Here is a 55,502-nt window from a genome sequence, read left to right on the forward strand (position 1 = left end):
CACAACGCCGTGATTGAATATTTTTTCTTCGGAATCAGCGGTTTGAGGCGTATTCCGCGCGCGATTAGTGGCACTTTGCAAACTAATTGCGAAATGGTGTGTCGATAAAAACAGGCTTTGTAAGAAGGTGTTACGCGCAGGGCGCGTTATGCTGATTTACACTGCGTACACCAAACTCATCTGTAACAAGGAAATAACTATGGGCGTGCTCAGCGAGTTCAAGGCCTTCGCGGTCAAAGGCAATGTGGTCGACATGGCCGTCGGTATCATTATCGGTGCGGCCTTCGGCAAGATCGTTTCGTCGTTTGTCGGCGACGTGATCATGCCGCCCATCGGCCTGCTGATTGGCGGGGTGGATTTCAGTGACCTGGCCATTACGCTGAAAGCTGCCGAGGGCACTGCCCCTGCGGTGGTGCTGGCCTACGGCAAATTCATCCAGAGCGTTCTTGACTTCGTGATCGTAGCCTTCGCGATCTTCATGGGCGTCAAAGCCATCAACCGCCTGAAGCGCGAAGAAGCCGTGGCGCCTACCCTGCCGCCGGTACCGACCAAGGAAGAAGAACTGCTGGGCGAGATCCGCGATCTGCTCAAGGCTCAGAACAACCGGCCTTGAACACTTAAACGGCGCCTGAGGGCGCCGTTTTCTTACCAGTAGTTTTCCACCGCCACCTGTCCCGGTCGCCGCGTCAGACTCAAGGCCATGCCGCGTTGCTTGAGCAAGGCCCGGGTGTCATCGATCATCTGGGGATTACCGCAGAGCATGACCCGCGAATGCGCAGGGGTCAGCTCGACGCCTGCCACCCTCTCCAGCTCGCCATTTTCGATCAGCGTGGTGATGCGTCCGTTGAGGGCGCCCGCATACGGTTCACGGGTGACCACCGGAATGAACTGGAATTTGTGTGCATATTCGGTCAGGTAGTCACGCTGCGTCAGCTCGGCAATCAGTGTTTGATAAGCCAGCTCTCGAGCCTCTCGCACGCTGTAGACCAGAATGATTCGTTCAAACTTTTCCCAGACTTCGAAGTCCTGAAGGATCGACAGAAACGGTGCCACCCCCGTGCCTGTGGATAACAGCCACAGATCGCGACCATCAATGAAGCGATCCAGCGTCAGATAACCAAAGGCCTGGCGCTCGATCAGCAAGCTATCCCCTGCCTTCAGCCGGCTCAGTTCGCTGGTGAACTCACCACCCGGCACCACGATGGAAAAGAATTCCAGAAACTCGTCGAACGGCGAAGACACCATCGAATAGGCGCGCCACACCGTACTGCCGTCCTCACGGGTCACGCCAATCCGGGCGAATTGCCCGGCGCGAAAGCGGAAACCGGTATCCCGCGTAGTACGCAGGGTGAACAGGTTCGGGGTCAGCGGTTGTACATCGAGCAATGTCTGGCGGCTGAATTTTTCGCTGCTGGCGGTCATCGATTCACTCCATCAACAATGAACCGATTGTTACTCATAATTACGCACTGGAACACCGACAGTTTGTAATGGCATCTCAAAGTGCCACCATTACAGGAAATCTACTAACTTGGAGGTCAAACATTTATATGAACAACCCCATATAAACGACTGGTGTAGATATTCCAAACAGATTCACTCTCCAAGAACAAAAAAATCCAAGCGACTCGTAAGAAGCGTCCTACACTCGTCTGCGTGTCCGTCCCTTTGGATCCAATAGACACTCCCGCGAACTGGTTTATGGAGAACATCCCAAAATGGAAAGGTGGAAGGAGTCCCAGATAGAACAGATTACTCGCGCGAAGGAAATCGATAACGCTTTCCCGATTTTAAGAAATTTTGCCAACAATATTGGATTCCAGTATTGCGGCATTAAAGTCTCGCGACCTGGCACTACGTCATTCAAACCCTTTTGTATCAACAACTTCACACCGGCTTGGAATGAGGAATATCAAAACAATTTCAGCGCAAATGATCCGATAACCGAATACTGCCACAAGTCCATGCTGCCATTTCTCTGGAGCAGGAAAGCCTTCTCGAAGACACCGCTCATGTGGAGTGCGCTTCAAAATCACAGGATGGAACACGGCTGGTCGCAGTCGTTTCACGACGAAAAAAATGACTTGTGCTGCACAATCAGCCTGGCGCGGCCCTATTGCGAAGTTTTCGCATTGGAACTGTACGATCAATACGGTGTGTTGCAATACGTCTTGCAACACTTGTGCGCGTTGTTCCTCATCGCGTTCCCGCCAATGCTGGCCAAACCACCGCCCGTACGATTGTCTATACGGGAACTCGAAATCGTGAAGCTGTGCGCCTTGGGCAAGACAGCCTGGGAAATCGGTCAGATCCTGAATGTCGCGGAACGGACCGTGAACTATCACATCAAAAATCTGATCACCAAATTCAACGCCTGCAACAAGATGTCAGCCGTCATCGCCGCCTCCAAGGCCGGATATCTCTAGGCCGCCCTCTTCCACTGCACTGAAATCAGACGAGTATTGCCAACAAAAAAAACGTACCATTTGCAGCCTTCCTGAGTGATGTCGTGACCGTTCACGCCGTTGTCCACTCGGTCGGTTCCGCCGCACGACACCCTGGGCTGCGGGACATCCGTCGATTACCCAGAGTCCCCGCCTCATGCCTTTGCTCGATACGCCCTTCGCCCAGCTCGATCTGATCCGCCAGCCCGAACAGCAGAACGAACCGCTGCAAGCCTTCGACGCAGCCGACGAGTACTTGCTCAATCATCTGGCCGAACAGAATCTGCCAGCGGATACCCGAGTATTGGTGCTCAACGACAGTTTCGGCGCACTGGCCATCAGCCTCTCGGGCAAGGTGCAGGTCAGCACCAGCGGTGATTCGTTCCTGGCGTTTCAGGGGCTGGAAAAGAACCTGCTGCGTAACGGTCAGGCATTCGATGCGCTGCGCGGTATTCCCGCCAGCGAGCCCTTGGTCGGGCCGTTCGACCGGGTGCTGATCCGCGTCCCGAAAACCCTGGCGCTGCTGGAAGAGCAACTGATTCGCTTGCAGGGTCAATTGGCACCCGGCGCTCAGGTGGTAGCAGCGGCGATGGTCAAGCATTTGCCTCGTGCCGCAGGTGACCTGCTGGAACGCTACATCGGCCCGGTTCAGGCTTCACTGGCGGTGAAAAAGGCACGTTTGCTGATCGCCACGCCCGAGGCCAAGGCACCCGCCGTCTCGCCCTACCCGACCCGTTATCGCCTCGACGAGCCGGCCATCGAACTGCTCAACCACGCCAACGTGTTCTGCCGTGAAGGCCTGGACATCGGCACCCGCGCCTTCCTTCCGCACCTGCCGAAAAACCTTGGCTCGGCACAAGTCGCAGACCTCGGCTGCGGCAACGGCGTACTGGCCATCGCCAGCGCCCTGCAAAACCCCGATGCGCATTACACGCTGGTGGATGAATCGTTCATGGCCGTGCAATCAGCAGCCGAAAACTGGCGCGCGGCGCTGGGTGAGCGTGAAGTGATCGTGCGCGCCGGCGACGGTCTGGCCGGCCAGGAGGCACAGTCGCTGGACGTGGTGCTGTGCAACCCGCCGTTCCACCAGCAACAGGTGGTCGGCGACTTCCTCGCCTGGCGCATGTTCCAGCAGGCCCGCGAAGCGCTGGTCGTCGGCGGTGCGCTGTACATCGTCGGCAACCGTCACCTGGGTTATCACAGCAAACTGGCGCGGCTGTTCCGGGGTGTCGAGCAAGTCGCGGCTACGCCGAAGTTCGTGATCCTCAAGGCGCGCAAATAATCCGGGCAAAAAAAACCCTCCGGTCGGAGGGTCAAAAATCCGTGCCGCAAGGCAGCGGGATGGGAAGTCTCAGTGCGTGGTCAGGCCTGCTGCATTCATGAACATGCGCATCAGGCTGGCGACGATGAACAGTGCACCGACGCTGCCGACCCAGATCATGGCCAACCAGCCGAGCCGCTGCCACAGCGGCTTTTTTTCGGCTTCTTCAATGTCGTGCAGGGAATGTTTGCCGGTCATTTTCTTTAAACCTCTTCAAGATGGATGGCGCCGCTACCGACGCCATCGCGAGCAAGCTCGCTCCCACAGGGTTTTGCTTAGTGATAACCGTCTTCGTGGGTGACCTTGCCGCGGAACACGTAGTAGCTCCAGAAGGTGTAACCCAGGATGAACGGGATGATGAACAGCGTGCCCACCAGCATGAAGCCCTGGCTTTGCGGCGGTGCAGCGGCGTCCCAGATCGAGATCGACGGCGGCACGATGTTCGGCCACAGGCTGATGCCCAGACCGCTGTAGCCGAGGAAGATCAGCACCAGGGTCAACAGGAACGGCATGTAGTTGGCATTGCGCGCCACCGCGCGGATCAGACCGTACATCGTCACCAGCACCAGAATCGGCACCGGCATGAACCAGAACAGATTCGGCATGCTGAACCAGCGCGTCGCAATTTCCGGATGGGCCAGCGGCGTCCAGAGGCTGACGACGCCAATCACCGCCAGCAGCACGAAGGCCAGAGGACGCGCCAGGTTATGCATCTGTTCCTGCAACTTGCCTTCGGTCTTCATGATCAGCCAAGTGCAGCCGAGCAAGGCATACGCCACCACCAGCGCGGCACCGCAGAACAGCGTGAACGGCGTCAGCCAGTCCAGTGAACCACCGGCGTATTGCCGGTTGACCACGGGCAAGCCGTCGATGAACGCGCCAAGCGCCACGCCCTGGAAGAACGTCGCCGCCACCGAACCACCGATGAACGCCTTGTCCCACAGGTGACGCTTGTCGTCCTTGGCCTTGAAGCGGAACTCGAACGCCACGCCGCGGAAAATCAGCCCGATCAGCATGAAGATCAGTGGCAGGTACAGCGCCGACAGCACCACCGAATAGGCCAGCGGGAACGCACCAAACAAAGCCGCGCCGCCCAGTACCAGCCAGGTTTCATTGCCGTCCCATACCGGGGCGACGGTGTTCATCATCACGTCACGGTCGACTTTGCCCGGGATGAACGGGAAGAGAATCCCGATCCCCAGGTCGAAACCGTCCATGACCACGTACATCATGATCCCGAAGATGATGATCACGGCCCAGATCAGCGGAAGATCAATACCCATGACTCAAATCTCCTTGGTCAGACTGCGGTCGTGTTCGGCGCCATCGTCGTCGGCAGCGGACAACGGACGGGCCGGCGTGCGTTTCTGGCCAGGACCACCGTCGTTGGTTTCCTTGCCTTCGTCGGTCTTCGGCCCTTTGCGCACCAGGCGCATCATGTAGCCCAGACCCGCACCGAACAGCGCGAAGTACACCACCACGAACATGATCAGCGTGATGCTCATCTGCATGAAACTGTGGTTGGACGACGCATCCGCCGTGCGCATCAGCCCGTAGACCACCCACGGCTGACGACCGATTTCAGTGGTGAACCAGCCCGCCAGGATCGCGATCAGACCGGACGGCCCCATCCACAGCGCCAGGTACAGGAACGGCCGCGAGGTGTAGAGCGTGTCGCGCTTGCGCAGCCACAGGCTCCAGAGGCCGGTGAAGATCATCAGGAAGCCGAGGCCGACCATGATCCGGAACGACCAGAACACGATGGTCGAATTCGGCCGGTCTTCCGGCGGGAATTCCTTGAGCGCCGGGACTTGCTTGTCCAGCGAGTGCGTCAGGATCAGGCTGCCGAGGTACGGGATCTCGACCGCATATTTGGTTCTCTCTTCCTTCATGTCCGGCCAGCCGAACAGGATCAGCGGCGTCGCCTCATTGCCATGGTTTTCCCAGTGACCTTCGATCGCGGCGATTTTTGCCGGCTGATGCTTGAGGGTGTTGAGACCGTGGAAGTCACCGATGACCGCCTGGATCGGCGCAACGATCAGCGCCATCCACATCGCCATCGACAACATGGTGCGGATCGCCGGGTTGTCCTTGCCGCGCAGCAAGTGCCAGGCCGCCGACGAGCCGACGAAGAAGGCCGTCGCGACGAACGCCGCCGTCGCCATGTGCATCAGGCGATACGGGAACGACGGGTTGAAGATGATTGCCAGCCAGTCGGTCGGGATCACTTGGCCGTTGACGATCTCGAAGCCCTGTGGCGTCTGCATCCAGCTGTTGGAGGCGAGAATCCAGAACGTCGAAATCAACGTACCGATGGCCACCATGACCGTGGAGAAAAAGTGCAGCTTGCGTCCGACCTTGTTCCAGCCGAACAGCATGACGCCCAGGAAACCGGCTTCGAGGAAGAACGCCGTGAGTACTTCATACGTCAGCAACGGGCCGGTGACGGAACCGGCGAAGTCCGAGAAGCGACTCCAGTTGGTGCCGAACTGGTAGGCCATGACCAGTCCCGAGACCACGCCCATGCCGAAGTTGACGGCAAAGATCTTCGACCAGAAATGGTAGAGGTCACGGTAGGTGTCGTTGCCGGTTTTCAGCCACAGGCCTTCCAGCACCGCGAGATAGCTCGCAAGACCGATGGTGATCGCCGGGAACAGGATGTGGAACGAGATGGTGAACGCGAACTGAATTCGGGCGAGATCCAGGGCCTCTAAACCGAACATAAGCTTTCCTCTATCAGATAACGGTTCCAAGACTGGCGGCCTTGGACCACTGCCCCCACGGGTATGGAGTGCGGCGAACTCGGATTCGTTCTTCTTTTTACAGGCATCGCGACGCAGGGAGTCTGCCGACGGGTCCCGGATCAGTTCCGCGAAGGGTCTTGATCTGGATCAATCAACGTTGAAAGAGTAGTCCCATTTCCGACGGGGAACCGCGTGGTCTTTTGCCGCGTGACAAGTTGCCTCACAGTCCTGGCAACGCCCTGAAATACATCGGTGGCCGGGTTCGGTGTCCGGGCGCGGAAAAATCGATGTCTGGCTAACTAAATTTTTTGTCATAGCAACTTCCTGTTACAGACTGGTGATAATCTCGCGGTTCCCCTCGATCAAGACCGGCCCGCAAATGCCCAGCCAAGAGCCCTTGCTGTTACGTCACCACCGTCCCTTTCTTGCGTTCTGGTTTGCCCGGATCTTCACCGCCAGCGGTTTTCAGATGCTCACCGTGGCGATCGGCTGGAATCTCTATCAACTGACCGGCAACGTGCTCGACCTGGGTCTGGTCGGACTGGTGGAATTCGCGCCACGCGTATTGTTCATGCTGCACACCGGCCACGTTGCCGATCGCTACGACCGGCGCAAGGTCGCGGCGATCTGCCAGTCGTTGCAGGCACTGATTGCCCTGGCACTGGCCATCGGCAGCGCCACCGACCATGTCACCCGGGAAATGATCTTTATTCTGGCGTTCTTGCTGGGCGCCGCGCGCTCGTTCGAAATGCCGACCACTCAGGCGCTGCTGCCGAGCATCGTGCCCAGCGCATTGTTCCCACGGGCGGTCGCCGCCGCGCAATCTGCACAGCAATCGGCCACCATCGTCGCCCCGGCGCTCGGCGGTCTTCTTTATGCCTTCGGCAGCGTGTGGGTCTATGGCCCGACGGTCATTCTGTATGTCATCGCCTGCACCCTGATGCTCAACCTGCCTGCACGGCAAACTCCGCTGAACAAAGGCAAAGCGACGCTGGATTCGTTGCTGGCGGGGATTCGTTTCATTCGCAGCCGCCCGGACATTCTCGGGGCGATTTCGCTGGATCTGTTCGCCGTGCTGCTCGGCGGCGCTACGGCGCTGTTGCCGGTGTTCGCCAAGGACATTCTGCTGACAGGGCCGTGGGGGCTGGGGCTGTTGCGCTCGGCACCGGCGGTCGGGGCGTTGATGATGTCGTTGTTCCTGGCGCGGTTTGCCGTTGAGCGAAACGTCGGTCGGGTGATGTTCACTGCCGTCGGCGTGTTCGGTGTCGCCACCATCGCCTTCGGTCTCTCGACCTCGTTCTGGTTCTCGCTGGCGGTGCTGGTGGTGCTCGGCGCGGCGGACATGATCAGCATGGTGATCCGCGCCTCGTTCGTGCAACTGGAAACCCCGGACGAAATGCGCGGCCGGGTCAGCGCGGTGAACGGCCTGTTCATCGGTGCCTCGAACCAGTTGGGCGAATTCGAATCCGGCCTCACCGCGCACTGGTTCGGCACCGTGCCGGCAGTGGTGATGGGCGGCATCGGCACGCTGGTGGTGACCGGAACCTGGATCAAACTGTTCCCGACCCTGGCCAACCGCGACCGGATGCATGTGCCGGTGGAAGAGGTGAAGGCCTAGCTACACGGGTTCCACCAGCGGGGCCATCCCCCAAGCACAAATAGCTCGAAAAGATGCGGTACATAGATACCGCATTGAGTGTAATGTATCGCCTTACACTCGTCGCATGATCAAATCCTATGCCCATGCACAACCCGCCACACCCCGGTGAAACACTGCTGATGGACGTATTGCCGGAACTTGGCATCAGCGTGACCGAATTGGCTCGGCATCTGGGATTCGCTCGTCCTCATCTATCTCGCGTCTTGCACGGACATGCGCCGATCAGCCCGGATCTGGCCGTACGACTGGAACGCGCGGGGATTGGCAAGGCTCGCATGTGGCTAGGCGTTCAGACCGATTACGACCTTTGGCAAGCCGAGCACCGTGAGCAGCCAGCCATTCAACCAATCGCTGCTCACGCCTGACCTTCTCAGGCCAGCAACTCCCCCGCCACTTTCGCTCTGACGGCCTTGCCCGCCAGTTGCTCGACCAGCGTCAGCGCAAACGCGAGCACGGCGCCGGAACCTTGGGCGGTGATGCAATTGCCGTCCACCACTACCGGTTGATCAACAAACGTGCAACCGGAGAGGTTATGGCTAGTGGCGGGCAGGCAGGTCATCCGGCGTTGACGTAATACACCGAAGCTTTGCAGGGCGACCGCCGGGGCTTCGGCGATGGCGGCGAAAAGTCGTCCGGCACTGGCCTGGTCCTTGAGCAGTTGTTGCAGAGGCTGGTGCGCGGCCAGGTGTTGTGCGCCGACCGCTCCGCCCGGCAGGACGATCAGGTCGAAAGTCTGGGCCAGAACATCAATGAGCATGCCGTCGGCAGTCAGGCGCGTGCCTCGGGCGCAGGTCAGCATGCGCCGGCCTTCGATGCTGGCCGCCACCACTTCGATGCCGGCGCGGCGCAGCACGTCGATCAGGGTCACGCATTGCAGATCATCGATGCCCTCGGCGAGGGTAATCAGGGCTCTAAAGGTCATGGGCGCCATCCGCTGGGTGATCTTTAAAGCGTAGTCAGCTTTGCCCTGCCCTGTTCGGCGACAGCCGTTACTTGATGTAAAGCTGGGTCGACATCGTGTTGCGCGGGGCGTTGATCGAGGTGTTGCTGAAGGTAAAGGTGCCTTCCTGACGAGTCGTCAGATCGAAGGTGTACAGCGAACCGACGGTTTTCGCGCCTGGCGTGCATTCGGTCAGGTTGCCATTATCGAAGGCACAGACCGGACTCCGGGTGCCGTTCACTTCGAAACCGTCCAGCGCCGCCTGAGGCTGACTCTGGCCATAACCGATTTCCAGCACGTACACCTTGATGCCCGGCGCGCTGTGATCGCAACGGGTCTGCACCTGGCCATCGGTAATGTCTTCGAGCCCGCAGGACGATGACTGAACCTTGATGACTTTCACCTCGCTCAATGGCGGTGCCGACGCTGCGAGTGCCGCCGGTACACCGGCCAGCAGCAAGGCCATCAGTCCAGCGGTCTTCATCCAACCCTTGTTCATGCGATCCATCCCCGAAAAAACAGCGCGCAGTATGGCGTACTTGGCCGTGGTGCAAAACTTCGCCGACGATCGACACCAACATCCGCCATCTTCCTCACGCTGCTGGTATGATGCGCGGCTTTTTCCGGCCCACCACAATTTTCCAGGCGCTTGCGACGGTCTGTGCTTTGCTGTTGAGGTCGATACATTCACGGCGCCACGCGCGCCACGGGGAGCAGACATGCTGGAAAGGCTGTTTCAACTCAAGGCACACAACACCAACGTGCGGACCGAGATTCTCGCGGGCGTCACGACCTTCCTGGCCATGGCCTACATTCTGTTCGTCAACCCGAGCATCCTCGGCGAGACCGGCATGGACAAAGGCGCGGTGTTCGTCGCCACGTGCCTGGCAGCCGCCATCGGCTCCACGGTCATGGGCCTGATCGCCAACTACCCGATCGCCCTCGCACCGGGCATGGGTCTGAACGCCTTCTTTACCTACACCGTCGTGCTGCACATGGGCCACACCTGGCAGGTAGCGCTGGGCGCGGTGTTCATTTCGGCCGTGTGCTTCTTCCTGCTGTCGATCTTCCGCATCCGTGAGTGGATCATCAACAGCATCCCGCTGCCGCTGCGTTCGGCAATTGCTGCCGGTATCGGCCTGTTCCTGGCGCTGATCGCCCTGCACAACGCCGGCATCGTGGTCAGCAACCCGGCGACCATGGTCGGCCTCGGCGACCTGAAACAACCGGCGCCGATCCTCGCCACCCTCGGTTTCGCCCTGATCGTTGCCCTTGAAGCCCTGAAAGTGCGCGGCGCAGTGCTGATCGGCATTCTCGCGGTGACCATCGTTTCCATCGTGATGGGCTTCACCCCGTTCGGCGGCGTGACCTCGATGCCACCTTCGCTGGCCCCGACCTTCCTGCAACTGGACATCAAGGGCGCACTGGACATTGGTCTGGTCAGCGTGATTTTCGCCTTCCTGTTCGTTGACCTGTTCGACAACTCCGGCACCCTGATCGGCGTCGCCAAGCGCGCCGGCCTGATGGGCAAGGACGGCCACATGCCGAAAATGGGCCGTGCGCTGATCGCCGACAGTACCGCTGCAATGGCCGGTTCGCTGCTGGGTACCTCGACCACCACCAGCTACATCGAATCCGCTGCGGGCGTGAGCGCCGGGGGCCGCACCGGCCTGACCGCCATCGTCGTCGCGATCCTGTTCCTGCTGGCGTTGTTCTTCTCGCCGCTGGCCTCCAGCGTACCGGCGTTCGCCACCGCGCCGGCGCTGCTGTTCGTCGCCGTGCTGATGACTTCGGGCCTGGCGGAAATAGACTGGGAAGACATCACCGTCGCCGCGCCGGTTGTGGTCACCGCTCTGGCGATGCCTTTCACCTATTCCATCGCCAACGGCATCGCCTTTGGCTTCATCGCCTGGACTGCGATCAAACTGCTGTCCGGCCGCGCCCGTGAGCTGAACCCGGCGCTGGTGATCCTGTCGATTCTGTTCGTGATCAAGCTGGGTTGGTTCAACGCATGACTTTTGATTCCCAGGCCTACGCCGCACAACTCGAAGACAAGGTCACGCGCCTGCGTGACCTGCTGGCCCCGTTCGATGCACCGGAGCCGACAGTTTTCGACTCGCCTTTGCAGAACTTCCGTCTGCGCGCCGAATTCCGCCTGTGGCGCGAGGGCGGTGAACGTCATTACGCGATGTTTTCCCAGGACGACAAACGCACGCCGATCCTGATCGAGGAATTCCCGATCGCCAGCCTGCGCATCAACCAGCTGATGCCGCAATTGAAGGCTGCCTGGCAGGCCAGCGCGGCGCTGAGCCACAAGTTGTTCCAGGTGGAGTTTCTGACCACCCTGGCCGGCGACGCGATGATCACCCTGTGCTATCACCGTCCGCTGGACGAGCACTGGCACGCGGCAGCCACCAAACTGGCGGCGGATCTGGGCGTCAGCATCATCGGTCGCTCCAAGGGCAAGCGCGAAGTGCTCGGCCTCGATTACGTGGTCGAGAAACTCGAAGTTGGCGGTCGCACATTCAGCTATCGCCAACCGGAAGGCGCGTTCACCCAACCCAATGGCACCGTGAACCAGAAGATGCTCAACTGGGCATACGAAGCGCTGGGCGATCGCAGCGACGATCTGCTGGAGCTGTACTGCGGCAACGGTAACTTCACCCTGCCGCTGGCAACCCGCGTGCGCAAAGTGCTGGCCACCGAAATCAGCAAGACCTCGGTCAATGCCGCGTTGAGCAACCTCGTCGAAAACGCTGTGGATAACGTGACTCTGGTGCGCCTGTCCGCCGAAGAGCTGACCGAAGCCCTGAACGAAGTTCGCCCGTTCCGTCGCCTGCACGGCATCGACCTGAAAAGCTACGAGTTCGGCAGCGTGTTCGTCGACCCGCCACGGGCCGGCATGGACCCGGACACCTGCGAACTGACCCGTCGCTTCGATAACATCCTGTACATCTCCTGCAACCCGGAGACACTGGCGGCCAACATCGCCCAACTGCACGACACGCACCGTATCACCCGCTGCGCGCTGTTCGATCAGTTCCCGTGGACTCACCACATGGAATCCGGCGTGCTGTTGACCCGACGTTGATCGCAGGTGCCAGATACAAGAAAGCCGTCCTGACCGACGGCTTTTTTGTGCCTGTTCATAACACCGGATCAATCTTGCGCGGGCGCCCGCCCTTCCTGCCGTTGGCCCGCGCAGCTTCAGCTTTCGCGGTGCTGCTCTGGCGACCATTGCGCGAAGCGATCACCGAGGCGGCCATGGCCATCAATGGTTGACTGGCCGAGATCATGCCGGCGATGGAAACCTGCAGATCCTTGCCGTCGTGGCACAGCGCGGTGCCGGCAAAGCCGACGTGCAATCCGCTGAAGTCTTGCGGTTCGAAATCATCGAATTCCCGGTAGAGATTCACTGGCAGCAATACGCCGCTGTCGTCCTCGAAGTGAATCACCAGGCAGGGTTTCTGAAAAGCCACTGACACAGCTTGCAGGCTGCTGCGACGGCGCACGCCGCCACGGTCGACGGCTTCGTCCAGACGCTTTTCCGTGACGGGCCGATCCGCGTGCAACGCGGCTTTGACTGTTTTCATAATTCTATTTCCACTCCTTCGTGAGCGCCGACCAGGGCCAACAGGGTTTTGTTGACCTCAGGCTCGTAATACGCCGATCCGATCCTGAAACTCGTGCTGGTAACCTCCCGCAGCACCGCCACCTGATTCGACTGCCCGTCCCACCACTGATTGTCGAGACAGGCGGTGCGCAATCGAGTCCACCAGATCCAGCGCGCCCGCCGCAGATGATCGGTTTCACGCAACGACTGGCGCAGTCCTTCAAGCAGGGCAACCGGCGGTCGATGCGACAACGGCACCACATCCCACAGTTCGACGCCGTTGTGCCAGAAACTGAATTTGAAGCGGGCGCTCCAGGCGCCTGCATCCACATGTGCGTGGGGCGGGCAATGTTCGTCACGCAACATGATCACCACTGACAGTCCTTTGTAACTGCATACCTTCATGCTAACCCATCCGTTAGGTTTAAACGTTTCAACACTTGCCATTCCCTGGCAAATCCGACCATCGGCGCCAACGCCTGCTGTGGCCGTTACCTTTCGAGCCTAGTGCGGGAGCCGAAAAAGCCGCGGGCAAAATGGTAAGCAGTTCTTTCGCAGCGGCCGCGCATTTGCTACATACGAAGACTCATTCCCCGGTGTAATCAATCATGCAGCGACACTTCGACGATCTTCAGCTGGGCAGCATCGAGTTGTTTTGCCTGGCCGCCGAGTGCGGCAGTTTCACCGGCGCGGCGCAGGCGGCTTCGGTGACACCGGCAGCGGTGAGCCGCTCGGTATCACGCATGGAAGAACGCTTGGGCGTGCGGCTGTTCGCGCGCACCACCCGCAGCGTGAAACTGACCGACAGCGGTCGGCGCTACTACGAAGAATGCAGCCAGGCGCTGGCGCAACTGGTCGAGGCGCAACGGGAAGTCATGGGCCAGCAGCAGGAACCGTCCGGCACCCTGCGTATCAGTATTCCTACGACCTACGCCCATCATCGGATCCTGCCGCTGCTGCCGGCCTTTCGCGCGCGCTTCCCGCAGGTGAAGGTCGACATGCACATCAGCAACCGCAACATCGACTTCGTCGGCGAAGGCTACGACATGGCGATCCGCGTGCGGGCGATTCCCGATTCGGGCCTGATCGCCCGCCATCTGGAGGATGCGGCGCTGGTGATGGTCGCCAGCCCCGATTACCTCAAACGCGCCGGCACGCCGCAGACCCTCGAAGACCTCGAACAACACGAATGCATTCAGTACGAACTGCCCAGCAGTGGGCGGCGGATCACCTGGCTGTTTTACGACGAAGACGCGCCACGGGAAATCCTCGCCGAGGGCAATTTCTGCTGCTCGGACGATGTGCTCGGTGGCGTGACCCTGGCCAGGCACGGTGCCGGGTTGTTCCAGACCTATCGCTTCATTGTCGAAAAAGAACTGGCCGATGGCTCGCTGATAGAAGTGCTCAAACCCTACAGCGGACGCTCGCGGCCGTTCACGCTGCTGTACCCGCAGAATCGCCACATGCCGCTGCGCGTCAGGGCTTTCATCGATTTTCTGGTGGAGCAATTGCCGCACTGATTCTCACCTGTGTGCGATCACCGCACACAAAACCAAGCTGTCGATGCAGAGCAATTGATTAAAGTAACCATCTAGTACAATTTAACTCCACAGGTCGAAACCCTCGGCCCAAGCCAAAAACAATAAGTGGAGTTTGCCCCCATGCCCCCTATCGTTCTGGTGCTCAACGGCCCGAACCTGAACCTGCTCGGCACCCGTGAACCGGCGACCTACGGTCACGAAACCCTGGCCGACATTTCTGCCCTGTGCGGGCGTGCCGCCGAAGAGTTCGGCTTGGCCGTGGAGTTTCGCCAGACCAACCACGAAGGCGAACTGCTCGACTGGATTCACGGCGCCCGCCAGCGCTGCGCCGGCATCGTGATCAACCCGGCCGCCTGGACACACACCTCGGTAGCGATCCGCGACGCACTGGTCGCCAGCGAATTGCCGGTGATCGAAGTGCACCTGTCCAACGTCCATGCCCGCGAACCGTTCCGTCATCATTCGTTCGTCTCGGCCATCGCCACTGCCGTGATGTGCGGCTTTGGCAGCCACGGCTATCGCCTGGCCCTGGAACATTTCAGCCAGCGGCTGAAGGGGTGATCCGCATGAACCGCAACAACGTGATACTCGCCGGGCTGATCGGCGCCGGCATCCAGGCCTCCCGCACCCCGGCGCTGCATGAACACGAAGGTGACGAACAGGGCCTGCGCTATCTGTACCGACTGATCGATCTCGATCAACTGCAACTCGACAGCAACGCCCTGCCCGACCTGCTGCTGGCCGCCGAACGCATGAATTACACCGGGCTGAACATCACCTTCCCGTGCAAGCAGGCGATCATCCCGCTGCTCGATGAATTGTCTCCGGAAGCCCGAGGCATCGGCGCCGTGAACACGGTGGTGCTGAAGGACGGCAAACGCGTCGGCCACAACACCGATTGCCTGGGTTTTGCCGAAGGTTTTCGTCGCGGCCTGCCAGACGTTGCCCGCGAACGTGTGGTCCAGATGGGCGCCGGTGGTGCAGGCGCGGCGGTGGCCCACGCCTTATTGAGCGAAGGCGTACAGCAACTGAGCATTTTTGATGTGGACATGGAGCGCGCCGAAAGTCTGGCCAACAACCTCAACCAGCATTTCGGCGCTGGCCGCGCGGTTGCCGGGCATGATCTGGCGAGCACACTGAGTCAGGCCGATGGCTTGGTAAACACCACGCCGATGGGCATGGCCAAACTGCCAGGCATGCCTGTGCCGGTGGCATTGCTGCGGCCCGAGTTGTGGGTAGCGGAGATCGTGTATTTCCCGCTGGAAACCGAACTGCTGCGCAATGCCCGCGCCCTGGGTTGCCGAACCCTGGATGGCGGCAACATGGCGGTGTTTCAGGCAGTAAAGGCGTTTGAGCTGTTCAGCGGCAAAGTGCCGGATGCGCAGCGAATGCTCGCGCATTTTCAAAGCATGAATGGATAAAACCGTGAGGGGGCGACGCCCCCTCGTCTCCGGTCACGCCTGCAAGTAGCGCAGCACCGACTCGCAAATCATCTCGCGATGACGCTGCTTGATGCTTTCGTCCGGCAGGTCGATCTGAAAGATCTCACCGAACGTGTGGCGGTTCGATACGCGATAGAAGCAGAACGAACTGATCAGCAGATGCACGTCCAGCGCGTCGAGCCCGGCGCGGAAAACCCCTTCATCGGCACCACGACGCAGAATCTCGCCCAGGGAATCGAGGATGGTGTTGTTCATCGCCTTGATCGCGTCGGAACGCTTCACGTACTCGGCGTTGTGGATGTTTTCAATGCTGACGATCCGCACGAAATCGACGTTGCGATCGTGGTGATCGAAGGTGAACTCCACCAGACGCCGGATCGCTTCCACCGGCGGCAATTCGGCCAGGTGCAGGCGGTTTTCGGTGCTGCGGATATCACCGTAGAGCTTCTCCAGCACCTCGACGTACAACTGCTCCTTGCTGCCGAAGTAGTAATAGATCATGCGCTTGGAGGTGTGGATGCGCTCGGCGATCGCGTCGACGCGAGCACCGGACAGACCCTGCTGGACGAACTCGACGATCGCCTCCTGCAGGATATTCTCGCGGGTCTTTTCCGGGTTGTTCTTGCGACTTTTGCGCGGCTCTACCGCTGGTAGATCGGGGGCTGCGGAAAGTTCTGAAGTCATCGTCATTGCGGGCTCACGGCCATCACTGCACAGGCTGGCGATTATGGGCCGCGCGCCCCAGTGAAGGAAGCCGCGCGACCCGTGTTTAATCCCGCGTTTACGAATTTCCTACAACTTGGCCTGGCGAACCGCGCCACTGCGTGATTTGGCCATCGCCGCCAGCCGCACCGCGACGTTGGCCGCGCCATAACCCGCGTAACCGTTCTTGCGCTGGATGATCTCGAAGAAGAAACGCCCTTCGAACGGCTCGGTGTAAACGTGGAACAACTCGCCGCCTTGTGCATCGCGGTCGTACAGCACGTTGTAGTACGCCAGCTCGCTGAGGAACTCGTCATCGAAATCGAAGCGCGCCGCCAGGTCGTCGTAATAGTTCAGCGGGATATCCAGCAGCGGCACACCCGCCTCCTTCGCGCGGCTGACTTCGGCGAAGATATCGTCGCAATCGAAAGCGATGTGATGCACCCCGGAGCCGCGATAACTCGACAGCGCGTGTGAGATCGCGGTGTTGCGGTTCTCGGAAATGTTCAGCGGCAGACGAATCGAACTGTCACGGCTACGCAGCGCGCGACTCTTCACCAGACCGTAAGGATCGGGTAGGACCACTTCATCGTCGGCCTCGAAATCCAGCAGGCTCTTGTAGAACAGCACCCAGCTGTCGAGGCTGTCCGCCGGCAGCGCCATGGCCATGTGATCGATGCGCTTGAGCCCGCCGCGCGCCACAGCATCCGGCAGCAGATTGAAGTCGGTGCCGTAGACATCCGCCTCCTGATCCACCAGATAAATCAGGCTGCCGTCCGGCGCCCGCACCGCTGCCAGTTCCAGCTCGTTGGGGCCGACCAGTCCGCGATACGGCTGACCTTTATAAGCGACGGCCCGGGCCAGCGCGCTGGCGCTGTCCTTGACCCGCACGGCAGTAGCGCACAGCGACGGGCCATGGGCCTCGAAAAAGCTGTGGCCGAACGAATAGGGTTCGGAGTTGAGGATCAGGTTGATATCGCCCTGCCGCAACAGGCTGACGCTCTTGGAACGATGCTGCCCAGCCTTGACGAACCCCAGCCGCTCCAGCCAGTTCGACAACTTGGCGCCGAGGCTTTCATCCACGGCGAACTCAAGAAACTCGATGCCGTTGTATTCGCTGGCCTTCGGCGTTTCGAAGAGGATGTCGCGGTTATCCACAGGGCGGATTTCCTGCTCCAGACGCTGGCGGGTTTTCTCCTCCAGATAAAGGAGCGAACGCAGACCATCGGCGGCATTGGCGCGAGGCGGTGCGGCGCGGAAGCCGTCGTTGAAGATTTCCAGCGACAGTGGCCCGGTGTAGCCACTCTGGATGATTGGCGCGAGGAAACCCGGCAGATCGAATTCGCCCTGCCCCGGGAAGCAGCGGAAATGCCGGCTCCACTCCAGCACGTCCATCGCCAGGATCGGCGCATCGGCCATCTGCACGAAGAAAATCTTGTCGCCGGGAATCTCGGCAATCGCCCGTGGATCGCCCTTCAGCGACAAGGTATGGAAGCTGTCGAGCAACACGCCGAGGGCCGGGTGATCGGCCTGACGCACGATGTCCCAGACCTGTTGATAAGTATTGACGTGACGGCCCCAGGCCAGCGCTTCATAACCGATACGCAAGCCACGGGCGCCAGCGCGCTCGGCCAGCAGGCGCAGGTCGTCGATGAGGATCTGTTGCTCGCCGATACTGTCGGGGGAGGCATTGCTGCAGACCAGCACCAGGTCGGTGCCCAGTTCCTGCATCAGGTCGAATTTGCGCTCGGCCCGCTCCAGGTTGCGGTCCAGACGATCACGGCGGCAGCCTTCGAAATCGCGGAACGGCTGAAACAGCGTGATGGCGATTCCGAGGTCGGCGCACATCTGCCGGATTTCCCGGGGGCTGCCGTCGTAATACAGAAGATCGTTCTCGAAAATCTCCACCCCGTCGAACCCGGCGGCGGCAATGGCTTCGAGTTTTTCCGGCAGGGTTCCGCTCAAGGAGACGGTGGCAATGGATCGCTGCATGTTTCAACTCCCGGTGGAGACGTCGGCTACGAAAATTGCGCCGCTTTTATAGGGTGAGCGAATTATTGGTCCCGGTTTATCATTGAGCAATTTAAAGTGTACTACCCGGTTAGTTTTGCGTGCGATTATCGAACACAATGCCGGTTTGGCGAATTGACGATTTTTCGTCCACTGCCCAACATCCATCTCACCTTGAGTCCGGAACTGAACCACCGGTCGCAGCGTGCACAAAAAAAGCACACCAAATAACAAATCCAAAAACGGGTGGAACACATGATTCCTTCACAGACTTCCCGCATGGCTCCGGCCATGAGCACTGCCACGGGTGGCATCGGCGACAAGATCCGCGGCGCCATGGCCGTCGGCAAGACCCGTTGGGGCATGCTGGCGCTGGTGTTTTTCGCCACCACCCTGAACTACATCGACCGCGCCGCCCTCGGCGTCATGCAGCCGATCCTCGCCAAGGAAATGAGCTGGACGGCGATGGACTACGCCAACATCAACTTCTGGTTTCAGGTCGGCTACGCGATCGGCTTCGTGCTGCAAGGACGGCTGATCGACCGGGTCGGCGTCAAGCGCGTGTTCTTCTGCGCGGTGCTGCTCTGGAGCCTGGCCACCGGCGCCCACGGTCTGGCGACCTCGGCGGTGGGCTTCATGGTCTGCCGGTTCATCCTCGGCCTGACCGAAGCGGCCAACTACCCGGCCTGCGTGAAGACCACGCGGCTGTGGTTCCCGGCCGGTGAACGCGCCGTGGCCACCGGCATCTTCAACGCCGGCACCAACGTCGGCGCGATGTTCACCCCGATGCTGCTGCCGCTGATCCTTCACGTGTGGGGCTGGCAGGCTGCGTTCCTGTGCATGTCGGCACTGGGCGGGATCTGGCTGCTGTTTTGGGGCCTGAAGTATTTCAACCCGGAAGATCACCCGAGCGTTAAACAGTCGGAGCTGGAATACATCCAGAAAGAAGTCGAACCGGAACAGGCCCGCGTGCCGTTCTCGAAAATCCTGCGGATGCGCGGCACCTGGGCCTTCGCCCTCGCCTACTCGCTGACCGCGCCGGTGTTCTGGTTCTACCTGTACTGGCTGCCGCCGTTTCTCAATCAGCAATACAACCTGGGCATCAACGTCACCCAGATGGGCATTCCGCTGATCATCATCTACGTCACTGCCGACTTCGGCAGTGTGGGCGGCGGGATTCTGTCTTCGTTCCTGATCGGTCGCGGCATGAACTCGATCAAGGCGCGGCTGCTGTCGATGTTCCTGTTCGCCTGCTGCATCATCGGCGTGGTCATGGCCGCCGGTTCCGCCAACCTGTGGATCGCAGTCGCCGCCATCTCCCTGGCCATCGGCGCGCATCAGGCCTGGACCGCCAACATCTGGAGCCTGGTGATGGACTACACGCCCAAGCACATGATGAGCACGGTGTTCGGTTTCGGCGGCATGTGCGCGGCGATCGGCGGGATGTTCATGACCCAGATCGTCGGCCACATACTGACCGTCACCAACAACAACTACACCGTGCTGTTCACCCTGATTCCGGCGATGTACTTCATTGCCCTGACCTGGATGTACTTCATGGCACCGCGCAAGATTCCTACCGTTACCGAATAATCTGCCCTTCATTGTGGGAGCGAGCTTGCTCGCGAATGCGGACTGACATTCAGCACTGACGTTGAATGACACACCGCCTTCGTGAGCAAGCTCACTCCCACAGTGCTTTTCAGCGCCGGCTCTGCTGCCACGCTGCCGCCAATCCGCTGCAACAGATCACCGCGATCCCGATAACTGTCATCAGGGTCGGCGTGTGAGCAAACAGCAACCAGCCCAACAACCCCGCAAACACGATCTGGCAATAACCGAACGGCGCCAGCAACGCCGGCGCGGCATGGCGGAACGCCTGGGTCAGAAACAGGTGCGCGGTCATTCCGCAACTGCCCAGCGCCAGCATCAACAGCGCATGCCCCAGGCTCGGCACCTGCCAGAAGAACGGCACCAGCGCACTCATCACCAGCGTGTTGCACAACCCGGCGAAAAAGTTGCTGGTGGTCGGGCTGTCGATTTCCGCGAGCTTGCGGGTGAGCAACTGATAGAAGCAGAAAAACAGCGCCGAACAGAACGGCAACAGAATCGCTGGGGTGAACAAGTCACCGCCCGGATGGACGATGATCAGCACACCGATAAACCCGCACACCACCGCGATCCACTGACCGCGCGTCACCCGTTCCTTGAGCAACGGCACCGACAGCGCCGTCACCAGCACCGGCGCAAGAAAGTTGACCGCCGTGGCCTCGGCCAGCGGGATGTACAGCAACGCTGTGGTGAAAAACAGGCTGGTGCCCAGCAGACAAAGCGCCCGCGCCAACTGCCACAACGGGCGCTTGGTGCGCAGCACGCGCAGCCCGGACTGCGGCAGGAAAATCCCCGCCATCAGCAGCGTGTGCACCAGATACCGCGCCCACACCACCATGACGATCGGATAAAAACCCGAAAGGTATTTCGACAGCGCGTCGTGGCTGGAGAACAGGAAGGTTGCCACGACAATCAGCAAGATCCCCTTGAAGGGTTGGTTGACGCCGGAAAGCGGAGTGCTGACGGTCATTGGCTCTCTCTGAATGAAAAATAAACGGTGACAAGGACGCAGGCGCCCTCGCCCCTTGAAGCAGACTTAAAGCCGGGCCAACAATTCCCGCGTCCGGTCGATTGCCATTTGCGCCCGCTGCAAACCACTCACGCCCTGCTCCAGCAATTTGACCGTGGGAATTTCCAGACTCAGGGGAAGGTTAGCCGGAAGACTGCGCAACAAGCCGATCAAGTCACAATCGCCCTCGCCGGGAAACCGTCGTTCATTGCGGGCCTGACGCAAGATCTCGGCCATGTCCGTCGGCCTCGGCCCGGCAACATCGCACAACTGTGCATAGCGCAGCCGCGAGGCTGGCACACCGACCAGATCTTCCAGCCGCGATCCGGAACGGTCGAAGTGAAACGCATCGACCAACACCGCCCCGTTTTCGCGCCCGGCGTTGTCGACGATGCGCAACGCTTGCTCGAGATTGCGCGCATCGGTCCACGGCATGAACTCCAGATGCGGGTGCAAACCGTAGGGCGCCGCCAGATCGCAGAGTGCCGCAAAATTATCGGTGAGCCGCTGCTCGTCAGGATCGTTACCGGCGACCAGCAATTCACTGGCACCGAACTCCGCGCCGACGCTCAGCAGCTGCTCGAAATCCGCGACCACTGTCTGCGGTTTCAAACGCAGGATTTCGACGTCGAGCACTCCGATGCCGGTGTCACGCAAACGCGCCAGTGTCTGACGCCGCAAATCGCCATCGGCTACCAGCGCAAAGTGATATTCCTCGGGCGTCGCCGGCTCCAGACGCAGGCCGACATGACTGTAACCGGCACGGGCCGCGACCTCGACCATCTCGGGTGGCGACAACTCCAGCACGGTCAGGCTGGCCAGGGACAGAATTCGCTCGCTCATGTTCAGGCCTCGATCTGCGCAGGTTCGGTGGCGCGACCGCTGGCCGCTGCTTCACGGATGGCCTCGACCAGTGCCAGGGTGCGGGCGGCATCGGCGGCACTCACCAGCGGTTCAACCTCCCGTCGCGCCACGCGGACGAAATGCTGCAACTGCAATCGCAGGGCTTCGTCAGGCGTGAACGGTTCGTCGACCGAGAGCAACGGCTCATGCCAACCGGCGTCCACCTGATCGGCGCTGTAATGCCAGCGCTTGAGTTGCGGAATACTCAAAGCCCCGCCCGTTCCCGCCAGCAAATAGCACGGCTGATCGGCCTGACGCGGATAGACCGGGTTCTCCCCGGAGTTCAACTCCCAGCTCCATGGAGCCGCCACCGCATCGGAACCGGTCAGGCTGCCCAGTGCTCCGCCATCGAATTGCAGCAGGATCGCCGCGCTGTCTTCATTGGCAAAACCGCGCACCGAACGGTCGGTGATCGCCTGTACCGAACGCACTTCGCCGCACAGATGACGCAGCAGATCGAGGTCGTGGATCAGATTGGTCAGCAGCATGCCCGCGCCCTCTTCGCGCCGCCACGCGGTTTCGAAATACTGGTCAGGCTTGCGCAGCTGGAACAACGCAGTCACCAGAGTCAGCCGCCCCAATGCTCCGCCCTTGACCAGTTCATGGGCCCGCACGATCAACGGATTGTGCCGCCGATGATGACCGACCAGCACCGGCAGACCGCTGCGCTTCACCGCTGCCACCAGTTCCCGCGCTTCATCCAGGTTTACGCCCACCGGTTTTTCCAGCAACACCGGAACGCCAACGGCCAGGCAGTCCAGCGCGGTGCTGACGTGCTGATTATTCGGACTGGCGACGATCACTGCGTCTGGCCGGTTCTGCTCCAGCATCTGACGGTGATCGACGAAATACGCCACACCCCACTCCGCCGCCAGGGCCGGTGCCTGAGGGCCGGGATCGGCCACGGCGCATAACGTGGCCTCAGTGAGATGTTTCAGGTGCCGGTAATGTTGCTGGCCCATGTTGCCGGCGCCGATCAGGGCGATTCGAAGGGGCGGGTTCAAGGTGCGATCCTCTTGTGATTGTTGTGGGAAAACTCACTACATCAACAATTTAGAACCCGGTTCCAGATTCTCACACCCGCCCGACTGAAAAGTGGGCGAACAGCGCACAGCTTTGCTTAAACGAACAACTCCGAGGCCAGGCTGGCCGCCGACAATTCCTCGGTGAACGTCAGCAGCAACGGCGCCAGTTCATGCAATCGCGCCGCCGGCATCCGTGCGCTTGGCCCGGCTATGCTCAGCACGCCGATCACCCGGCCATCGGCAGGATGTTTCACCACGGCAGCAATCGCCGAAGTGCCGACCGCCGAGCTTTCTTCCACACAGGCATAGCCCTGTTCCCGGGCCACGCGCAGGCGTTCGAGCAGTTCAATATTGGAGCGCGGCGCGTTGGGCCCGATATCCACCGGCACCTCCGCGCCCTGGCGTTCGACCAGCGACAACGCCTCGGCGTCGCTCATGCACGCCAGCCACGCATGCCCCGACGCGGTGTAGAACAGCGGCGCATCGCGGCCCATGTCCGGGTCGTAACGCAGACCGGTGCGGGCGCCCTGGGCCTTGGCGATCCAGGTCTGGCGTTCGCCGTCGATCACCCCAAGGCGCACCAGCTCACCGGTTTCCTGGGCCAGCCGATCGAGCACCGGCTGCACGATGTCGGCGCCGCTGCTCGACAGGTATTGAAAGCCCATTGCAACCAGTTTGGTCGACAGGTGATAGCGCAACGTTTCCGGATTCTGCCGCACGTAACCCAGGCGGATCAGCTCGGCGAGCAGGCGGTGCGTCGCGCTCTTCGGAATGTCCAGTTGCTCGGCCAGGGTCTGCATCGGCAGCCCGCGCGGATCACTGGTGAGGCTTTCCAGCACGCTGAAAACCCGTTCGATTTGACTGCCGGCCATGGTGCGCTCTCGGTGAAATTTCGCCGATTCTAGAAGACATCCCGAGGAATGCGAAATCTGGAACCCGGCGTCCGATAACCGCCCACTTTGCGCGTCAGTCGGTTGATCTGTTTCTCCCGCACTGGTTATTTTCTGGAACATGATTCTAAAAAAAATTGATTACTGGAGCCCTTGCTGATGCCTGCCCTTCCCGATATCGACTGTGACGTTCTGGTGGTCGGCTCCGGCGCCGCCGGTTTGTCGGCAGCCGTCACCGCCGCCTGGCATGGCTTGAAGGTCATCGTGGTGGAAAAGGATCCGGTGTTCGGCGGCGCCACCGCGTGGTCCGGCGGCTGGGCGTGGGTGCCGTGCAATCCGCTGGCCCGGCGCGCCGGGATCGTCGAAGACGTGGAACTGCCGCGCACCTATCTGCGCCACGAACTCGGCGAGCACTACGACCCGGCCATGATCGACGCCTTCCTTGAGGCCGGCCCGCGCATGGTGGCGTTCTTCGAACAACACACCGCCCTGCAATTCGCCGACGGCAACGCCATCGCCGACATCCACGGTGAAACACCGGGCGCGGGCACCGGCGGACGCTCGGTGATTGCCGCGCCCTATGACGGGCGAAAGGTCGGGCGCCTGCTCAAGCGTCTTCGCACAACCATGCGCGAAACATCGTTCATGGGCATGCCGATCATGGCGGGTGCGGACCTGTCGGCGTTTCTCAATCTGACCCGCTCGTTGTCGGCGGCCTGGCACGTGACCCGGCGTTTCACCCGCCACCTGCTGGACCTGGCGCTGCACGGCCGGGCGATGCAACTGGTCAACGGCGTGGCGCTGGTGGCACGGCTGGCGAAGTCCGCCGAAGACCTCGGCGTACTGCTGTGGGAATCGGCGCCATTGACCGAACTGCTGCGCGACGATTCACGCATCACCGGCGCTCGCGTGAACACCACAAAAGGCCCGGTCAATGTCCATGCCCGCAAAGCCGTGGTGCTCGCCGCTGGCGGATTTGCCAACGACATCGAGCGGCGCAAAGCGTTGTTCCCTCGCACGCCCACCGGTCATGAACATTGGGCGCTGCCACCCTTGGGAGTGAATGGCGACGGCCTGCGACTGGGCGAAACCGTCGGAGCCCGGGTCAACACCGAAGTGGCCTCGCCCGTGGCGTGGGCGCCGGTCTCGCAGGTGCCACATTCCGACGGCAGCATCGGCCATTTCCCACACATCATCGAACGTGGCAAACCGGGCGTCATCGGCGTGCTGCGCAACGGCCAGCGCTTCGTCAACGAAGCCAACGGTTATTACGACTACGTCAGCGCCATGGTCGCCGCAGCCCCCGAAGGTGAAGAGGTCGCGTCCTGGCTGATCTGCACCCGCGCGTTCCAGCGGCGTTATGGGCTCGGCATGTCTCGGCCGTTTCCGGTGCCGGTGTCAGGTTTTATCCGCAGCGGCTATCTGAAAACCGGCGATACCCTGGAGGAATTGGCCGGCGCATGCGGCATCGACGCGAAGGGTTTACGCGCCACCGTCGATGATTACAACCACCATGCCCGGCACGGCGAAGACCCGCTGTTCGGTCGCGGCTCGACCCCGTACAACCGCAAACAGGGCGATCCGGCGCAACAGCCCAATCCGTGCGTGGCGCCCATCGAACAAGGCCCGTTCTACGCGGTGAAGGTGCAGCCGGGCTGCTTCGGCACCTTCGCCGGGCTCAAGGTCAACCCGCATGCGCAAGTGCTCGACGCCGAAGACCAGCCTATCGCCGGGCTCTACGCCGCCGGTGGCGACATGTCCAGCATCATGGGCGGGCATTATCCGGCGGGCGGGATCAACCTCGGCCCGGCGCTGACTTTCGGTTACATCGCAGCCCGACACATGGCGGGCGTCACGGCTTTCGAACAGGAGATCGACCATGCAGCACATCGTTAACAGACAAGGACTGAACCTGCCAAAACTCGGCCTCGGCACCTGGCCGATGCTCGGCGACGAATGTACCCGCGCCGTAGAGCAAGCCCTGGAACTCGGTTACCGGCACATCGACACGGCAGCGGCCTACAACAACGAAGACGCCGTCGGACAGGCCCTGGCGAATACGCCGACACCCCGCGAGCAGATCCACGTCACCACCAAGGTTTGGTGGGACCAGTTGCAACCGGATGCCATGCGTCACTCGCTGGAGCGCAGCCTCAAGGCGTTGCGCAGCGAGTACGTCGACCTGTTCATGATCCATTGGCCGACCACCGACTGGGATTTGCCGCGCACCCTCGAAACCCTCGCGTCGTTCAAGGAACAGGGGCTGGCTCGCAACATCGGCGTGGCGAATTTTCCGCTGCCGCTGCTGCGCAAAGTCGTCGAGGAATACGGTATTTCTCTGTCAGCGATTCAGGTCGAGTACCACGTCCTGCTCGGACAAAACGCCCTGCTCGACTACGCCCGTCAACACGATCTGGCGCTGACGGCCTACACGCCACTGGCACGTAACAAGGTCTCGGAAATTCCGCAGATTCAGCAGATCGCCGAAAAACACGGCGTGCTGCCGACTCAGGTCGCGCTGAAGTGGCTGCTGGATCAGGACAACGTCGCGGCGATTCCCAAGGCCAGCAGCAAGACCAATCAACTGGCCAACCTAGCCTCGCTGAATGTCGAACTGGATGATGACGACCGGGCGCTGATCGCTGCGTTGTCCAAGCGCGAACGTCAGGTCAGCCCGGACTTCGCGCCGGTGTGGGATGCCTTCGACCGCTGACACCCGACCCGGCGAAAGAAATCCGCCGGCGAATAGAATTCCCGGCGCTCGCGCTCGTCAATAACAGGCCCGACCTCGTCACCGCGAGGCCGGGCCTTTGTGCGTGTGTACGAATAGACGGACGACCGGACTGGCGCCACACTCACACACCAGCAACACTCATCACCACACACTCTCCACCTGCACAGACGAGGATTCCCACATGCTATGGAAAAAAGGCCGACGCAGTGACAACGTCGTCGATGCCCGTGGCGATGACATGGGCGGTGGTGGCGGCATGCGCTTTGGCGGTGGCAAGGGCCTGAGCCTCGGGGCGATCCTGCTGATCGTCGGCATCGGCTGGATCACCGGGCAGGATCCGCTGCAGATCCTCGGCCAGCTCACCGGGCAGATGACCGAACAATCGGCCCCCACTTCGCAAACCCGTCAAGCGCCGCCGGCCAACGATGAACAGGCCGAATTCGTGCGCTCGATCCTCGGCGACACCGAAGACACCTGGGGCGCAATCTTCCAGCAGGCCGGCCGGCAATATAAGGATCCGACCCTGGTGCTGTTCAGCAACCGGGTCAATTCCGCCTGCGGTCTGGCGACCTCGGCCACCGGCCCGTTCTATTGCCCGGCGGACCAGAAAGTCTATCTGGACATGGCGTTCTTCCAGGAAATGTCCCAGCGCTTCAAGGCTGCCGGCGACTTTGCCCAGGCCTACGTGATCGCTCACGAAGTCGGACACCATGTGCAGACGCTGCTCGGCGTCTCGGCGAAAATTCAGACAGCCCGCCAGCAAGGCCGGCAGATGGAAGGTGACGGCGGCCTGCTGGTGCGCCAGGAACTGCAAGCCGATTGTCTGGCCGGGGTCTGGGCCTACAACGCGCAAAAGCGTCTGAACTGGCTGGAACCGGGCGACATCGAAGAAGCCTTGAACGCGGCGAACGCCATCGGTGATGATCGCCTGCAACAACAGGGTCAGGGCCGTGTGGTGCCGGACTCGTTTACTCACGGTACGTCGGCGCAAAGGGTGCGCTGGTTCAAAACCGGATTCGCCCAGGGCCAGGTCGGCCAGTGCGATACCTTTGCGGCGAAAAACCTGTAAATGCATAAATGGCTGTTGGCTTTACTGTTCATCGGCGGCACCGCCCAAGCGGCCGGCGTCGACGCAATCAGTCCCGGGCGCCTGCAATTGCAGGCCGGCGAAATGGCGGTGGGCATCGGCCCGGCGCCGGCGAAAATCGAGCGCGTGCTGATTGTCATTCATGGCCGTCTGCGCAACGCCGAGACCTATCGCAAAAGCGGCGAAGTCGCGGCGGAACTGGCCGGGCAAACCGCCAACACCTTGGTGATCGCCCCGCAGTTTCTCAACGAAAGCGACGTGTCGCTCTACTCGTTACCCGCCAGCGTGCTGCGCTGGCAAGGCAACGACTGGATGGGCGGCGGGTTATCCACAGGGCCGAATCCGCTGAGTTCCTACGCCGCACTGGACGAAATCGTCGCGCGGCTGAGCGATCGCAAGCAGTTTCCGGACGTGAAGCAGATCGTGATCTTCGGCCACTCCGGCGGCGCTCAGGTGGTGCAGCGTTATGCGCTGCTGGCCCAGGAACAACCGGCGCTCAAGACCGAAGGCATTCGCTTGCGTTATGTAGTCGCCAACCCGTCGTCCTACGCCTACTTCAATGAGCAACGTCCGGTGGCCTTCGATCATGCCAAGTGCCCCGGTTTCAACCGCTGGAAGTACGGCCTGGTGGACCCGCCGATCTACTCGGGTGGGCAAACGCCCGCGCAGCTTGAAGGCCGTTACGTCAAACGCGAGGTGATTTATCTGCTGGGCCAGCAGGACACCGACCCGCAACACCCGGCGCTGGACAAGAGCTGCGCCGCCAAAGCGCAGGGGGCTTATCGACTGGAACGCGGGAAGCTGTTTTTCAGTTACTTGCTGCGTCGTCACCCTGAAGGGGTCAATCAGCGCCTGATCGAAGTGCCCGGCGTCGGGCATAACGGCGACGGCATGCTGACCTCGCCGGAAGGCCAGAAAGCACTATTCGAGCAATAAGTTGTTGGGTGGATGGTCTGGCCTCTTCGCGAGCAAGTCGAGTCGTCGCACCGCCGCTCCCACATTTGGAATGCGTTTCCCTGTGGGAGCGGGCTTGCTCGCGAAGGCATCCGTGCAGACAATGCAGGCCTCAGGCGAACAACATTCGCCGCAACTCCACACAATCCTTCGCATGCCAGTCGGTCAGCTCCGGCCACGGATTGTCCGGCAGGTTCACCAGCACCGTGTGGGTGCCCGCCGCCCGGCCGCAATCAAGATCAAACCGGTAATCACCGACCATCACCATCTCGCTCGCCGGCACTTGCCAGGCTTCGGACAGTTTCAGCAGGCCACCGGGATGCGGTTTTGGCTGTGCTTCATCGCGACCCAGCACATCCTCCACCGCAAAACAGTCGGCCAGGCCGATGGCCTCCAGCGTCACATGAGCCAGCTCCCGCGCATTGCGGGTCAGGATGCCCAGGCGATAACCCCTGGCGTGCAGGTCGCGCACCAGCTCCACCGCGCCGACCGCCGGGGTCGAGCCGAGCGCCAGATCCCGCTCATGCTCCAGCAGCCACGCATGTTTCGCCGCCGCTTCCTCGGCGGGCAATGCAGCGAGGTGGGTGAGAATGTCGTCCTCCGCCGGAATCGCCAGCGCCACGCGGATTGCCGCGAAGTCGTGCACGGCGACGGTCAGGGTGCCGTCCATGTCGAACACCCAGTGCCGCACATCCGCCAGACTCATGCCCAGTCCTTGCGATGACGGATCAGGCCTTCCTGGGTCACCGACGCCACCAGTTGCCCGGCGCGGTTGAACACGCTGCCCCGGGAGAACCCGCGCGAGTTGCCGGCCCACGGACTGTCCATGGCGTAGAGCAACCAGTCATCGGCGCGCAGGTCATTGTGGAACCACAACGCGTGGTCGAGGCTGGCGACCTGCATGTCTTTCTGCCAGACCGATTTGCCGTGCGGCAGCATCGAGGTGGTCAGCAGGCCGAAGTCCGAGGCGTAGGCCAGCAGGTATTTGTGCAGCGCCGGGATATCGGCCAAAGCGCCGTCGGCACGGAACCACACGTACTTGACCGGATCCGCCGGTTGCGGGTTGTACGGGTCTTTTTCAGTGACCGGGCGCACTTCGATCGGCTTCGGGCACAGCAGCTTTTCGCGCATATGTTCCGGGATCAGGTGCGCGCGTTGCTGGGTCAGTTCCAGCTCCGACGGCAGGTTTTCCGGGCCGACAACCTGGGGCATCTGGCTCTGGTGTTCGAAGCCTTCTTCGTCGTACTGGAACGAAGCGCTGCAAGTGAAAATCGGGTGGCCCTTCTGGATCGCGGTCACGCGGCGGGTGCTGAAACTGCCGCCGTCCCGCACGCGATCAACCGAGTAGACCACCGGCAACTTGGCATCGCCAGGACGCAGGAAATAACCGTGCATCGAATGCACATGACGCGTTTCTTCAACGGTCTGACTGGCCGCCGACAGCGACTGGCCGAGCACCTGGCCGCCGAACAACTGGCGAAACCCCAGATCCTGGCTGCGACCACGGAACAGGTTTTCCTCGATCGGTTCGAGGGTCAGCAGATCCACCAGATCTTCCAACACTTGGCTCATTCAGACTCTCCTCACACAAAGCTATGCCGCGCAGTCTTGGCTGCGGCGGGGGATTCAGGTTCTGGCCGGCGCCCCCAGGGTGCCGGCCATTGTAAACGTCCGCGCCTGCTTATCCATGCAAGGTTTCCAGCCACTGCTCCCTCGTGATGCGGTACAACACATGTCGCCGTAACGGGTGACCGTCCGCGAGACGCGGGTGGTCGAAATCATCCTGCGGGGCGTGGTGCATGCCGATCGCCTGCATGACTTTCTGCGACGGCAGATTGGTCTCGCTGGTGAACGACACCACTTCATTCAGCGCCACCCGGTCAAAGCCGCAACGCAGAGCGGTCCACGCCGCTTCGCTGGCATAACCAAGGCCCCAATGTTCCTTGGCCAGCCGCCAGCCGATTTCCACCGCTGGGGTGAACGGCGCATCGAAGCCGACCACGCCGAGCCCGGTAAAACCGATGAACTCGCCGCTGTCCTTGCGCTCCAGCGCCCACAGGCCGTAACCGTGCTCGGCAAAGTGCCCGCGCACCCGGCCGATCAGCGCGGCGCTTTCCAGCCGGCTCAAGGGCGCGGGGAAGTAGCGCATCACCTGCGGATCGGCGCACATCGCTGCGAACGCCGGCAAATCCTCGTCCTGCCATTGGCGCATCAGCAGCCTTGCGCTTTCCAGCTCCAGTATCGGTTCCATCCCGCCCCTCCGCTTGATGCCGTCAGTCTACATCGCTGTTAGGCTTTGCACTCTTTCCTGCAGCCTTTATGAATAGTCCACCATGCCGTTGCCGCTGATCTACCACGAAGACTACAGCCCGGAATTTCCGGCGGATCACCGCTTCCCCATGGACAAGTTCCGCCTGCTGCGCGATCACCTGGTGGACAGCGGCCTGACCCGCGACGAAGACCTGTTGCGCCCTGAACTGTGCCCTGCCGACATTCTCGCCCTTGCCCATGACCGCGGTTATATCGAACGCTACATGAGCGGCGAGTTGTCCCGCGAAGACCAGCGGCGCCTCGGTCTGCCGTGGAATGAAGCCCTGGCTAGACGCACCGTGCGGGCGGTCGGCGGATCGATTCTGGCAGCGGAGAAAGCGCTGGAACATGGCCTGGCCTGCCACCTCGCCGGTGGCACCCATCACGCCCATTACGACTACCCCGCCGGCTTCTGCATCTTCAACGACCTGGCGATCATCAGTCACTACCTGCTGCAAAGCGGCCGGGTGAACCGGGTGCTGATCTTCGACTGCGACGTGCATCAGGGTGACGGGACTGCACGGATTCTGCACAACACCCCGGAAGCGATCACCGTTTCCCTGCACTGCGAAAAGAACTTTCCTGCACGCAAGGCTGAAAGCGACTGGGACATTCCGCTGCCCAACGGCATGGGCGACGCCGATTACCTGAAAGTTGTCGATGACGCGCTCAACTATCTGCTGCCGCTGTATCAGCCGGATCTGGTGCTCTACGACGCCGGCGTCGACGTGCACAAGGACGACGCCCTCGGTTATCTGCAACTGACTGACGAAGGCGTCGCCGCCCGCGACGAAAGCGTGATGCGCCACTGCCTGGGTCGCGACATCCCGGTGGTCGGGGTGATCGGCGGTGGTTACAGCAAGGATCGCCACGCCCTCGCCCGCCGCCACGGGATCCTGCATCACAGTGCGCAGCGCGTCTGGCAGTCATCGGGTTGTCATTGAGTTGTGCTGCGTTACCCACAATGGCTGTGGAACGGCCTGTGGATAACCTGAGCGAAAGGGACTACAGCCCAAGCTGAACATGGCTTGCAGCGCGCTGGTTGTTTTTTGATCAGACCTTTCGATCATCACAAATCCCTGTGGGAGCGAGCTTGGTCCGGGCGGCGATCCGACGATGGCGTCAGTACATTCAACATTTAACTGAATGACTCACCGCTTTCGCGAGCAAGCTCGCTCCCACCCGGTTTCTGCGCTGTTAGAATGCGCGCCATATTTCGTCAGACCGCAGCGCACGCCATGACCCAGATTCACGCCACCTCTCCCGCTCACGTCGCCATCATCGGCGGTGGCCCCGCCGGCCTGATGGCCGCCGAAGTGCTGAGCCAGGCCGGAGTCCGCGTCGATCTGTACGACGGCATGCCCTCGGTGGGCCGCAAGTTCCTGCTGGCCGGGGTCGGCGGCATGAACATCACTCACTCCGAAGCCTACCCGGCCTTCCTCTCGCGCTACGCCGAACGCGCCCCAAACATCGCCCCGCTGCTGCGCGCGTTCGACGCCGATGCGCTGTGCCGGTGGATTCACGAACTGGGCATCGAAACCTTCATCGGCAGCTCCGGCCGGGTGTTCCCCACCGACATGAAAGCCGCGCCCTTGCTGCGCGCCTGGCTCAAGCGCCTGCGCGACAGCGGCGTGGTTATCCACACCCGCCACCGCTGGCTCGGCTGGGACGAAAACGGCGCGCTGCGCATCGACAGCCCGGAGGGCGAGCAAACCCTTACCCCCGACGCCACCCTGCTCGCCCTCGGCGGCGGTAGCTGGTCGCGGCTGGGTTCCGACGGCGCGTGGATGCTGCCGCTGGAGCAACGCGGCGTAGGACTGGCGCCCTTGCAGCCAAGCAATTGCGGCTTCGAGGTGCAGGCCTGGAGCGAAGTGATGGTCAGCAAATTCGCCGGCGCGCCGCTGAAAAATATCGCCATCGGTTTGAACGACGACGTCCCTCGTCTGGGTGAATGCGTGATTACCGCGACCGGCATCGAGGGCAGTCTGATTTATGCGCTGTCAGCGCCGATTCGTGAGGCGATCAATGTGCACGGTGCCGCGACCATTCACATCGACCTGCTGCCCGGCCGGCCTGTGGATAAATTGCAGGCGGCGTTGAGCAAACCACGGGGTTCGCGCTCGATGGCCAAGCATTTGCACAGTCAGGTCGGGATTGATGGGGTGAAAGCGGCGCTTCTGCGAGAACTCACTAATGCTGCGACATTTGCTGATCCGGCGTTGTTGGCCAGAGCGATCAAGGCTTTGCCGCTGACGCTGGTGAAAACCCGTCCGCTGGATGAGGCGATCAGTAGTGCCGGTGGCGTGACATTCGAGGCGATGGATGAGCGGATGATGCTCAAGGCGTTGCCGGGGGTGTTTTGTGCGGGGGAGATGCTGGATTGGGAGGCGCCGACTGGCGGTTATCTGCTGACGGCGTGTTTTGCCAGTGGCCGGGCGGCCGGAGCTGGAATGCTGGATTGGTTGAAGCAGCGCGACTGATCGTTCCCGCATTGCGCGGGAACGCCCCTGTCTGACGCTTAAGGCTTACGCTTGCGCGGCCCGGTATTAAACACCGGCACTTTACGAACAGGCTTGATCGAAGGCTCCGGCGCCTGAGTCTCGCCGCTGTCCACCCACTTGCCCAGATTGCGCTTGCCACCGCCACCACCGGAAGCTTTCGGCTTCTTCGGTTTCTTCGGCTTCTTGATCACCTGACCAGTGGCATCAGTGTCCGGCACACGGTGCTCCGGCACGAAGTCCGGCTCAACCTCACGCTTCAACGTGCTGCGAGTCAGCATTTCAATCGCCGACAACATGTTCACTTCATCGGCGCACACCAGCGAGATCGCCTCACCGGTCGAACCCGCGCGGCCAGTCCGGCCGATACGGTGAATGTAATCCTCGGCCACGATCGGCAGATCAAAGTTGACCACCAGCGGCAGGTCTTCGATATCCAGACCACGGGCAGCCACATCGGTGGCCACCAGAATCTGCACTTCGCTCAGTTTGAAACGGTCCAACGCCCGCTGCCGGGTCGCTTGCGGCTTGTCGCCGTGGATGCCGTCGGCGTTCACGCCCAGGCCCTGAAGTTTCTCGACCAGCGCGTCCACACCATTACGGGTCTTGGCGAACACCAGCACCTGCTTCCACTTGTTCTTGCGCATCAAGTGCACGAACAGTTCCGGCTTGCGCTTCTTGTCCACCGTCACCACCCACTGCTTGACGGTGTTGGCCGCAACGTTGCGCGGGCTGACTTCGATGCTCTGCGGATCGTTGAGCATCTGCCCGGCCAGCAGGCGGATGTCATCGGAGAAGGTTGCGGAGAACAGCAGCGTCTGACGTTTCTTCGGCAGCGCGCGGTAAATGTTCGCCAGCTCTTCGGAAAAGCCCAGGTCGAGCATGCGGTCGGCTTCGTCCAGCACCAGGGTTTGCAGCTGATTGAACTTCAGCGCGTTCTGGCGGAACAGGTCGAGCAGACGGCCCGGGGTCGCGACCAGCAGATCGACGCCGCCACGCAGCTTCATCATCTGCGGGTTGATGCTGACGCCGCCGTACACCGCATACGTGCGCAGCGGCAGGTTTTCAGCGTACTGGCGCACGGCTTCGTGGACTTGTTCGGCCAACTCGCGGGTCGGCACCAGAATCAGCGCACGCACCGAGTTGGCGGTGACTTTCGGCCCTTCCATCGCCAGCAGTTGCAGCAGCGGCAAGGCAAAACCGGCGGTCTTGCCGGTGCCGGTCTGGGCCGCGGCCATCAGGTCACGACCGGCCAGCACGGCCGGAATGGCTTGCGCCTGCACCGGCGTCGGGGTCTGGTAGCCGAGCTTCTCGAGGGAGCGCAGCAAGGGTTCGATCAGGCCAAGGTTGGCGAAAGTCATGGGAGTACCGTAGGAAAAATCAGAGCAAGTGTGCGATGGCGCGCAGTTTACCCTAATTCGCACGCTGCTCCGTCGCTATGGCAGCCGGCTCGCTGACCACCGGCAGCTGCCGTGGGCGGCGCCACTGCGGCAGACCGATCAGCACCACCGCACCGATGATCACCAGCATCGCCAGCGCCTCTTCGATCCCGATGGTCTCGCCGACAAACACGATCCCCAGCAACACCGCCACCGCCGGGTTGACATAGGCATAACTGGTAGCCGCCGCCGGACGAACGTTTTTCAACAGGTACATGTAAGCGTTGAAAGCGATGATCGAGCCGAAGAAGATCAGGTACGCCAGCGCCAGCCAGCCTTCCAGCGGCGGCATGGCTTGCAGGTGTTCGCCGCTGGCCGCGCTGCCGATCAACAGCACCACGCCGCCCACCAGCATTTCCACGGCGCTGGCCATTGCGCCTTGAGGCAGCGGCAGGTGCTTGCTCCACACCGAACCGAATGCCCAACTCGCCGCCGCGAAAATCAGCAGCGCCGCGCCCAGCGGACTCGATTGCAGGTTGGAGCCCATGTTGAGCATGGCGATGCCGATAATCCCCATCGCCACCCCGGCCCACTCCAGACGGGTGTTGCGTGCGCCCCAGAAATAGCCGCAGAGCAAAGTGAACAGCGGCACCGTCGCCACCGCCAGCGCAGCGACACCCGAGGCCACGCCGCTGTGCTCGGCCAGGGTCACCGCGCCGTTGCCGAAACTGAGCAGCAGAATTCCGATGATCCCCGCCGCTTTCCACTGCGCCCAGGTCGGCGCCGGTGCCCCGCGCCAGCGCAGGAAGGCGTACATCAGAGTGCCGGCAATCACGAAGCGCACACCGCCGAGCATCAGCGGCGGCCAGTATTCGACGCCGATGCGGATCACCAGATAGGTCGACCCCCAAATCACGTACAACGCAAAAAACGCTGCGATCAAGGGCAAGGAAAAACGGCGCAAGGCAGACATGGGCAGCTCGAAAGTCAGACTCAGGGGATGGGTTATTCTAGAAAGGCCAACCGCTAAAAATAAGTTACAAAACCTGTTTATAGCGCCGGTACACTTTTGAAAACACGGAGATCGACGGCCAAAACCGCGATTTCGAAAGTCTGGCATTTTCAGGAGTCCGACCTTGGACAAATACGACCGCATGCTGCTCAGCGCCCTGCTCGAAAACGGTCGCGCGTCCTACGCCGACCTCGCCCGCAAAGTGAACCTCTCCGCCCCCGCCGTCGCCGAGCGCGTGGCCAAACTGGAGGCGGCCGGAGTCATCACCGGGTATCAGGCGAACATCGACCTGTCGAAAATCGGCTTGCCGATCCAGTGCGTGATCGAATTGCGCCTCCACCAGAACGGCAGTCAAAAGGTCTACGACGAACTGGTGAAAATTCCGCAACTGACCGAGTGCTTTCGAGTGACGGGCGATCCATGCGTGATCATGAAGGCCGCGGTGGGTTCGATGACCGAGCTGGAAGAGCTGATCAACCGGGTGGCAAAATTCGGGTTCAGCAAGACGTCGATCGTGTTGTCGAGCGCGATAGAGAAGCGGGTGCCGCTCGGCCACATCGAAGGCAACGGAAAGTAACCTTCCCGTCCCGCTCGTTCCCACGCTTTGCGTGGGAACGTTCATCGCGAGGGTCATCAGCCGTAGCTGTAGCCTTCTTGGCTCAAGAGGCTTGGCATGTCCCGCAAGCGAATCCACGGCTCATTGCGCCAATGCAACAGCTTCAAGGTCTGCCCCGCACATAGCATCAACTGCAGATGTGGGCGCGGACTGAAAGAAGACAACACATCCTCGTGCAGTAACGGCACTACCTCATGAGTCAGCCAACGGCGTAGATGGCGGTTTTCCGGAGAGTAGTGATAAACCAGCATTGCATAGACACCTGACTCGCTGAGCATCAGGGTTTCCTGAGTGCCATCAGGTCCCGAGAGGCAAATCGTACGTCGCTGATCCGAATCAAGCTTGAGCACCTGTCGGTCATTGATTTCCAACCCCATCAGACGACCAATACCTCGGGCGCAGAACCAGGCTTCGCCATGTACCAGAGCGGCTTGCAGCTGGATGTGATGGCGGATGAAGGTTTGGGGTTTTACGAGCGACTCACGGCTGAATGACGAGCCGGCGTTTTTTGGAGCGTTGGGAATTACTTTGATCATGGCAAATCACCTAACGAAAGTTGGAGCCGCCAGCATCACTTGCAGATGATGGGTGGCAGCTGTGCGCGGGTCTGCAAGACCGAGTCGTTAGGCAACCTCGGCAGACCCGAGGGTCTCCCGCACACAGCCACCATAAAATCGTTGGTCGCCAAAAGAGCGACGCGATTATAGGTGCACCGGTCAGTGCCTAACAAATTATCGGCGGGCTTGCAGTCCCGGTCGCTGAATTGGCAGCGACAAACAGAGGTTATCGGTGGGCTTGTTGGAGCTCAAGACAGATTATCCCTAACTTTCGGTAGGACACTTCGACAAACGCTACACACGGCTAAACAGCCTATTTACACGAGATTTCTGTGGCCTATGGACACCGCCAGATGCGACCGATAATGTCCTTCAAAAGGTCGATCTTCGGCGCTCGAAAAAACAAGAATTCAATAAAAAAGAGAGGAACTCAGCGATGACTTGGAAGGGAACCCTACGCTCGATGCAAGCGTCAGCGCGAAGAGCCGAACGAAATTCGAAACGACGCCAGCGTGAACTGGAAGTACGACAGAAAGAGTTCGCGAAAATGGAGGCTCGCGAGCAGGCTGCGCATGAAGTTGAAGTCTACGAAAACCACATTGAACTGTTGCTTTCAGTGCACAAGGACTGTGGTGAACAGATCAACTGGGGTGAGTTCGTTAGCCAACCGGCACCGATCAAACCCGTAGAGCTCAATACGCATGAAATCCATGCCAGAGAGAAACATTCCAGCTACAAACCGGGCTTCATTGTTCGCACTTTGAAACTGGAAGCCAGAAAGCGCAGAAAGCTTGAGGAAGCCATTCCCGCAGCAGTGGCCAAAGACACGCAGAAACTGGCTGAAGAATTGAAAGAGTGGGAAGCGCAGCATCGCGAATGGCAGGAAGACTACGATCTTGCGACGGGAGTGCTCGCCGGTAACGGCCAATCCAAGATTGATGCCGTCATGCAAGTGAACCCTTTCACAGATATCTCACATCTCGGCACCTCCATCACTTTCTCGGTTGGAGAAACCGGCATATTTGAATGCACGCTTTCGGTTCACGGTGAGAAAGTGATTCCCCAGGAGATCAAGTCACTGCTGCAGAGTGGGAAACTCTCCGTTAAAAAGATGCCGATCAGCAAGTTCAACGAGCTGCTGCAGGACTATGTGTGTAGCTGCGTTCTGCGAGTAGGCCAAGAGTTGCTCAGTATCCTTCCAGAGCGCATGGTGATCGTGACTGCCGTTGACTCACTTCTTAACTCCGCAACTGGCCATCTGGAGGATCAACCTATCCTCAGTGTCGCTATTTCTCGCGACACGCTGTTCAAACTCAACATGCAAAGCATCGACCCCTCAGACTCGATGAAGAACTTTGTGCACACCATGAACTTCAAGAAAACAACGGGGTTCATGCCGGTGAGCAAAGTCGACAGTCAACATTTTGCCAGTCTGGCCTGACGCAGAAAATTCGCAGCCTTTCGACAGCTCTTACTTGATAGTCGTCAAAGCAGGAGCCGTCTCAGGCTGCGGTCCCTGAAACCTGAAGTCAGCGATAGCGCTGAAGGTGCTCGCCGACTTTAGCGGCCGGCACTTTCTGCAATTTGCACAGCAGGTCATGCGATAGCTCCCGCACCCCATGCTTGCGCCGCAGCTCATCCGCCAAATGCGCCATCAGGTTCGCCGCCATCTCCGCATCCGCCATCGCCCTGTGCGCCTGGCCGGTATGCGGCAACTGGGCAAACGTGGTGAGCGTGCCGAGCTTGTGGTTCGGCGCCGCCGGCATCAAACGGCGGGCCAGCAGCAGCGAACAGGCAAAGTTCTGCAAACGGGTGCGTTTGATCCGGCCCAGTTCGAAGTCCCAGAACTTCTGGTCGAACGCGGCGTTGTGCGCCAGCAGCGGCGTGCAGCCGACGAATTCGTTGACTTCGTTCATCACCTGTTCGGCCGACGGCGCGGTGCGCAGCATGGCGTTGCTGATGCCGGTGAGTTGTTCGATGAAGGCCGGGACGCGGACGCCAGCGTTCATCAGGCTCTGGTAACGCTCGACGATGCGGCCGTTTTCCAGCATGACCACGGCGATTTCCGTGGCCCGGCAGCTGCTGCTCGGCGAGATGCCGGTGGTTTCAAAGTCGATGACTGCAATGCGTTCCAAACCGGGTGGTACTCCGTCCAAATCAATACTTGAGCTTGCGCTCAATTTTTCAACAGCAGCGCGCCTTCGATCGGCACGTAGCGGCTGGCGGCGCGGATCAGCGAGTTGGCGGTCAGGCCGGGAACGCCGTAGGCCACCGCTTGCACGCCGTGTTTGTTGATGATGCGTTCGAGCAGCATGTCGAAATCACCATCACCGGAGGCCAGGACGATTTCGTCGACGTGGTCGGCGGCGTCCATGATGTCGAGGGTGATGCCCACGTCCCAGTCGCCCTTGGCCGAGCCGTCGCTGCGCTGGATGTAGGGTTTGAGTTTCACGGTGAAACCGAGGTTGCGCAGGATCTGCTGGAACTGCTGCTGTTTGCTGTCGCCCCGGTCGATCGCATAGGCGTAGGCCTCGACGATCTGCCCGTGCTGGCTGACATCCGCCCACAGCGCCGCGTAGTTGAAGTGGCAACCATAGGCCTGACGCACGGTGTAGTAGAGGTTCTGCACATCGGCGAACACTGCGATTTTTTTCACCGGAGTTCCTGTGAGCGCTGACGCGCATGAGCCGGATCAGGCACCAGGCCCGAAAAAGGCGCTCAGTATGCCAGCCCGAAGGAAGGTTCCGCGAATAATCGGCCCGGGGCGATCAGGCGCCCCGGACGAATGGTGAGTCAGACGAAGGAATCGTCGTCATCGAAGAACGACGAGTTGTCATCGCTGTAGTCGGTGTCGGTGAAGCCACCCTGATCATTACCGTAGGAGTCGTTGTTGGCCATGCGCTGGTCATCGCCCCAGCCGTTGTTGCTCTGGTCGTTGACCTGGGCCGGCTCTTCCTTGATGACTTCGACGATTTCTTCCGGCTGCTGGTTGTGATGGAACAGGCTGCTGATGCCTTGTGCCAGCATCACGCCACCGGCCACACCGGCCGCTGTTTTCAGTGCGCCGCCGAGGAAGCTGCTGCCCGCCGCCGGGGCCGCTTGTTGCTGGCCATAACCCGGAGGTGGCGCGCCGAAGTTCTGTTGCGGCGCCGGGGCACCGAAGTTCTGCTGCGGTGCCGGTTCACGCCAGCCGCCGGTGGAGGCCGGGGCGCTCTGGGTCGGTGCCGGGCGCGAGCTGCTGCCACCGAAGATGCTCGACAGGAAGCCACCACCGCTGGAGGCCGGCGGCGCGCTCTGCGCCTTGGCCGATTGCAGTTCGGCCTGCAATTGCTTGACCTGTTGAGTCAGTTGTTTGTTCTGTTCGTCGAGGCTTTTGAGGGCAGCCTCCTGCACCAGTATCGCCTGGGTCATGAAATAACCTGCGGCCGGCTGGCGCGTCAGGTGTTCCTTGATCCGCGCGTCAGCCAGTGCGTCGCGCGGGGCTGCCTCCGTTTCGGCCTGTTGCAGCCGGGAAAACAGTCCATCGATCAGGGTTTGTTCTTCGCTGTTCATGGCGACCTCGTAGATTGCCGGGGATAACGTTGCCCTCCTCCACGTCGGATGAGGCGCACCTCTGTAATGGAGGCAGCAACAGAATGTTTCAATGACCTTTACCGAACGTTTACGTTTGCGCAGCGAAACGGATCATCGGTTAAAGTGGGCCACTGTTTTTGACCTGCGATACCGACTGATGAATGCCTTCGATGTGCTGCGCGACTCCCTGTATTTCTTCAAACGCAATCTGGGCCGGATCGTCCAGTTGTGCCTGCCGCTGGTGATTTTCGAAGCCGTGCTGCAACAGGTGGTCGACCATGCCAGCGACCCGGACGGTTACTCGGCCATCAGCGTCATCGTCGGTTTGCTGGTCTATCCGCTGTACACCGCCGCGCTGATTCTGTTTCTCGATGCCCGCACCCGCGGCGAATCTCCGCAAACCCGCGATCTGCTGGCGATGGCCGCTCGCCTGTGGCCGCGCTTCGCCCTTCTTACTGCGTTGAACACGCTATTGATCCTGCTCGGTCTTTCCCTGTATTTCCTGCCAGGCCTGTGGCTGATGGTCACTCTGGCCTTCGGTGAATATCTGCTGGTGCTGCGCGGTTACGGTCCGTTGCAGGCAATGAAGGAAAGCCTGCGCCTGAGCCGTGGGCATTTTCTGCGGATTCTGGTGTGCATCCTGTGTGTGATGGGGCCGTTGTGGCTGCTCAAGGGCCTGACCCTGCAGGTCTATCCCGATCCGCAGAATCCGTTGATTGCGGTGCTGATCGACAGCGGTCACAGCTTCCTGCAACTGTTCACTAGCGTGGTGCTGTTCCGCCTGTTCATGCTGATCAGCGAATTGCCCGACAAACGTGACGGAATAGTCTGACTGCGCCGCGCTTGGGCTGATCGATGGGTCTCGGGTATGCTCGGGACCACTTCCGTATCGCTATAAGCCGAGCCATGACCCGTCTACTGCGCTACATCCTGTTGCCCGTACTGCTCGCCCTCGCCCTGATCGGCACGCTGATCTACAGCCTGACCTGGCGCCCCGACGCCCGGGAAACCCTGCCGGTCAGTTGCACCGGGCAACCACCGACGCTGGTCCCCGGCCAGGCCCTGAAAGTCATGACCTGGAACGTGCAATACCTGGCCGGCAAGCGCTACGTGTTCTGGAATGACCTGGCGCAAGGCGACGACGAAGCCCCGACCCCGGAAGACATGGCGTTCAGCCTCGATGAAGTGGCACGGGTGATCCGCGACGAACAGCCCGACGTGGTGCTGTTGCAGGAACTGGATGACGGCGCCAAGGCGAGCGACTATCAGAACCAGCTCAAGCTGTTGCAGGAACGCCTGACCGACCTCTACCCGTGCAGCGCCCACGCCTTTGACTGGAAGGCCGATTTCGTCCCGGATCCGCACATCTTCGGCAGCGTCGGCCGGCAGCTCGCGACCCTCAGCCGCTACCGCATCGAACACGCCGAGCGCCTGCAATTGCCGGTGCAGCCGTCGAACATCATCAGCCGTCAGTTCCAGCCGAAAAACGCCCTGCTCGCCACCACCCTGCTCGCCACCACCCTGCCGCTCAGCGATGGCGGGCAACTGGTGGTGCTCAACACGCATCTGGATCGCGCCACCCAGCCGGACGACACCTTGCAGGCACAGGTGACAGCGGTGGCCAAGGTCCTCGACAAACATGAAAGCCACGGCACGCCGTGGCTGATCGGCGGCGACTTCAACCTGTTGCCACTCGGCCAGTACCGGCGCCTGCCCACCGAGCAGCGCACGCCGTATTCCGCCGACAGTGCGCTGCATGTGCTGTGGGACAAATACCCGATGATCCCGACCAACAACGAAGCCAGCGGCATCGACCGCGCCAAGTGGCTGACCCACTACCCCAACGACCCCGGCCTCAACGGCCCGGACCGCACGGTCGATTACCTGTTCTACAGCCCGAAGATCAAACGGGTCGACGCCACGGTGCGGCAGGACGATACGTTGCGCATTTCCGATCATCTGCCGGTGATTGCGCGGTTCCTCCTGCCGCCCAACTGACCTCAGTGAGCTTCTTCGAGATCATCGTGCAACAGCCCGAAGATCTGCCGCTTCATGTCGATGAACGAGCGCTCCATCACCATGTCCAGCGTGCGTGGGCGCTCGATCGGCACGTCGAGAATCTGCTTGATTCGCCCAGGCCTGGCGCCCATCACATAAACCCGGTCGCCGAGCAGGATCGCTTCGTCGATATCGTGGGTGACAAACAGCACGGTCTTCTTGCTGTTGCCCCACACCCGCAATAACAGCTGCTGCATTTGCAGGCGGGTCTGGCTGTCGAGGGCGCCGAAGGGTTCATCCATCAGCAGGATCTGCGGATCGTTGGCCAGTGCCCGGGCAATCGCCACCCGTTGCATCATGCCGCCGGACAACTGCTTGGCGTAGTTGTCGGCGAATCCTGACAAGCCGACTTCGTGCACATAGTGATCGACGATTTCCTTGCGCCGCGCCGCCGGCATGCCCCGTCGCTTGAGGCCGAACTCGACGTTCTGCCGCACGGTCAGCCACGGGAACAGCGTGTAGCTCTGGAACACCATTCCGCGATCCGCGCCGGGGCCCTGCACTTGCTGGCCACCGACGTAGATCTCGCCGGACGTCGGCTCGGCCAGGCCGGCGGTGAGGTACAGCAGGCTCGACTTGCCGCAGCCCGAAGGCCCGACCAGCACCGCAAATTGCTGATCCGGCACCTCGAACGACACTTCTTCCAGCGCGGTGAATGTACCGCCGCCGGGCTTGGTGTAGCGCAGGCTGACCTTGTCCACCTGCAACCTAGGCGCGGCGTGTACCGGTGCGGCGACCGGCTCGATAAAACGACGGTTGGCAGCGGTTACTGAGCCCATGCGGCAATCCTCAAACGCAAGAAGCGGAACAGTTGATCGGTGACCAGGCCGAGCAGGCCGATGATCGCGATGGCGAGAAAAATCACATCCACCTGAAAGCCGCGCATGGCCTTGAGGCTCAAGTAACCGAGGCCACTGGACGCGGCGACCAGTTCGGCGACCACCAGATACGTCCAGGCCCAGCCCATGGTCACCCGCAAGGTGTCGAGTACGCCGGGCAACGACGCCGGGGCGATCACGTGCAGCACCGCGTCACGCCGGTTGGAGCCGAGGGTGTAGGAGGCGTTGATCAAATCCTTGGAGATGCCTTTGGACACGTCGGCGATCATCACCAGTTGCTGGAAGAACACGCCGAAAATGATCACCGACACTCGCTGTTCCAGACCGATGCCGATCCACAGGATGAACAGCGGCACGAACGAGGTCACCGGCAGGTAGCGGATGAAATTCACCAGCGGTTCGAGGAACGCCTGGACGATGCGGAAGCTGCCCATCAGCAAGCCCAGCGGCACCGCCACCAGCGACGACACAATGAAACCGACCATCACCACTTCGACACTGGCCCAGACATGCTGGCCGAGGGTGCCGTCGCGGCTCAGGCGCACGGCGGCTTCAACCACCGCGCCGGGCGTGGGCAGGAACATCCCCGGCACGATGCCGCCGTAGGACAACCCGGCCCACAGACCGACCAGCAACACCCAGGCCAGACCGCTGGCGCTCCACACCACCGGCACCGGCAATCCGGTCTTCGGCGTGATGCAGCGGCTCAGCCATGAATTGCGCTTGAACATGACCAGTCTCCTAGAGCGGGCTGACGAAGCGGTTATCCACCAGATCGTCGTTGCTGACGTTGTAGGGCTTGCCCTGCAATTCGCTGGCGGTTTCGTTGGCCAGTTTGATCAGCGGTGCGCTGTCACCCGGCTTGCCCGGCGAGCCAAGGAGTTTTTCGCTCATGGCCTGATCGTAGAAGCGCACGCCTTGCGCGGCGGCGGCCAGTTCCTTCGGATCGGACAGGTAACCGCCGACGCCCTTGGCCATGATTTCGTAGGCTTGCTGTGGATGGTCCTTGGTGAACTGCACGGCTTTGTAGAGGCCGGCGACCAGCGCCTTGACGTCCTCCGGCTGCTTCTCGATCACTGTGCAGTTGAGCGCGACCACATCGACGATCACCCCCGGCGTACTGCTGCTGTCGATCAACACCTTGCCCTGCTGCTTGTCGCGCACCATCGACAGATGCGGCTCCCAGGTTACGGCAGCCGGCACGCGACCGGCGATGAACGCGGTGGCGGCATCGTCGGCGGTCATGTTCTGCACGGTGATGTCGCTCATGCTCATGCCGTTCTTTTTCAGCAGGTACGACAGCCAGAACTGCGAGGTCGACCCTTCGTTGACGGCCACGGCCTGGCCCTTGAGTTCCTGCAGGCTCTTCACGTTTTTGCCGACCAGCACGCCATCGCCGCCATGGCTGTCATCCAGCGCGGCCACGGCCTTGAAGCAGAACTGCGGGCGGTACTTCAGCACTTCGTCGATGGTCGACGCCGAGCCGGACAATTGCCCCGACGCCTGGGCGGCCATGTACATCGACGCTTCTTCGACCACCGGCAATTCGACGGTCAAGCCGTTTTCCTTGAAGTAGCCCAGATCCTGAGCCAGATACAGGGTGCCGTAACCGACCCACGTGGTGTGGCCGATCGACAAGGTGCCGGCCTGAGCGGCGGTGACTGAAAGGGCGGAAATCGCCAGAGGACATGCAAGACGGGTAAACAAGGACTTGTTCATGGAGCACTCCCAACGCTGTTGATTTAGTTGTCATGGGCAGTACGGCCAGCCGTGGTGTCGCGATTGCACGCTGCGGTCTCTGCTGGACTCTGGCGGGCAATGCCTTGGCTGGCGAAATCGATGTTGACCCAGGCTTGGCGTCAGGAAAACGAGGAAATAGTTAGACGCGAACGATGAAAAAACTGGGTAGTGCGCACCGCGAAAGGGCGTGTCGGACGAGGGTGCACGGAGGGGGTGCAAGACAGCAAAAACAGTGGTGAATCGACCGACGCAATCGCGAGCAGGCTCGCTCCCACGGGGACGGTATCGCTCACAAGTTTTGTGTACGACGCTGGTCCACTGTGGGAGCGAGCCTGCTCGCGATGGGGCCCTTGAGCCCTACGAATACCTCAGAGCCGGCCGTATTCCTGCGCCGTACGATCCAGCGCTTTCAACGTCTTGCCCACCAACTCGTCAATCTCTTCACGGCTGGCAATCAACGCCGGCGCCATGATCATTCGCCCTAGTGTCGAGCGAATGATCACCCCCTCTTCAAAACCGATCGTGCGGCAGCGCCAGGCGATGTCGTTCTCATTGGCAAAGCGCTTGCGCGTAGCCTTGTCCTCGGCCAGTTGCAACGCCGCAACCATGCCCGTGCCCTGGATATCGCCCACCAACGGGTGATTGCCGAACACCTCGCGCAGGCACTGTTGCAGGTACGGCCCGATGTCATCCTTGACCCGCGTCACCACGCCTTCATCGCGCAATGCCTTGAGGTTGGCAATCGCCACCGCCGCCGCCACCGGGTGCCCGGAATAGGTCAGACCGTGAGCGAACACACCGCCCTGCTCCACCAGCACGTCGGCCATTTTCTTCGACAGGATCAGGCCGCCCATCGGGATATAACCGGAGGTCAGGCCCTTGGCGATGGACAGGGTGTCCGGCTCGAAACCGAAGTATTCGTGAGCGAACCATTCGCCGGTGCGACCGAAGCCGCCGATCACTTCATCGGCACACAACAGCACGTCGTATTTGCGGCAGATGCGCTGGATTTCCGGCCAGTAGCTTTCCGGCGGAAAGATCATCCCGCCCGCGCCCTGGAACGGTTCGGCGATGAATCCGGCGACCTTGTCCGCGCCCAGTTCGAGGATCTTCGCTTCCAGTTGCTGCGCCGCCCGCAGACCAAATTCAGCCGGGGTCAGGTTGCCTTCGTGGGCGAAGAAGTACGGCTCGTCGATGTGCGCGATGTCGGGAATCATCCCGCCCATTTCGTGCATGAACTTCATGCCACCGAGGGCCGTCGCCGCGAGGGTCGAACCGTGATAACCGTTCCAGCGGCCGATCATGATTTTCTTCTCGGGTTTGCCCAGCACCTGCCAGTAACGGCGCACGGTACGGATCAGCACCTCGTTGGCCTCGGAACCGGAGTTGGTGTAGATCGCGTGGCTGTAGTGCCCCGGCAGCAGGCTGAACAGCAGCTCGGAGAGCTCGATCACCTGCGGGTGGGTGGTGTGAAAAAACATGTTGTAGTACGGCAACTGCTCCAGTTGCCGGCTCGCCGCGGCGTTCAGATCCTTGCGCCCGTAACCGAGGTTGGTGCACCACAGCCCGGACATGCCGTCGAGGTAGCGTCGACCGTCGTTGTCCCACAGGTGCAGGCGGTCACCGCGCACCATCACCCGTGGGCCTTCGTCGTTGAGGGCCTTCTGGTCGACGAACGCATGAATGTGGTGCGCTGCATCGGCGGCCTGGTAGTCGCGGGTTTCACGTGAGGTGGTCATCGCCGGATCTCCTTTCTTGTTGTGAGCGGCTGTCATGAGCGCAGTTGAAACCAGGTGGTTTTCAACTGGGTGTATTTGTCGAACGAGTGCAGCGACAGATCGCGGCCGAAACCGGATTGCTTGCCACCGCCGAACGGCACGGTCACGTCCAGCGCATCGACGCTGTTGACCGACACCGTACCGGCTCGCAATTGCCGCGCCACCCGATGCGCGCGGTGCAGATCATCGGTCCACAGCGAGGCCGCCAGACCGTAGACGCTGTCGTTGGCCAGTTGCAAGGCGTGGGCCTCGTCATCGAACGGAATCACCGCCAGCACCGGGCCGAAGACTTCTTCGCGAAACAGGGTCATGTGCGGCTGCACGTCGGTGAAAATCGTTGGCTGAATGAAGTTGTCCGAGCCGTTGAAACTCAGTTGTCGCCCGCCACAGACGCGGGTCGCACCTTCGCATTCGGCCTGGTTGATGAAGCGCAGAATGCTTTCGGTCTGACGGGTGTCGACAATCGCCCCCGCCGCACTTGCCGGGTCCAATGGATCGCCCGGCTGCCAGCGTTCGGCCTGAGCCTTCAGCCGTTCAACGAACTCGTCATGAATCGAGCGCTCCACCAGCAACCGCGAGTTGGCCGAGCAGACTTCGCCCTGATTGAAGAAAATCCCGAACGCGGCTTTCTGCGCCGCCAGATCCAGATCCTTGCAGTCGGCGAACACCAGGTTGGCGCTCTTGCCGCCACACTCCAGCCACACCTGCTTGAGGTTCGACTGCGCGGAATACTGCATGAAATATTTGCCGACCTGGGTCGAGCCGGTGAACACCAGGCAATCGACATCCGGGTGCAAGCCCAAGGCTTTGCCGGTCTGTTCGCCGAGCCCCGGCAGCACGTTCAACACACCGGCCGGCAGCCCGGCTTCAAGCGCCAGCTCGGCCAGACGCAACGCGGAGAACGGTGATTGCTCGGCGGGTTTGAGAATCACCGAGTTGCCCGCCGCCAGCGCCGGCGCGAGTTTCCACGCGGCCATGTCCAACGGGAAATTCCAAGGCACTACCGCAGCGACCACGCCCAGCGCTTCGCGGGTGATGGTCGCCAGTACATTCGAGGCACTCGGCGCGATCTGATCGTAGAGTTTGTCGAGGCTTTCGGCGTACCAGCGGAACACCCCGGCGGCGCCCGGCACGTCGATGTTGTAAGCGTCCATCACCGGTTTGCCCATGTTCAGCGAATCGAGCAGCGCCAGTTCTTCGCGATGGGCCAGGATCAGATCCGCCAGCCGCAGCAGTACTTGCTTGCGCTCGGTGGGAGAACGCCCGGCCCAGGTGCCGGCTTCGAACACCTGCCGCGCATTCTGCACCGCCGCATCGACATCTTCTTCACCGCACGCGGCGACGTTTGCCAGCAGTTGGCCGGTGGCCGGGTTGATCGCGGCAAAGGTCTGCCCCGACTGCGCCGCACGCAGTTTGCCGTCGATCACGGCCTGGTACGGATAGCTCAATTCAGCGGCCTTGCGCTGCCAGTCTGCAAGCTCGAACACGGTGGTTGCTCCTTGGACTTTTATTCTTTTGAGAACAGTGCGCAGTGATAGTCGCTCAGGCCCGTGTGAGCTAAAACCAGTAAAAATGTCTTCGCAGACAATAAAAAAGGTAACCAGCCGATGGCCCCTTCGCGCGCGTATGAGGCTATTGTTCAGGGACAAAAAAACCGCCGACAGAACGGAGGCCGGCGGCGTACAAATTGCTTGGATGTGAAATCCGTTCGCTTTGAGGTTCACCGTGGCCGCTTACAACCTGCGTCAGTTGAAATACTTCATCACCACCGTCGAATGCGGCAGCGTCGCCGAAGCGTCGCGCAAGCTGTACATCGCGCAACCGGCAATTTCCACGGCGATCAAGGGGCTGGAAGACAGCTTCGGCGTGCAACTGCTGATCCGCCATCACGCTCAGGGCGTATCCCTGACACCGAGTGGCGCGCGGTTCTTCCGCAAGGCCCAGGAACTGCTGCGCATGGCCAAGGAGTTCGAACAGAACGCCCTCGCCGACAACGACGTGGTGGCCGGGCAGATCGATATCGGCTGTTTTGAAACGGTGGCGCCGCTGTACTTGCCGCAGCTGATTGCCGGGTTCTCGGCGCTGTATCCGGGGGTGAAGATCCGCATCCGCGACGGCGAACAACAGGAACTGGTGCAAGGCCTGACCTCGGGCACCTTCGATCTGGCAATCCTGTACAAGCACGACCTCGACGCCACCATCGAAACCGAACCGCTGATGCCGGCCCAACGGCCTTACGCCCTGCTGCCGGCGGATCACCGCTTCGCCCAGCTCAAGCAGGTTTCGCTTCGAGACTTGTGCCTGGAACCGATGATCCTGCTCGACGTACAACCGAGCCGCACCTACTTCGTCAGCCTGTTCGAAGAACTCGGCCTGTCGCCACGCATCGAGTTCAGCTCGCCGTCGATCGAAATGGTGCGCGGCATGGTCGGCCAGGGTTTCGGCTTCTCGATCCTGGTCACCCGCCCGCATTCGGAATGCACCTACGACGGCAAGAAAGTCGTGTGCGTGGACATCGTCGAAGACGTCACCGGCTCAGGCCTGGTGGCCGCGTGGCTCAAACGCGGACAACTGACCAAACCGGCGCAGTTGTTTGCCGATTATTGTCGGGAGCAGCTGACCGCGAAGGCCAGTCGATGAAAATCAAAAGATCGCAGGCTGCGATCTTTTGATGCCCAGATTTATAAATCTCAGGCTTTCGCCGGAAAGCCGATGCCAATCCCCAAAAAACCTATTGATCGTTTTCCGTGCCGAGTTGAGGGTCAATTTCAACGAAGTTCCGACGCAAGTAACCTTCCATGGCTATGTCTTCAATCGCCCACTCACCATGCCCAAGGTTGCCGACCAGGTCGCGGCGTTGCAGGCGCTTCAAGGCAGTCTGAACCGTCGCCGCGCTGGGCACGTGGCCACCGGGCATCTCGCTGCCAATCCACTCGCGTCCTTCGGTAGAAAAAATGGGAAGGCCCCTCACCAGCCCGATAAGTACGGTGAAATCCAGAGGAGCCATCTCCAGAATCAGGTTCTCGAAGTTGCCTTCGTCCGTCATGGTGCTCCAGGCTCGATGGTCTGCATCTCGCACGCTGAGCCCCTCAGTCAGACACAGCAGAAATACATCGCGAATGTACTTGGGCATGTATCCCCGGGCAGCAAAACGCTCGAAAGCGGCGTTTACCTCCCACTCCCTTCCGGTGATTTCCTGAAACCGCTGACCCAGATGCTGGACAAATTCCAGGCCAAGATTAGGAAACTGGATCTCGTGGCTGAACTGATAGAACGGTGCTTTGGTACGACGAAACATTCGATGCAGGCCATCCTGGGAGGACCCTGTAAACACTGCAAAGACTTCACCGTGCGCATGCTGCAGTAGCGAACGGAGCGTAGCAGTCAAGTCTTCGAATTCCTTCCGGCTCGCCAGATGCTGGACCTCGTCGATGATCAGCAGCGCCTTGCCGTTACCGAGTATCCGGAAGCGCTCGAAGAGCTCGATCAGGTTCAGTCCGCCTTCCTTCGCCAGCTCGGCCTTCACTGTTACGCCGTCGGTACTGGCGCCGGCCTCCACCGACTGAACCAGAGAACCCGGTCGCATGAGCTTCAGCCAGTTGCGTCGCAAAAAACCTGCACCGTGGATGGCCTCATACAACGCACCCGCGATCACCCGCTCAGGATGCGCCTTGTCAAACCACAGGTCTGCTGTTGCAACAATAAAGCCGTGCTCCTTGGCAATCGGGATCAGGTCGTTGATCAGAAAGGTGGTTTTTCCCTTGCGCCGAGGCGCGAATATCGTCGCGGCGTTTTGCAGGCGTGACTCGAAAGTGACCAGGATTCCCTCAGCCAGATGGGTGCGAGGGAAGAGCAGCGAGTCCTTGGTTTCCGGAGTCATTATGAGCCTTTATGTCAAAATACATAATTTATGAATATGAAAATAATTACGCATAATTGAGAAAGATGGAAGCCTTACCTGAATGCCTTCTGTCACGTGCCGCGCGGTTTGGCTCGTGCGGTAGCTTCAGCCACCAACGGATCATCCGGCCAGTAATGCTTCGGATAGCGCCCCTTCAGATCCTTCTTCACTTCGGCATAGGTGCTGCGCCAGAAGTTGGCCAGATCCTGCGTCACCTGCACCGGGCGCCGCGCTGGCGACAGCAGGTGCAGCTTGACCACTTGCCGGCCGCCGGCGATGCGTGGTGTGTCGGCTAGGCCGAACAGCTCCTGCAAACGCACGGCGAGAATCGGTGGCTGCTCGCTGTAGTCGAGGCGAATCGACGAGCCTGACGGCACGCTCAGGTGATGCGGTGCCTGTTCGTCGAGCTGTTGCGGCAGTGGCCATGGCAGCAGATTACGGACGATGCTCGACAGGTCGAGGTTGGCGAAATGGCTGAGGCGCGAGACTTTGCCCAGATACGGCATCAGCCAGTCTTCGAGGGTTTTCAGCAGCATGGCGTCGCTGACATCCGGCCATTGGCTGTCGCCCTTGGCGTCCAGGTCGAGCTGGCGCAGTAACGCGACTCGCGCCTGCCACTGGCGCAGCTCCGGAGTCCACGGCAGTAGCTCCAGACCTTTGCGCCGCACCAGATTGACCAGCGCCTGACTGCGGGCGTTTTCGTCGAGACCGGTCAGTGGTTCGCGGCTGAGGATCAGTTCGCCGACCTTGCGTTGACGCTCGGCGCGCAGCACGCCTTCGCGTTCATCCCAGTCCAGTTGATCGACGTTGTGCACTTGTTCGGCCAGCACCGAATCGAACAGCGCCGGATCGAAATCCGCCGCCAGATAAATCCGCTCTTCGCGTTGCCCCTGACGGCTGCCGAGGTCGGCGATGACGATCCACGGTTCCTTCATCAGGCTGTCGGCTTCGGCGAACAGCGCCGCACGGCCGTTGGCCAATCGATATTCGGCACCACCAGCCCGCCGCTGCTGGGCCACGCGATCCGGGTAGGCCAGTGCCAGCAAGGCGCCGAGCCAGCGCGGGTGATCCGGGTCGGCGACCGGCTCGCTCGCCTTGCCGCGCAGGTAACCGCGATATTGCCGCGCCAGTTGCCGGGCGCGCTGCACGCCGCCCTGGGCACCGCGCGCCGCGCGTTCTTCGCCGGACAGCAGCACCAGACGGCTGTGCAGATCCGCCCCGGCGCCGCGCAAAATATCGCGCTCACCGAGCAACGCGGCGACGTCGCACGCCATGCTCGCCAGCCCCAGCGCCTGACCGCGCAACAGCAAATGAGCGATGCGCGGATGGGCCGGCAATTCGGCCATGGCTTGACCGTGGCGATTGAGGGTTTCACCGTCCAGCGCACCGAGGCGCTGCAACAGATCCTGAGCCTGTGCATAAGCGGCTACCGGCGGCACATCCAGCCAGATCAGATCACTCGGCGCCACGCCCCAGCGTCCGAGCTGCAAGGCCAACCCGGCGAGATCAGCCGAGAGAATTTCCGCACTGCCATAAGCCGCGAGTTGTTCGTGCTGATCCTGCGACCAAAGGCGATAACAAACGCCCGGTTCCAGACGCCCGGCCCGGCCCGCTCGCTGGGTGGCACTGGCTTTGGAGATACGCTGAGTGTCGAGGCGGGTCATGCCGCTGCCCGGGTCGAAACGCGGCACTCGCGCCAGCCCGGCGTCGATTACTACGCGCACACCGTTGATGGTCAGGCTGGTCTCGGCGATGTTGGTGGCCAGCACCACTTTGCGCTGGCCGGCCGGAGCCGGGTCGATGGCGGCGCGTTGGGCATTCAGGTCGAGTTCGCCGTGCAACGGGCAGAGCAACACGTCGCTGCGCTCACCGATGGCGTCCGCCAGTTGTTGATGGACACGCCGGATTTCCGCCTGCCCCGGCAGGAACACCAGCAGGCTGCCGGTTTCGTCGTGCAGGGCTTCGAGCACCGTTTGCGTGACGCGTTGATCGATGTATTCGCCAGGCTGGAACGGCCGGCCCCAGCGCATCGTCACCGGGAACATCCGGCCCTCGCTGCGCAGGATCGGTGCGTCGTCGAGCAAGCCGGCCAGACGTTCGCCTTCAAGGGTGGCGGACATCAGCAGAATCTTCAGCGGTTGTTCAGCTCGAAACAGCTCGCGACCGTTCAGACTGAGGGCCAGCGCCAGATCGGCGTCGAGGCTGCGTTCGTGAAATTCGTCGAAGATCAGCAGGCCCACGCCTTCCAGCGCCGGGTCGTCCTGCAGACGACGGGTGAGAATGCCTTCGGTGACCACTTCGATGCGCGTGTTGGGGCCGACCTTGCTGTCGAGGCGGATGCGATAACCGACGGTTTCACCGACCTTCTCGCCCAGCTCGCTGGCAAGCCGTTCCGCTGCTGCACGCGCAGCCAGCCGACGCGGTTCAAGCATGAGAATGGTCTGCCCGTTCAGCCACGCTTCATTGAGCAGGGCCAAGGGCACGCGGGTGGTTTTACCGGCGCCGGGCGGTGCTTCGAGCACGGCTTCGTGGCGTGTCGCGAGGGCTTCACGCAGGGCGGGTAAAACGTCATCGATCGGCAACGAATTCATACTGGCTCCAAAACAGAGGGCCGAGTATAACGGCGAACTGCTGAGCGTTCGTCAGGGTCTTAACTTCACACGATGACGCTTCGTTAACAGATGACTCAGGAGATTCCCATGCGCTTACCTTTTCGCCTGATCGGCGGTGTACTGGTTGCCACCCTGCTCACCCAGATCACCGCGTGCGGTTCGATTTTCTATCCCGACCGGCGCGGCCAGATCGACGGCAAGATCGACCCGGCGATTGCCGTGCTCGATGCCGTGGGCCTGTTGTTCTATATCCTTCCCGGCGTGATCGCGTTTGCCGTGGACTTCGCCACCGGCGCGATCTACTTCGAACCGGGCCACACGGCGCAGGTCGATCCGGCCAAGCTCAAGCAAGCCATCGGCCCGGACGGTCAGGTCGATAATCTCAAGTTGCAGGCTATTCTCGAAACGGAGCTGGGCCGCAACCTGCCTCTGGACGACCCGCGCCTGATCCAGCACAAAGGCAGCACCCAGCAACTGGCGATGTTCGGCCTGCAACCTGCCGCATAAGGAATCCATGCACCCATGACCTCCAGCCCCGAACACGCCCGCCTGCTGCGGCTGGCGACCCGCGCCTCGGTGGCGGTGGCCTGTACGCTGATCATCGCCAAAGCCATCGCCTGGTGGCTGAGCGGTTCGGTGAGTATGCTCGCCGGCCTCACCGACTCGGCCCTAGATGGCGTCACTTCGTTGCTCAATCTGCTGGCGGTGCATTACGCGCTGCGCCCGGCGGATGACGATCATCGTTATGGCCACGGCAAGGCCGAATCCCTGGCGGGCATGGCGCAGGCGCTGTTCATTGGTGGCAGTGCGGTGCTGATCGCGTTTCAGGCTTATGAGCGTATGAACAATCCTGAACCGCTCGGCGCGCCTTGGCTGAGCATCGGGGTGATCGTGTTTTCCCTGTTGCTGACGGCGGCGCTGTTGATGCTGCAGCATCGGGTGATCAAGCAGACCGGCTCCAACGCGGTGCGGGCGGATTCGCTGCATTACCGTTCGGACCTGTTGTTAAACGGCAGCATTCTGATTGCGCTGGTATTGGCCGGATTGGGTTTCGATCAGCTGGATGCGTGGTTTGGTCTGGGGATCGCGGCGTACATTCTGTGGAGCGCAATCCAGATCGCCCGGGAAAGTTTTTCGGTGCTGATGGATGAAGAGCTGCCGACGGATGTCAGTCAGCACATGCTCGAACTGGCGTGCGGCGTGCCGGGCGTGTTGGGTGCGCATGATTTGCGCACGCGTATTTCCGGCAATCACTGGTTCGTGCAGTTGCACCTGGAATTGCCGGGGGAGTTGACGCTGTCAGTCGCCCATGGCATCAGCGATCAGGCGGCCGATGCCATTCACAAAGCCTACCCACGGGCCGAAGTGCTGGTGCACGCCGACCCGCAGGAAGTGGTCAAAGCCGCTCGGGCTCAGTAGTTGACCTGATAACCGCGACTGCTCAGGCAATTGCCCTGGGCCTGGCGGTAGGCCTGCACCACTTCGGGCGCCGGTTGATAAGTCGCGGTGCGCGGATTGAAGCCGCTTTGCTGCACCGCGTACTGATAGCACTCGTAGCCGTCGCGCTGAACCTGCTCCGGTGACTGACCGTTGGCCGGATACGCTTCCACGTCATAACCATTGCCGGTCGGCTGCGGTGACTGCTGCACCGGCGGCTCGACCACCACGTAATCCTGGGTCGCTTCCTGATAGGCGTAGTACGAACCGGCAGCGAGGAACAGCAGCGAACCGCCGATCCACACTTCACGGGCGTAATCCGGAAGGTACTGGATGCGGATCCCGCGCGGCGGCTGAACCACGATGTAGCGCGGGCCTTGCGGGCGATACCAATAGCCGCCGGAGTAGAAATAGTCCTGGCCGCGATATGGCACGCGGTAATCCCGATCCGGGAAACGGTCGATCACATGGCCCGGCCGGTATTGCGGGCCAGGGCCCCAGCCGTTGCCATGCCCGTCCGGACGCCCCGGCCAGCGGTTATCGTTGGGACGGTTACCGGTCT

At 61.2% G+C, this 55,502-nt stretch carries 55 protein-coding genes (1 of these 55 running past the window's edge); 24 read left to right on the top strand and 31 right to left on the bottom strand.

Annotated features, from left to right (window positions below):
- Positions 1-199: 199 nt before the first annotated feature.
- Positions 200-613: a large-conductance mechanosensitive channel protein MscL gene (mscL, locus tag LOY31_RS25070; RefSeq protein WP_085608712.1), complete on the top strand. Its 414-nt coding sequence runs from the start codon at positions 200-202 to the stop codon at positions 611-613.
- Between the two features lie 32 nt (positions 614-645).
- Here mscL and LOY31_RS25075 read toward each other — a convergent pair whose 3' ends face one another.
- Positions 646-1,422 (bottom strand): ferredoxin--NADP reductase, encoded by a 777-nt coding sequence (locus LOY31_RS25075; protein WP_085608713.1) that lies wholly within the window; start codon positions 1,420-1,422, stop codon positions 646-648.
- 296 nt (positions 1,423-1,718) lie between these two features.
- Here LOY31_RS25075 and LOY31_RS25080 point away from each other — a divergent pair, with 296 nt between their 5' ends.
- Both LOY31_RS25080 and LOY31_RS25085 read left to right on the top strand, forming a co-directional pair.
- The gene (locus LOY31_RS25080; protein ID WP_127800020.1) at positions 1,719-2,426 is read left to right on the top strand and encodes an autoinducer binding domain-containing protein; all 708 of its coding nucleotides are present in this window, start codon (positions 1,719-1,721) and stop codon (positions 2,424-2,426) included.
- A 175-nt stretch (positions 2,427-2,601) separates the two neighbouring features.
- Entirely contained in the window at positions 2,602-3,726 is a 1,125-nt protein-coding gene (locus LOY31_RS25085) for a class I SAM-dependent methyltransferase (protein ID WP_085608715.1), read from the top strand.
- 69 nt (positions 3,727-3,795) lie between these two features.
- Here the strand turns inward: LOY31_RS25085 and LOY31_RS25090 are convergent, their stop codons facing one another.
- The 3 genes from LOY31_RS25090 to LOY31_RS25100 form a co-directional block, all read right to left on the bottom strand.
- A complete protein-coding gene (locus tag LOY31_RS25090) occupies positions 3,796-3,963 on the bottom strand; it encodes a DUF2474 domain-containing protein (protein WP_007950992.1) in 168 nt (55 codons plus the stop codon).
- Between the two features lie 77 nt (positions 3,964-4,040).
- Positions 4,041-5,048 (bottom strand): cytochrome d ubiquinol oxidase subunit II, encoded by a 1,008-nt coding sequence (gene cydB, locus LOY31_RS25095; protein ID WP_103303629.1) that lies wholly within the window; start codon positions 5,046-5,048, stop codon positions 4,041-4,043.
- Positions 5,049-5,051: 3 nt separating this feature from the next.
- Complete coding sequence (locus tag LOY31_RS25100; protein WP_007950994.1) at positions 5,052-6,488, bottom strand: cytochrome ubiquinol oxidase subunit I; 1,437 nt, start codon at positions 6,486-6,488, stop codon at positions 5,052-5,054.
- Positions 6,489-6,888: 400 nt separating this feature from the next.
- Between LOY31_RS25100 and LOY31_RS25105 the strand changes: the two genes are divergently transcribed.
- Positions 6,889-8,127, top strand: coding sequence for an MFS transporter (locus LOY31_RS25105; protein ID WP_045121629.1), 1,239 nt, complete (start codon positions 6,889-6,891; stop codon positions 8,125-8,127).
- A 119-nt stretch (positions 8,128-8,246) separates the two neighbouring features.
- The gene (locus tag LOY31_RS25110) at positions 8,247-8,534 is read left to right on the top strand and encodes a HigA family addiction module antitoxin (RefSeq protein WP_045121630.1); all 288 of its coding nucleotides are present in this window, start codon (positions 8,247-8,249) and stop codon (positions 8,532-8,534) included.
- Between the two features lie 5 nt (positions 8,535-8,539).
- On the opposite strand, the gene LOY31_RS25115 is transcribed toward LOY31_RS25110, so the two are convergent.
- Both LOY31_RS25115 and LOY31_RS25120 read right to left on the bottom strand, forming a co-directional pair.
- On the bottom strand, positions 8,540-9,091 hold the full coding sequence (locus LOY31_RS25115; RefSeq protein WP_085608790.1) for a DJ-1 family glyoxalase III: 552 nt from the start codon (positions 9,089-9,091) through the stop codon (positions 8,540-8,542).
- 67 nt (positions 9,092-9,158) lie between these two features.
- Complete coding sequence (locus tag LOY31_RS25120) at positions 9,159-9,608, bottom strand: DUF4879 domain-containing protein (protein WP_085608718.1); 450 nt, start codon at positions 9,606-9,608, stop codon at positions 9,159-9,161.
- Positions 9,609-9,828: 220 nt separating this feature from the next.
- Between LOY31_RS25120 and LOY31_RS25125 the strand changes: the two genes are divergently transcribed.
- Together LOY31_RS25125 and trmA are read left to right on the top strand one after the other, a co-directional pair.
- On the top strand, positions 9,829-11,124 hold the full coding sequence (locus tag LOY31_RS25125) for an NCS2 family permease (RefSeq protein WP_011336038.1): 1,296 nt from the start codon (positions 9,829-9,831) through the stop codon (positions 11,122-11,124).
- On the top strand, positions 11,121-12,200 hold the full coding sequence (gene trmA / locus LOY31_RS25130) for a tRNA (uridine(54)-C5)-methyltransferase TrmA (protein WP_085608720.1): 1,080 nt from the start codon (positions 11,121-11,123) through the stop codon (positions 12,198-12,200). Before LOY31_RS25125 ends, trmA begins: the two co-directional genes overlap by 4 nt.
- Positions 12,201-12,255: 55 nt before the next feature.
- On the opposite strand, the gene LOY31_RS25135 is transcribed toward trmA, so the two are convergent.
- A complete protein-coding gene (locus LOY31_RS25135) occupies positions 12,256-12,702 on the bottom strand; it encodes a hypothetical protein (RefSeq protein WP_007951001.1) in 447 nt (148 codons plus the stop codon).
- The gene (locus tag LOY31_RS25140; RefSeq protein ID WP_085608721.1) at positions 12,699-13,127 is read right to left on the bottom strand and encodes a DUF4160 domain-containing protein; all 429 of its coding nucleotides are present in this window, start codon (positions 13,125-13,127) and stop codon (positions 12,699-12,701) included. The genes LOY31_RS25135 and LOY31_RS25140 overlap by 4 nt, the downstream gene beginning before the upstream one ends.
- 203 nt (positions 13,128-13,330) lie before the next feature.
- Between LOY31_RS25140 and LOY31_RS25145 the strand changes: the two genes are divergently transcribed.
- The 3 genes from LOY31_RS25145 to LOY31_RS25155 all read left to right on the top strand — a co-directional run bounded on the left by LOY31_RS25145 (position 13,331) and on the right by LOY31_RS25155 (position 15,684).
- Entirely contained in the window at positions 13,331-14,242 is a 912-nt protein-coding gene (locus LOY31_RS25145) for a LysR family transcriptional regulator (RefSeq protein ID WP_085608722.1), read from the top strand.
- A gap of 141 nt (positions 14,243-14,383) precedes the next feature.
- Positions 14,384-14,824 carry a type II 3-dehydroquinate dehydratase gene (aroQ, locus tag LOY31_RS25150; protein ID WP_011336043.1) on the top strand — a complete coding sequence of 147 codons (441 nt, stop codon included), beginning with the start codon at positions 14,384-14,386 and terminating at the stop codon, positions 14,822-14,824.
- A gap of 5 nt (positions 14,825-14,829) precedes the next feature.
- Positions 14,830-15,684 (top strand): shikimate dehydrogenase, encoded by an 855-nt coding sequence (locus LOY31_RS25155; protein ID WP_085608723.1) that lies wholly within the window; start codon positions 14,830-14,832, stop codon positions 15,682-15,684.
- Between the two features lie 33 nt (positions 15,685-15,717).
- Here LOY31_RS25155 and LOY31_RS25160 read toward each other — a convergent pair whose 3' ends face one another.
- Together LOY31_RS25160 and quiC are read right to left on the bottom strand one after the other, a co-directional pair.
- Positions 15,718-16,395 carry a TetR/AcrR family transcriptional regulator gene (locus LOY31_RS25160; protein ID WP_085608724.1) on the bottom strand — a complete coding sequence of 226 codons (678 nt, stop codon included), beginning with the start codon at positions 16,393-16,395 and terminating at the stop codon, positions 15,718-15,720.
- Between the two features lie 102 nt (positions 16,396-16,497).
- Positions 16,498-18,399 (bottom strand): 3-dehydroshikimate dehydratase QuiC, encoded by a 1,902-nt coding sequence (quiC, locus tag LOY31_RS25165; protein WP_085608725.1) that lies wholly within the window; start codon positions 18,397-18,399, stop codon positions 16,498-16,500.
- Between the two features lie 273 nt (positions 18,400-18,672).
- On the opposite strand from quiC, the gene LOY31_RS25170 reads away from it, so the two are divergent.
- The gene (locus LOY31_RS25170) at positions 18,673-20,010 is read left to right on the top strand and encodes an MFS transporter (RefSeq protein WP_007958787.1); all 1,338 of its coding nucleotides are present in this window, start codon (positions 18,673-18,675) and stop codon (positions 20,008-20,010) included.
- 109 nt (positions 20,011-20,119) lie between these two features.
- On the opposite strand, the gene LOY31_RS25175 is transcribed toward LOY31_RS25170, so the two are convergent.
- The 4 genes from LOY31_RS25175 to LOY31_RS25190 form a co-directional block, all read right to left on the bottom strand.
- Complete coding sequence (locus tag LOY31_RS25175; RefSeq protein ID WP_007958785.1) at positions 20,120-20,998, bottom strand: DMT family transporter; 879 nt, start codon at positions 20,996-20,998, stop codon at positions 20,120-20,122.
- A gap of 66 nt (positions 20,999-21,064) precedes the next feature.
- On the bottom strand, positions 21,065-21,880 hold the full coding sequence (locus LOY31_RS25180; protein WP_258712337.1) for a sugar phosphate isomerase/epimerase: 816 nt from the start codon (positions 21,878-21,880) through the stop codon (positions 21,065-21,067).
- 2 nt (positions 21,881-21,882) lie between these two features.
- Entirely contained in the window at positions 21,883-22,944 is a 1,062-nt protein-coding gene (locus tag LOY31_RS25185) for a Gfo/Idh/MocA family protein (protein ID WP_258712338.1), read from the bottom strand.
- 116 nt (positions 22,945-23,060) lie between these two features.
- Positions 23,061-23,837 carry an IclR family transcriptional regulator gene (locus tag LOY31_RS25190; protein ID WP_258712339.1) on the bottom strand — a complete coding sequence of 259 codons (777 nt, stop codon included), beginning with the start codon at positions 23,835-23,837 and terminating at the stop codon, positions 23,061-23,063.
- A gap of 177 nt (positions 23,838-24,014) precedes the next feature.
- Between LOY31_RS25190 and LOY31_RS25195 the strand changes: the two genes are divergently transcribed.
- The 4 genes from LOY31_RS25195 (at position 24,015) to LOY31_RS25210 (ending at position 28,612) form a co-directional block, all read left to right on the top strand.
- On the top strand, positions 24,015-25,751 hold the full coding sequence (locus LOY31_RS25195) for an FAD-dependent oxidoreductase (protein WP_258712341.1): 1,737 nt from the start codon (positions 24,015-24,017) through the stop codon (positions 25,749-25,751).
- A complete protein-coding gene (locus LOY31_RS25200; protein ID WP_258712343.1) occupies positions 25,735-26,568 on the top strand; it encodes an aldo/keto reductase in 834 nt (277 codons plus the stop codon). The genes LOY31_RS25195 and LOY31_RS25200 overlap by 17 nt, the downstream gene beginning before the upstream one ends.
- Positions 26,569-26,770: 202 nt before the next feature.
- Positions 26,771-27,658 carry a neutral zinc metallopeptidase gene (locus LOY31_RS25205; protein ID WP_258712344.1) on the top strand — a complete coding sequence of 296 codons (888 nt, stop codon included), beginning with the start codon at positions 26,771-26,773 and terminating at the stop codon, positions 27,656-27,658.
- Positions 27,659-28,612, top strand: coding sequence for an alpha/beta fold hydrolase (locus LOY31_RS25210; RefSeq protein WP_221534825.1), 954 nt, complete (start codon positions 27,659-27,661; stop codon positions 28,610-28,612).
- A 130-nt stretch (positions 28,613-28,742) separates the two neighbouring features.
- On the opposite strand, the gene LOY31_RS25215 is transcribed toward LOY31_RS25210, so the two are convergent.
- From LOY31_RS25215 to LOY31_RS25225, 3 genes are all read right to left on the bottom strand, one after another.
- Entirely contained in the window at positions 28,743-29,336 is a 594-nt protein-coding gene (locus tag LOY31_RS25215; RefSeq protein WP_258712345.1) for an HAD family hydrolase, read from the bottom strand.
- Positions 29,333-30,202, bottom strand: a complete 870-nt coding sequence (gene tesB / locus LOY31_RS25220) for an acyl-CoA thioesterase II (protein WP_085608733.1) — start codon at positions 30,200-30,202, stop codon at positions 29,333-29,335. Before tesB ends, LOY31_RS25215 begins: the two co-directional genes overlap by 4 nt.
- A gap of 109 nt (positions 30,203-30,311) precedes the next feature.
- The gene (locus tag LOY31_RS25225) at positions 30,312-30,881 is read right to left on the bottom strand and encodes a GNAT family N-acetyltransferase (RefSeq protein WP_085608734.1); all 570 of its coding nucleotides are present in this window, start codon (positions 30,879-30,881) and stop codon (positions 30,312-30,314) included.
- Between the two features lie 82 nt (positions 30,882-30,963).
- On the opposite strand from LOY31_RS25225, the gene LOY31_RS25230 reads away from it, so the two are divergent.
- Positions 30,964-31,884, top strand: coding sequence for a histone deacetylase (locus tag LOY31_RS25230; protein WP_007958746.1), 921 nt, complete (start codon positions 30,964-30,966; stop codon positions 31,882-31,884).
- 294 nt (positions 31,885-32,178) lie between these two features.
- On the top strand, positions 32,179-33,420 hold the full coding sequence (locus LOY31_RS25235) for a TIGR03862 family flavoprotein (protein ID WP_258712348.1): 1,242 nt from the start codon (positions 32,179-32,181) through the stop codon (positions 33,418-33,420).
- 38 nt (positions 33,421-33,458) lie between these two features.
- Here LOY31_RS25235 and LOY31_RS25240 read toward each other — a convergent pair whose 3' ends face one another.
- Both LOY31_RS25240 and yedA read right to left on the bottom strand, forming a co-directional pair.
- Complete coding sequence (locus LOY31_RS25240; protein ID WP_258712349.1) at positions 33,459-34,799, bottom strand: DEAD/DEAH box helicase; 1,341 nt, start codon at positions 34,797-34,799, stop codon at positions 33,459-33,461.
- A gap of 52 nt (positions 34,800-34,851) precedes the next feature.
- Positions 34,852-35,790, bottom strand: coding sequence for a drug/metabolite exporter YedA (gene yedA, locus LOY31_RS25245; protein ID WP_085608738.1), 939 nt, complete (start codon positions 35,788-35,790; stop codon positions 34,852-34,854).
- Positions 35,791-35,953: 163 nt separating this feature from the next.
- Here yedA and LOY31_RS25250 point away from each other — a divergent pair, with 163 nt between their 5' ends.
- Positions 35,954-36,406 carry an Lrp/AsnC family transcriptional regulator gene (locus LOY31_RS25250; protein ID WP_007958738.1) on the top strand — a complete coding sequence of 151 codons (453 nt, stop codon included), beginning with the start codon at positions 35,954-35,956 and terminating at the stop codon, positions 36,404-36,406.
- Between the two features lie 56 nt (positions 36,407-36,462).
- Here the strand turns inward: LOY31_RS25250 and LOY31_RS25255 are convergent, their stop codons facing one another.
- Complete coding sequence (locus LOY31_RS25255) at positions 36,463-36,981, bottom strand: Bro-N domain-containing protein (RefSeq protein ID WP_007958735.1); 519 nt, start codon at positions 36,979-36,981, stop codon at positions 36,463-36,465.
- Positions 36,982-37,438: 457 nt separating this feature from the next.
- Between LOY31_RS25255 and LOY31_RS25260 the strand changes: the two genes are divergently transcribed.
- The gene (locus LOY31_RS25260) at positions 37,439-38,443 is read left to right on the top strand and encodes a hypothetical protein (protein ID WP_007958734.1); all 1,005 of its coding nucleotides are present in this window, start codon (positions 37,439-37,441) and stop codon (positions 38,441-38,443) included.
- 88 nt (positions 38,444-38,531) lie between these two features.
- On the opposite strand, the gene LOY31_RS25265 is transcribed toward LOY31_RS25260, so the two are convergent.
- The 3 genes from LOY31_RS25265 to LOY31_RS25275 all read right to left on the bottom strand — a co-directional run bounded on the left by LOY31_RS25265 (position 38,532) and on the right by LOY31_RS25275 (position 40,554).
- The gene (locus LOY31_RS25265; protein ID WP_179693646.1) at positions 38,532-39,137 is read right to left on the bottom strand and encodes a PolC-type DNA polymerase III; all 606 of its coding nucleotides are present in this window, start codon (positions 39,135-39,137) and stop codon (positions 38,532-38,534) included.
- A gap of 41 nt (positions 39,138-39,178) precedes the next feature.
- Entirely contained in the window at positions 39,179-39,658 is a 480-nt protein-coding gene (locus LOY31_RS25270) for an NYN domain-containing protein (RefSeq protein WP_007958730.1), read from the bottom strand.
- Positions 39,659-39,795: 137 nt separating this feature from the next.
- Positions 39,796-40,554: a DUF2076 domain-containing protein gene (locus tag LOY31_RS25275; RefSeq protein WP_258712351.1), complete on the bottom strand. Its 759-nt coding sequence runs from the start codon at positions 40,552-40,554 to the stop codon at positions 39,796-39,798.
- Positions 40,555-40,732: 178 nt separating this feature from the next.
- Between LOY31_RS25275 and LOY31_RS25280 the strand changes: the two genes are divergently transcribed.
- The gene (locus LOY31_RS25280) at positions 40,733-41,407 is read left to right on the top strand and encodes a YciC family protein (RefSeq protein ID WP_007958726.1); all 675 of its coding nucleotides are present in this window, start codon (positions 40,733-40,735) and stop codon (positions 41,405-41,407) included.
- A 74-nt stretch (positions 41,408-41,481) separates the two neighbouring features.
- Positions 41,482-42,573, top strand: a complete 1,092-nt coding sequence (locus LOY31_RS25285) for an endonuclease/exonuclease/phosphatase family protein (RefSeq protein ID WP_258712352.1) — start codon at positions 41,482-41,484, stop codon at positions 42,571-42,573.
- Between the two features lie 2 nt (positions 42,574-42,575).
- On the opposite strand, the gene LOY31_RS25290 is transcribed toward LOY31_RS25285, so the two are convergent.
- The 5 genes from LOY31_RS25290 to LOY31_RS25310 form a co-directional block, all read right to left on the bottom strand.
- Positions 42,576-43,412, bottom strand: coding sequence for an ABC transporter ATP-binding protein (locus LOY31_RS25290; RefSeq protein WP_258712353.1), 837 nt, complete (start codon positions 43,410-43,412; stop codon positions 42,576-42,578).
- Entirely contained in the window at positions 43,400-44,203 is an 804-nt protein-coding gene (locus LOY31_RS25295; RefSeq protein ID WP_007958721.1) for an ABC transporter permease, read from the bottom strand. Before LOY31_RS25295 ends, LOY31_RS25290 begins: the two co-directional genes overlap by 13 nt.
- Positions 44,204-44,213: 10 nt before the next feature.
- On the bottom strand, positions 44,214-45,191 hold the full coding sequence (locus LOY31_RS25300; RefSeq protein ID WP_221534835.1) for an ABC transporter substrate-binding protein: 978 nt from the start codon (positions 45,189-45,191) through the stop codon (positions 44,214-44,216).
- Positions 45,192-45,580: 389 nt separating this feature from the next.
- On the bottom strand, positions 45,581-46,951 hold the full coding sequence (locus LOY31_RS25305; protein WP_085703122.1) for an aspartate aminotransferase family protein: 1,371 nt from the start codon (positions 46,949-46,951) through the stop codon (positions 45,581-45,583).
- Positions 46,952-46,983: 32 nt separating this feature from the next.
- Positions 46,984-48,477, bottom strand: coding sequence for an aldehyde dehydrogenase (locus LOY31_RS25310; protein WP_258712355.1), 1,494 nt, complete (start codon positions 48,475-48,477; stop codon positions 46,984-46,986).
- 238 nt (positions 48,478-48,715) lie between these two features.
- Here LOY31_RS25310 and LOY31_RS25315 point away from each other — a divergent pair, with 238 nt between their 5' ends.
- A complete protein-coding gene (locus tag LOY31_RS25315) occupies positions 48,716-49,630 on the top strand; it encodes a LysR family transcriptional regulator (protein ID WP_007958716.1) in 915 nt (304 codons plus the stop codon).
- A 91-nt stretch (positions 49,631-49,721) separates the two neighbouring features.
- Here LOY31_RS25315 and LOY31_RS25320 read toward each other — a convergent pair whose 3' ends face one another.
- Both LOY31_RS25320 and hrpB read right to left on the bottom strand, forming a co-directional pair.
- Positions 49,722-50,870: a hypothetical protein gene (locus tag LOY31_RS25320; RefSeq protein ID WP_221534838.1), complete on the bottom strand. Its 1,149-nt coding sequence runs from the start codon at positions 50,868-50,870 to the stop codon at positions 49,722-49,724.
- Positions 50,871-50,962: 92 nt separating this feature from the next.
- Positions 50,963-53,482, bottom strand: a complete 2,520-nt coding sequence (gene hrpB, locus LOY31_RS25325; RefSeq protein WP_258712356.1) for an ATP-dependent helicase HrpB — start codon at positions 53,480-53,482, stop codon at positions 50,963-50,965.
- Positions 53,483-53,590: 108 nt separating this feature from the next.
- Here hrpB and LOY31_RS25330 point away from each other — a divergent pair, with 108 nt between their 5' ends.
- Together LOY31_RS25330 and LOY31_RS25335 are read left to right on the top strand one after the other, a co-directional pair.
- Positions 53,591-54,010, top strand: coding sequence for a hypothetical protein (locus LOY31_RS25330; protein WP_039771823.1), 420 nt, complete (start codon positions 53,591-53,593; stop codon positions 54,008-54,010).
- A gap of 15 nt (positions 54,011-54,025) precedes the next feature.
- Positions 54,026-54,922, top strand: coding sequence for a cation diffusion facilitator family transporter (locus tag LOY31_RS25335; RefSeq protein ID WP_085608748.1), 897 nt, complete (start codon positions 54,026-54,028; stop codon positions 54,920-54,922).
- Here the strand turns inward: LOY31_RS25335 and LOY31_RS25340 are convergent.
- On the bottom strand, positions 54,916-55,502 hold the 3' portion of the coding sequence (locus LOY31_RS25340; RefSeq protein WP_258712357.1) for a DUF6515 family protein. Its footprint extends 463 nt past the window's final position; only the last 587 of its 1,050 coding nucleotides appear in the window; its start codon lies beyond the right edge, outside the window — the gene reads right to left on this strand; the stop codon is at positions 54,916-54,918. The two genes, LOY31_RS25335 and LOY31_RS25340, sit on opposite strands and share 7 nt — an antisense overlap.

The organism is Pseudomonas sp. B21-021, assembly GCF_024749205.1.
Lineage (GTDB): Bacteria > Pseudomonadota > Gammaproteobacteria > Pseudomonadales > Pseudomonadaceae > Aquipseudomonas > Aquipseudomonas paraglycinae.

Excerpts from the sequence above, each read along its gene's own strand:
- LOY31_RS25290 (WP_258712353.1), bottom strand. The coding sequence starts at position 43,412 with ATGGGCTCAGTAACCGCTGCCAACCGTCGTTTTATCGAGCCGGTCGCC.
- LOY31_RS25240 (WP_258712349.1), bottom strand. The coding sequence starts at position 34,799 with ATGACTTTCGCCAACCTTGGCCTGATCGAACCCTTGCTGCGCTCCCTC.
- LOY31_RS25115 (WP_085608790.1), bottom strand. The coding sequence starts at position 9,091 with ATGACCTTTAGAGCCCTGATTACCCTCGCCGAGGGCATCGATGATCTG.
- LOY31_RS25145 (WP_085608722.1), top strand. The coding sequence starts at position 13,331 with ATGCAGCGACACTTCGACGATCTTCAGCTGGGCAGCATCGAGTTGTTT.
- LOY31_RS25090 (WP_007950992.1), bottom strand. The coding sequence starts at position 3,963 with ATGACCGGCAAACATTCCCTGCACGACATTGAAGAAGCCGAAAAAAAG.
- yedA (WP_085608738.1), bottom strand. The coding sequence starts at position 35,790 with ATGTCTGCCTTGCGCCGTTTTTCCTTGCCCTTGATCGCAGCGTTTTTT.
- LOY31_RS25305 (WP_085703122.1), bottom strand. The coding sequence starts at position 46,951 with ATGACCACCTCACGTGAAACCCGCGACTACCAGGCCGCCGATGCAGCG.
- mscL (WP_085608712.1), top strand. The coding sequence starts at position 200 with ATGGGCGTGCTCAGCGAGTTCAAGGCCTTCGCGGTCAAAGGCAATGTG.
- LOY31_RS25210 (WP_221534825.1), top strand. The coding sequence starts at position 27,659 with ATGCATAAATGGCTGTTGGCTTTACTGTTCATCGGCGGCACCGCCCAA.
- LOY31_RS25335 (WP_085608748.1), top strand. The coding sequence starts at position 54,026 with ATGACCTCCAGCCCCGAACACGCCCGCCTGCTGCGGCTGGCGACCCGC.
- LOY31_RS25275 (WP_258712351.1), bottom strand. The coding sequence starts at position 40,554 with ATGAACAGCGAAGAACAAACCCTGATCGATGGACTGTTTTCCCGGCTG.
- LOY31_RS25225 (WP_085608734.1), bottom strand. The coding sequence starts at position 30,881 with ATGGAACCGATACTGGAGCTGGAAAGCGCAAGGCTGCTGATGCGCCAA.
- trmA (WP_085608720.1), top strand. The coding sequence starts at position 11,121 with ATGACTTTTGATTCCCAGGCCTACGCCGCACAACTCGAAGACAAGGTC.
- LOY31_RS25180 (WP_258712337.1), bottom strand. The coding sequence starts at position 21,880 with ATGAGCGAGCGAATTCTGTCCCTGGCCAGCCTGACCGTGCTGGAGTTG.
- quiC (WP_085608725.1), bottom strand. The coding sequence starts at position 18,399 with ATGCAGCGATCCATTGCCACCGTCTCCTTGAGCGGAACCCTGCCGGAA.
- LOY31_RS25195 (WP_258712341.1), top strand. The coding sequence starts at position 24,015 with ATGCCTGCCCTTCCCGATATCGACTGTGACGTTCTGGTGGTCGGCTCC.
- LOY31_RS25080 (WP_127800020.1), top strand. The coding sequence starts at position 1,719 with ATGGAAAGGTGGAAGGAGTCCCAGATAGAACAGATTACTCGCGCGAAG.
- LOY31_RS25135 (WP_007951001.1), bottom strand. The coding sequence starts at position 12,702 with ATGAAAACAGTCAAAGCCGCGTTGCACGCGGATCGGCCCGTCACGGAA.
- LOY31_RS25105 (WP_045121629.1), top strand. The coding sequence starts at position 6,889 with ATGCCCAGCCAAGAGCCCTTGCTGTTACGTCACCACCGTCCCTTTCTT.
- LOY31_RS25160 (WP_085608724.1), bottom strand. The coding sequence starts at position 16,395 with ATGACGATGACTTCAGAACTTTCCGCAGCCCCCGATCTACCAGCGGTA.
- LOY31_RS25295 (WP_007958721.1), bottom strand. The coding sequence starts at position 44,203 with ATGTTCAAGCGCAATTCATGGCTGAGCCGCTGCATCACGCCGAAGACC.
- LOY31_RS25285 (WP_258712352.1), top strand. The coding sequence starts at position 41,482 with ATGACCCGTCTACTGCGCTACATCCTGTTGCCCGTACTGCTCGCCCTC.
- LOY31_RS25120 (WP_085608718.1), bottom strand. The coding sequence starts at position 9,608 with ATGAACAAGGGTTGGATGAAGACCGCTGGACTGATGGCCTTGCTGCTG.
- LOY31_RS25170 (WP_007958787.1), top strand. The coding sequence starts at position 18,673 with ATGATTCCTTCACAGACTTCCCGCATGGCTCCGGCCATGAGCACTGCC.
- LOY31_RS25085 (WP_085608715.1), top strand. The coding sequence starts at position 2,602 with ATGCCTTTGCTCGATACGCCCTTCGCCCAGCTCGATCTGATCCGCCAG.
- tesB (WP_085608733.1), bottom strand. The coding sequence starts at position 30,202 with ATGAGCCAAGTGTTGGAAGATCTGGTGGATCTGCTGACCCTCGAACCG.
- LOY31_RS25215 (WP_258712345.1), bottom strand. The coding sequence starts at position 29,336 with ATGAGTCTGGCGGATGTGCGGCACTGGGTGTTCGACATGGACGGCACC.
- cydB (WP_103303629.1), bottom strand. The coding sequence starts at position 5,048 with ATGGGTATTGATCTTCCGCTGATCTGGGCCGTGATCATCATCTTCGGG.
- aroQ (WP_011336043.1), top strand. The coding sequence starts at position 14,384 with ATGCCCCCTATCGTTCTGGTGCTCAACGGCCCGAACCTGAACCTGCTC.
- LOY31_RS25200 (WP_258712343.1), top strand. The coding sequence starts at position 25,735 with ATGCAGCACATCGTTAACAGACAAGGACTGAACCTGCCAAAACTCGGC.
- LOY31_RS25155 (WP_085608723.1), top strand. The coding sequence starts at position 14,830 with ATGAACCGCAACAACGTGATACTCGCCGGGCTGATCGGCGCCGGCATC.
- LOY31_RS25175 (WP_007958785.1), bottom strand. The coding sequence starts at position 20,998 with ATGACCGTCAGCACTCCGCTTTCCGGCGTCAACCAACCCTTCAAGGGG.
- LOY31_RS25205 (WP_258712344.1), top strand. The coding sequence starts at position 26,771 with ATGCTATGGAAAAAAGGCCGACGCAGTGACAACGTCGTCGATGCCCGT.
- hrpB (WP_258712356.1), bottom strand. The coding sequence starts at position 53,482 with ATGAATTCGTTGCCGATCGATGACGTTTTACCCGCCCTGCGTGAAGCC.
- LOY31_RS25190 (WP_258712339.1), bottom strand. The coding sequence starts at position 23,837 with ATGGCCGGCAGTCAAATCGAACGGGTTTTCAGCGTGCTGGAAAGCCTC.
- LOY31_RS25140 (WP_085608721.1), bottom strand. The coding sequence starts at position 13,127 with ATGAAGGTATGCAGTTACAAAGGACTGTCAGTGGTGATCATGTTGCGT.
- LOY31_RS25320 (WP_221534838.1), bottom strand. The coding sequence starts at position 50,870 with ATGACTCCGGAAACCAAGGACTCGCTGCTCTTCCCTCGCACCCATCTG.
- LOY31_RS25255 (WP_007958735.1), bottom strand. The coding sequence starts at position 36,981 with ATGATCAAAGTAATTCCCAACGCTCCAAAAAACGCCGGCTCGTCATTC.
- LOY31_RS25230 (WP_007958746.1), top strand. The coding sequence starts at position 30,964 with ATGCCGTTGCCGCTGATCTACCACGAAGACTACAGCCCGGAATTTCCG.
- LOY31_RS25100 (WP_007950994.1), bottom strand. The coding sequence starts at position 6,488 with ATGTTCGGTTTAGAGGCCCTGGATCTCGCCCGAATTCAGTTCGCGTTC.
- LOY31_RS25280 (WP_007958726.1), top strand. The coding sequence starts at position 40,733 with ATGAATGCCTTCGATGTGCTGCGCGACTCCCTGTATTTCTTCAAACGC.
- LOY31_RS25330 (WP_039771823.1), top strand. The coding sequence starts at position 53,591 with ATGCGCTTACCTTTTCGCCTGATCGGCGGTGTACTGGTTGCCACCCTG.
- LOY31_RS25110 (WP_045121630.1), top strand. The coding sequence starts at position 8,247 with ATGCCCATGCACAACCCGCCACACCCCGGTGAAACACTGCTGATGGAC.
- LOY31_RS25260 (WP_007958734.1), top strand. The coding sequence starts at position 37,439 with ATGACTTGGAAGGGAACCCTACGCTCGATGCAAGCGTCAGCGCGAAGA.
- LOY31_RS25235 (WP_258712348.1), top strand. The coding sequence starts at position 32,179 with ATGACCCAGATTCACGCCACCTCTCCCGCTCACGTCGCCATCATCGGC.
- LOY31_RS25300 (WP_221534835.1), bottom strand. The coding sequence starts at position 45,191 with ATGAACAAGTCCTTGTTTACCCGTCTTGCATGTCCTCTGGCGATTTCC.
- LOY31_RS25075 (WP_085608713.1), bottom strand. The coding sequence starts at position 1,422 with ATGACCGCCAGCAGCGAAAAATTCAGCCGCCAGACATTGCTCGATGTA.
- LOY31_RS25125 (WP_011336038.1), top strand. The coding sequence starts at position 9,829 with ATGCTGGAAAGGCTGTTTCAACTCAAGGCACACAACACCAACGTGCGG.